Origin of the sequence: Corynebacterium sp. KPL1818, from assembly GCF_000478135.1 — a bacterium.
GTDB classification, from domain to species: Bacteria; Actinomycetota; Actinomycetes; order Mycobacteriales; family Mycobacteriaceae; genus Corynebacterium; species Corynebacterium accolens.
This window is the reverse complement of record NZ_KI515758.1, coordinates 735,144-791,500: the sequence shown is the minus strand read 5'-3', so window position 1 is coordinate 791,500 and position 56,357 is coordinate 735,144. Positions and strand designations below refer to the sequence as shown.

Sequence of the window (56,357 nt, the reverse complement as noted above, 5' to 3'; positions counted from 1 at the left end):
TTTTTCTCCCGCGACGATGATTCCCGCCTCCTCGCGGAGATCCAGGACGTCATCCAAGACAAGGAGCTCTGCCCCTCCCCGGTGGAGCTCCAGGAGCTATCGGAGCTGGTATATAACCACCCCACCGTTGCCCGCACGCTTGTCGATGTACACCGTCGCTACCGCAATGTGCGCGATAAGCTGTCGCTGGCTACGGACACGAGACGGACATCGGAAAGCGCCGCCGCCTTATCCATGCCGCACGATGAGGTGCGCGACTTCTTTTATGCCCGGCAGAATTACCTGGACGGGCTGGACCATCACGCGGAGGAGCTCGCCGGTGACCTCGGCGTTTCCGGGTTCGGCATTCGCGATACTGAGCAGGCGCTGGCGAACCGGCTGCGCGAGGAACACGGCGTAGAAATCGAGCTCACGGCGCAGATGGATGGCACGCTGCACCGCTTTGACCGCGAGAGCGGGAAGTTCACGCTCGCCTCGCGCTTGAGCGAGGGCCAACGCGCCTTCCGCATGGCCGCCGAGCTCGGCCTGCTCGAGGCCCAGAAGCAAATCTCCGCGCTCGTGGCCGATGAACCCTTTACCTCTGATGCCTCCCGCAGCCTGGCGCAACGCGGCTTGGCCAGCTACTTTGCAGCCGCCACGCTCATGCCCTATGCCATGATGCACAGCGAGGCCGAGCGCGCCGGCTACGACGTGGAGTATCTGTGCCAGGTCTTCGGCGTGGGATACGAGACGGTCGCCTCCCGGCTTTCCACCCTGCAGCGCGATAACTTGCGCGGCGTTCCGTTTACCTTCGTGCGCGTGGATCGCGCCGGCAATATGTCCAAGCGGCAATCCGCCACCGGCGTGCACTTTTCCAATAATGGCGGCACCTGCCCGCTCTGGAATGTCTATGAGACCTTCACCCGCCCGGGGGTCATCTCGCGTCAGCTGGCGCAGATGCCTGATGGGCGCAACTACCTGTGGATTTCCCGCGCCGTGCAGCACCACCAAGGGCGCTACGGCGATACCAATAAGCTCTTCGCCATTGGCCTGGGCTGCGAGGCCCGCCACGCCGATCGCACGGTCTATGCGGAGGGCCTCGACCTCACCAATCTCCACGCCGCCACGCCCATCGGCCCTGGCTGCCGTACTTGCGCGCGCGAAAACTGCTCGCAGCGCGCTTTCCCGCCCATTAACGAGGCGATCGATATCGATATTCACCGCTCGGCGGTCGCGCCTTACTAGCTGGGCTTTTAGCTGCACACAGCGAAACGGCACCGCGGTCCTCCTTTCTGGAGAACGCTGCGGTGCCGTTATGCGGTATAGGGGACGCTTGTTTAGAGGTTGATCATGTGGCCGCTGATACCCTCGGCGGCTTCCTTCATGGCCTCAGACAAGGTCGGGTGGGTGTGTACGTTGCGGCCGATTTCCTCAGTGGTCAGGTCGAAACGCTGCGCCAAGGTCAGCTCTGGCAACAGCTCCGACACGTTGGAACCCACCATGTGTCCACCGATGAGCTCGCCGAACTCGCCGTCAGCAATAAGCTTCACAAAGCCGGCGGTCTCATTCAGGCCGGCTGCCTTACCGTTTGCGGAGAACGGGAAGGTAGCAACCTTGATGTCCTTATCAGGGAACTTCTCCTTGGCTGCCTCTTCGGTGTAGCCGAAGGATGCGACCTGCGGGTTGCAGAAGGTGGCTCGCGGCATGTTGTTGTAGTCACCCAAGAGTTGGGTTTCTGCATCAGCAATGGTTTCTGCCGCTACAACGCCCTGTGCCTCTGCCACGTGTGCCAGCTGCAGCTTCGCGGTGACGTCACCGATGGCGTAAATGTGGTCAACGTTGGTGCGCATGCGGTCATCGATGTCGATGGCACCGCGCTCAGTCAGCTCAACGCCGGTGTTCTCAAGGCCAAAGCCTTCAACGCGCGGAGCGAAGCCGATGGAAATCATGGCGCGATCCACGGTCAGCGTGTCCTGCTTGGAACCATCCTTGGATTCCACCTCAACGGTGACATCGTCGCCGTTGTCCTTCACAGAGGTGGTCTTGTAACCGGTCAGGAGCTTCACGCCGAGCTTCTTGTACTGCTTGGCAATCTCCTTGGATACGTCCTTGTCCTCATTCGGCAGGACGCGGTCCATGAACTCCACGATAGTGACGTCCACACCGTAGTTGGCCAGCACATAAGCAAACTCCATGCCGATGGCGCCGGCGCCCACAATGACCATGGACTTCGGTGCTTCCTCGTTCAGGATCTGCTCTTCATAGGAAACGATATTGCCGCCCAGCTCAACGCCAGGCAGGGACTTGACCACGGAGCCGGTAGCGATGATGCAGTCATCGAAGGTAACGGTCTTACCTTCATCATCGCCCTCAGTAATCTCAATGGTCTTATCGTCCTTGAAGGAACCCAGACCGTTGATCTCGGTGATCTTGTTCTTCTTCATCAGGTAGTGAACGCCCTTGACGATGCCCGAAGAAACCTTGCGGGAACGCTTGTGGGCCACACCGAAATCAAAGGAAACATCGCCGGAGATGCCAAAAGCCTTCGCCTCGTGGTTGAAGGTGTGGGCAACCTCTGCATTCTTCAGCAGCGACTTGGAGGGAATACAGCCTACGTTGAGGCAGACTCCGCCCCAGTACTGCTTTTCAATAACAGCGACTTTCTTTCCAAGCTGAGCTGCGCGGATGGCGGCAACGTAGCCGCCAGGGCCCGCACCGAGTACTACTACGTCATAATGTTCGTTAGTCACGCCCTACAGGATACGTAACTTTCTCCTCATTGTCGCGTAATTGGTCACACTTGGGGGCACCCCACCCCATGCGGCGGTGAGAAGAAGGAAAGGGCCCTGCGAAGGGAGGCATCGGCAAGCAGCAGATGCACCCCCGCAGGGCCCTTGAGGCTTCGCAGGTTTAGATCAGGTGAAGGGAAACCAGCAGCTTGGAGTAGGCCTCCAACGCGGAGTGGATGAAGGGGCCGAGGAATTCGTTGATGGAAACGAGGACGGTATCGAAAACGTTCATTGAGGTTCTTTCTTTTGTTGGAGCGCACGTGCACAATCGCACTGCTTAGCTTTTCACACTAAAAGCACTAACGCAGCCATTTCTGCTGGCGTTACAGCTGCGCCGCGACTTCTTGGGAGATTATGACACACAAACCTCTATTGTCACAGTGTTTGTTATTATTAACAAAGGTACAGGCGTATAGAGCACCGCTTACCCCCGCTCATGCCCCAAATCGGCCTAGGTCTTTACCGGCGGGCATTTATTGGGCACTATAAATGGCGATATCTATATGGCTAAACACTGAATATACTTCCTCAATATGCCGATTTTTCGCGGCCGAAGTATAGTTATCGAGTCCACTCCCTACAGGAAAGAAGCACCATGAAGCGTCTCAATTCTGTCCTCGCGGCAGCTGCGGTTTGCACGGGCTTGGCTTATGCCCCCGTGGCAGGCGCGGCCGAGCTGACCCCGCAGCAGGTGGCGGGCGATGCCGCACAGTCCACGATTTCCCCGCTGGAGCCTACCCCGGAAATCGAGGGTAAGTCCTGGTACAAGAAGTACAAGGATGACGCGCGCGTTGAAAAGCTCGAGGCAACCTCGCCGGCGATGAACGGCCGGAAGATTCCTTTGGCCGTCGTCCGCGCCCAGCATGAAAACCGCCCGACCGTGTACCTGCTCAACGGTGCAGGCGGCGCGGAACAGGACATGGATTGGCTGAAGCTTTCTGATGCCGTTGACTTCTACCACTCGAAGGACGTCAACGTCGTTGTCCCGCAGGCCGGCGCTTTCTCCTACTACACCGACTGGATCTCTGAGCCGAATTCGGGCTTCCTCCAGGGGCCACAGAAGTGGGAGACCTTCTTGACCAAGGAGCTGCCGGGGGCCATCGAGAAGCACATCAATGCCGATAACCACCGCGCCATTGCGGGCATGTCCATGTCCGCAACCTCCTCCCTGCTGCTGGCACAGCACAACCAGGGCTTCTACGACGCCGTTGGTTCCTTTGCAGGTTGCGCGGCTACCGCGTACCCCATTGAGCGCCAGGGCGTAGAGCTGACCGTTGGCCGCGGCGGCGGCAGCGTGGACCAGATGTGGGGCCCGCTGGGTTCTCCCACCAACCGCTATAACGACGCCATGATGAATGCCGAGAAGCTGCACGGCACCGAGCTGTACGTGTCCTCCGGCTCTGGTCTGGCTAGCGAGGAAGACACGTTCTCCTACATCCAGTCCAAGGGCTACAACCCGCTCCAGGCAGCGCAGGGCTCCGCTACCCTGCAGGTTGAAGGCGGCGCCATCGAGGCCGGGGTGAACTACTGCACCCACAACTTCAAGGCCAAGCTTGACCAGGCTGGCGTGCCAGCAACCTTTAACTTCCGCAATACCGGAACCCACTCGTGGCCACACTGGAACCAGGATCTGAAGGATTCCTGGCCAGTATTCGAGCGGGGCTTCAATAGCTAAATTTAGGCTGCGCGCAACGGGCGGTAGGGTGCAATTATGACATTGCTTCCTACCGGCTTTTCGCGTGCGCATACTGATCCTTATACCGGCGTGAACTTCAACCTTGGTTTTGAAGTCACCCACTACACGCTGTACTTGAACTACCGCGTGGAGCCTAACCTGCTGCAGGGCGAGGCCATTTTGAGCGTGCGCGCGGTGGAGGAACTGACCTCCTTAACCTTAGATCTTGGCGGGGCGATGGTGGCGCGGCGCGTGACCGCCAAGCACGCGCCCCGGGTGGCCAAGTTCCGCCAATCTTCTGGGAAGCTGCGCTTGCGTTTTGCCTCCGAAATCCCTGCCGGAACCGAGTTTGAGCTGCACATTCGCTACGGCGGCAGCCCGCACCCCATCCGCACCACATGGGGTGAAATTGGTTGGGAGGAAACCGAATCCGGCTCGTTGGTGGCCAGCCAGCCCAATGGCGCGCCCAGCTGGTTCCCCTGCGATGACACGCCTTCTGAAAAGGCGACGTATGACATCATCATCACCGCCGATAGCCCCTTTACCGTCATTTCCAATGGTGAATTGGTCTCCCGCAAGGCCGGCGGTTCCACCACTCGGTGGCACTACCGCACGCGCCACCCCATGGCCACATACCTGGCAACGGTGCAGGTAGGCGAGTTCTCTTCATATTCGCTGGGGGCTGATACCCAGGCGTGGGCGCCGGCGTTCTTGCGCGAGCGCGTGCGCGAGGAGTTTTCCCAGCAGCAGGAGATGGTGGATTTCTTCTCCTCTCTCTATGGGCCTTATCCTTTCCCCGCCTATCAGGTCGTCATTACCGAGGATGAGCTGGAGATTCCCCTCGAGGCCCAAGGCTTGTCCATTTTTGGTTCCAACCATGTCAAGGGCGATCACGCCTTCGAGAGGCTCATCGCCCACGAGCTTTCCCACCAGTGGTTTGGCAATTCCGTCGGCCTTTCTGCGTGGAAGGATATCTGGCTCAATGAGGGTTTTGCCTGCTACAGCGAGTGGTTATGGGGCGAGCACAAGGGAGGCGCGTCCGCGCGCGAGGCGGCGCGCTCGCATTACCAGGTCTTGGCCCGCAAGCGGCAGGACATCAAGGTTTCTGACCCGGGCGCGCGCGATATGTTCGATGACCGCGTGTACAAGCGCGGTGCCCTCGCGGTGCACGCCATTCACCGGCTGCTTGGCGATGCCTTCTTCCCCACCCTCACCTCCTACCTCACCCAGCATCAGCACTCCGTGGTCGAGCCCGCAGATCTCCTCTCGTCCTTCCGGGAGGCTGCGCCGGACGCCGCTCTTTTCGATGCCACCGTTGCCGCATGGCTCGATGAAACCGCGTTGCCCAAGTTTCCGGACTAGTGGTTTTGGGCGCTATTTGCCGTGGTTTTGTTTATGGACAGGCCCGTACTAGTGGGGATTGTACAGTCTATTGACCAATTCCTTTCTTGCGGTTGCGCTGGTGTTTTATTGACCTAGAATAGAACATGAAAGCGAAACAGGAAGGAGGGAACCATGGAAACTGCTAAGCATACAGAAATCAATTCAGCGATTTCTGATGTGACTGCGGGGCTTACGCGCCTGCGCAACCTTATGCAGAATCCGGACGATCTCTCCTTCGAATTGCTCCACCCTAACTTCGAGCATTTAGAACGGGCGCTGGGCAATAAATCCACTATCGATGCCGCCTTTGCCTTTATTGCAGAGCGCGATGATGCCGGCAGGCGGGTCGGCTCCTCTAAGGCTAAGGACTATTTAGTCGCCCGCCTTGGCCTCACGGAGTCCGAAGCCGCCGCACGCCTGCGCAACGGCAAGAACCTCTTTGCACCCATCGAGGATCCTGAACCTACTCCCCCGCCAGCAGACGACGAGGCAGACGCGGCCGCGCAAAAGAAAGCCGAGGAGGAAGCGCGCCGCCGCGCCGAACGTGAGCGCCGCGCGGAAGAACAGCGCCGCAAGAAGCTCTTCGAGGAAGACCCTATCCCAGAGCGCATCCTCAACCTCATCGAACGGGAGCTGCGCAACCTCAATAAGTTCGCGGTCCCTGGGCCGCGGGAGCTGCGCAATAAGGCCTTGGAAGAGGCCAAGCGCCGCTCTTATGAATCTCTGCGCGATTGGCTGCGTCAGGCCATCCGCAAAGCAAATAAGCACGCCGTCGATCCCTCTGGGAAGCGCGATCCGCACGCGGCCACCCGCAAGCGCCGCTTCAGCATTTCTAACCAAGATGCAGACGGTGGCGTGCACATCTCCGGCTACCTCGATGCCTCCGCCGCCGCGGTCTTGGCCAGCGCCTTCGCCCCTGCCAAGAATAAGGGCAGCGAGAGCCTGAGCCCCGAAGACGATACCCGCACCTATGCCCAGCGCATGGCGGATCAGTTGACCGCGGCACTAGGCAGCTATTTGTCCGCGGGCCAGAAGAAATCGGATGGCCTCGGCTCCTTCTTCGTCGCCACCACTCTGGAAGAGCTACAAGCGATGAGCAGCGATACCCGCTTCACCACAAGCGCGGGAATCGATCTATCTCCGCTCGATCTTCTCCGCTTGGGCGCTGCGCAGCACGACTTTTTCTGCGCCGTCGATGACAAGGGCTTCCCGCTCGAGCTCGGTCGCACCAAGCGCACCGCTTCGCTATGGCAAAAGCTAGCGCTCGCTGCCGGGGAAATCGTGTGCACCCACCCGGACTGCAACCGGCCATGGCAAGACTGCGATGTCCACCACCTGCAGGCGTGGTCCCACGGGGGAGCTACAGACCTCCGGAACCTCACCCTGCTCTGCCGCCGGCACCACGTGGACAATAACGATAACCGCGATGGCGGCAATGGCATGGGGCATGCGGAAAGAGACCCAGAAACGGGCCGAGTGGGCTACCGCTCAGCGCATACCGGCGGGCTTTCACCCTCGGTGGAGCTCAATGACTCCCCTGCGGCAGAGCAAGCCCCGGCGCGCAAGCTCGCCGACCCGCCTGCTCAGCCTCATGCCCCGGTGGATTCACCACCCAGTTCCCCGGGCGATTCGCCGCAGCCTTCGGCTCCGGACTCACCACCTTCTCCGCCGCCTCCCGGCGCAGCGTGAGCATACCCTACCACCCACTCTCTACCGTGCCTTCAGGCCGTACGATCATGTCGTGCGGCCTAGAAGTGCGTGTACAAGCGTTTTGGGGCTGGCCACGCGCAGCGCTTGTACGGACTGCCCTACACTGGAGACTCATGCACACCATGCTCGTTACTGGCGGCGCCGGCTTCATCGGTGCCAATTTCGTGCGCCTCATGGCCAAGGTCCGCCCAGATACCCGCATCATCGTCTTGGATAAGCTGACCTATGCCGGCAACCGGGATAACCTTGCGGGGCTCGATGTGGAATTAGTGGAGGGCGATATCGCGGATGCTACGGTGGTGAATCCGCTCGTCGCTAAGGCGGATATCGTAGTGCACTTCGCCGCGGAGTCTCACAATGATAATTCCCTGCGGGATCCCTCCCCTTTTATCCACACCAATGTGGTGGGTACATATACCCTCCTAGAGGCCTGCCGGGCATACGATGTCCGCTTTCACCACGTTTCTACCGATGAGGTCTTCGGGGACTTGGAAATTGGGGCGGATACCAAGTTCACGGAGGAGACCGCCTATGCACCCTCCAGCCCTTATTCGGCCACCAAGGCGAGCTCCGATCACCTCGTGCGGGCATGGGTCCGATCCTTTGGCCTGCGCGCCACCATTTCTAATTGCTCAAATAATTACGGGCCTTACCAACACATCGAAAAATTCATCCCGCGCCAAATCACCAATATCCTCTCCGGGCATACCCCCAAGCTCTACGGCACGGGCGAGCAGGTTCGTGACTGGATCCACGTCGACGATCACAACGCGGCGGTGCTAAAAATCATCGAAGAGGGGCGGATTGGTGAAACGTATAATATCGGCGCTGACCAGCCGGACATCGATAATAAGCGCATCATCGAGATAATCTGCGAAATCATGGGACATACCCAGGGAGGTCGAGCCCTGTACGAGCACGTGGCGGACCGCCCCGGCCATGACCAGCGCTATGCCATGGACGCTACCAAGCTGCGCCGCGAATTAGAGTGGCAGCCCCGCTTTACCGATATCCGGGCGGGCTTGGAAAATACCATCGCCTGGTACCGCGATAACGAAACGTGGTGGCGCTCCCAAAAGGAATCTGTAGAAGCCCGCTATAAAGAGCAAGGACAGTAATTATGCAGGTACACAACACCGCCATTGAAGGCCTACGCATCATCGAGCTGGACGTACACGGAGATAACCGCGGTTGGTTCAAGGAAAACTGGCAGCGCGAAAAGCTTGGTGAGGCCGCACCAGAATTGGCTTCGTTCCAGCCGGTGCAAAATAATATTTCTTATAACCACACCGGTGCCACGCGCGGGCTGCACGCTGAGCCTTGGGACAAGCTCGTCTCCGTCGCGAACGGCAAGATCTTTGGCGCCTGGTGCGATCTGCGGGAAGGATCCGAAACTTTCGGGGAAATCGTCACCCATGAAGTGGGGCCAGAGACCGCCGTATTTGTGCCCCGCGGGGTTGCCAATGGCTTCCAAGCCCTCGAGGAAACTTCTTATTCTTATCTGGTCAACGAGCACTGGTCCCCCGAAGCGCGCTATACCGGAATCAACCTCGACGCCGTGGAGTGGCCCCTCGAGCCTCGCGAAGTATCAGAAAAAGACAAGCACTTGCCTGCGCTTGCCGACGTCACCCCCATGCCACCCCGCAAAATCCTCGTTACCGGTGCGAATGGTCAGCTCGGCAGGGCGCTGAAGCGGGTTCTCAAGAATGCCGAGTTCTGCACGCATGCGGAGTTCGACATCACCAATCCCCCGCAGCGCCAGTGGAAGCAATACGAGGCCATCATCAACTGTGCCGCCTACAACGACGTCAATGGTGCGGAAGACGATCGCGCCGCCGCCTGGGCCGTCAACGCCGAAGCGCCGGCCAAGCTCGCCCGCATTGCTGCCGAAAACCAGCTGACCTTCGTGCACGTATCCAGCGACTATATTTTCGATGGTTCTAAGGAGCTGCACACCGAAGACGAGATTCCCTCGCCCCTTTCCGCCTACGGGGCGTCGAAGGCCGCTGGCGAAACCGCCGCGCAAACCGCACCGCAGCATTATGTTGTGCGCACCTCGTGGGTATTTGGCGATGGCCCAAACTTCATCGCCACCATGCGCCGCCTCGCCGAAGCGGATAAGGAGCCAAAGGTCATTCATGACCAGCGCGGACGCCCCACCTTCGCTGAGGATTTGGCCAAGGGCATCGCGCATCTCCTGCACACCCAGCCCGAGTACGGAATTTATAATATTTCCAATTCTGGCGATACCGTCGGGCGCGATGAAATGGCGATGTCCGTATTCATCGGCTTGGGCCACGACCCATCAGAGGTCACGCCGGTAAGCACCGAACAGTATCGGGAAATCGCTGGCCCCGAAGCACCACGGCCCAAAGAATCAACGCTTGCCCTAGATAAAATCGAGGCCACGGGCTTTTCCCCGCAGAATTGGCGGGCCGCCCTCGCCTTGTACCTCGCGCTGTACCCTAGCGTTCCTGGCGAGCCCAGCAAGGCCAGCGAGGAGTAGCGATGAAAGGCATAATCCTCGCCGGTGGATCCGGAACGCGGCTTTATCCCATTACTAAGGGCATCTCTAAGCAGCTCATGCCCATCTATGACAAGCCGATGATCTACTACCCGTTGACCACGCTCATCCAGGCGGGCATTCGGGAGATCCTCATCATCACCACCCCAGAAGACGCTGGGGCCTTTCAAAGGCTCTTCGGGGATGGTTCGCAACTCGGGCTGATGATCGATTACGCCGTGCAGCACCGGCCAGAAGGATTGGCGCAGGCCTTTTTGATTGGGGAGGATTTCATTGGTGATGACAGCGTCGCGCTCGTTCTCGGCGACAATATCTTCCACGGCTTCGGCGGGGAGCTAAGCCAGTGCCGCAATCCAGAGGGCGGCATCATCTTTGCCTATGAAGTCTCGGATCCGCAGCGTTACGGTGTCGTCGAATTCGACCACGCCGGCCAAGCGCTCAGCATTGAAGAAAAGCCGGTGGAGCCGCGGTCTAATCATGCCGTCGTCGGGCTGTATTTCTACGATAATTCGGTCATCGATATCGCAAAGTCCATCACGCCAAGCGATCGCGGGGAGCTCGAGATTACCTCCATCAACGAGGCCTACCTGCGCCGCGGCGCGCTAAGTGTGCAGCGCCTCCACCGCGGCAGTGTTTGGCTGGATACCGGCACCGTCGATTCCATGAGCGAGGCCGCCGCCTACGTAGAGGTGATGCAGAAAAGGACGGGCATCGTCATCGGTTCCCCCGAGGTGGCGGCCTACGAAGCCGGATTCATTTCCCAGGCGGAGCTGGAGGCGCTAGCCCAGCCCCTCCTCAAATCCGGCTACGGAGAGTACTTGCGCGATTTTTAGTAGCCGCGCTCGATGTACTCGTCGATGCGCGCCGCTTCTGCGCCCACCGTCGTAGCATCGCCGTGGCCCGGCAAGACCTTCGTATCTTCCGGCAGGTTGAATACGACGTTGCGCAGGGATTCGATGATGACATCGAAGTCCGAGTACTTGCGCCCCGTCGCACCAGGGCCACCGTTGAACAGGGTATCGCCAGACAGCAGCGTGCCATCGACGTAGAGGACAACACAGCCCGGCGAGTGGCCCGGGGTGTGGTAGACGGTGATCTTCTCGCCGTTGATGTCGAACTGGCCGTTATCGGCTAGGTCGATGTAGTGGGCATCGCCATTCGCCTCTCGCCAGAGCATGTCATCGTCCGGGTGCATGTAGACATCCGCATCGAATCGCTTCGCCGCCTCCGGCGCGAGCTCGCAGTGATCGTTGTGGCCGTGGGTCAGGATGATGCCCTCAACCTTGCGATCGCCCACCAGCTCTGCCACGGCATCGAGGTTGTGGGAGGGGTCGACGATGTAGACGCTGGAGGCATCGCCTAGCACGTAGACGTTATTGTCCACGTCCCATTCGCCGCCGTCCAAGCGGAACTTGCCAGAAGTTACAGTGCTTTCAATCTGCATTAAAATTCCACCACCGAACGTAGTACCTTGCCGTCCTTCATAGTTTGGAAGGCAGACTCGACATCGTCAAGCGCGATGCGCTCCGAGACGAACTTATCCAGCGGGAAGTTGCCGGCCTTGTGCAGGGCAACGTATGCGGGGAAGTCGCGCTCCGGCAAGCAGTCGCCGTACCAAGCCGGCTTGATGGAACCGCCGCGGCCGTAGAGGTCGATGGCCGGGATGTCCACGTGGTCGGTCAGGTTAGGCACGCCCACCATCACCATGCGGCCGGCATGATCGCGGGAGTAGAAGGCCTGGCGCCACGTCGGCTGGATGCCCACCGCGTCGATGGAAACGTCCGTACCGAAGCCGCCCGTGAGATCGCGCACCGCATCGATGACCTCCTGCTCCGACATGCCCTTCGAGCAAATGGTGTCGGTGGCGCCGAACTCGCGCGCCGTCTCCAGCTTGGACTCGTCGATGTCTACGGCGATGATCTTCGCCGCACCCGCCAGCTTCGCACCAGCAATAGCCGCGACGCCGACGCCGCCGCAGCCGAAGATGGCCACGGACTCGCCCAGCTGGATATCGCCGGTATTGACGGAAGCGCCCAAGCCGGCCATGATGCCGCAGCCCAGTAGGCCGGCAGCTGCGGGGTCCATGTCATCGACCTTCGTGCACTGGCCCTCGTGGACCAGGGTTTTCTCTGCGAAGGAACCGATGCCCAGCGCAGGGGTGAGCTCGGTGCCGGCGTCCGGATCATCGTCCGCGAGTGTCATGCGAGCAGACGCGTTGTGGGTATTGAAGCAGTACTTGGGCTCGCCCTTCTTGCAAGCGCGGCACTCGCCGCACACTGCGCGCCAGTTCAGGACGACGAAATCGCCCTCCTCCACGTGGGTAACCGCGGAACCTACGGTCTCTACCACGCCTGCCGCCTCGTGGCCCAGCAGGAAGGGGAAGGCATCCTCGATGTCACCATCGCGGTAGGCCAAGTCGGTGTGACATACACCGCAGGCCTGCACCCGCACGATGACGTCATTGGGGCCGGGATCGGGAACGACGATATTTACGGTCTCAACTTCCGCGCCCTTAGAGCGGGCAATAACAGCTTTTACAGTCATGTCCACAACCATACCTACATTTTCAATATGGCCGCGGTAATGAAAATAGTTACTAGGAAGCCGCAATCACATTGGCCGCGTGCTCGTGGCCACGCTGGTTCATGTGGATAGGCAAGTTACCCGCGCCCGCCGTAAAGTCCACGAGACCTGCCCACATGCGGTCATTCGCATTAGCGCACATGCCGTTATTGCGGGTCGATGGCTTCATATCCAAAAACTGCACGCCGGTGCGGGCCGCCAGATCAACCTGCATCCACTGCGCCTTATTCTCGTAGTCCTGAACCATGGGCAGGAAGGTCGAATCCAGCGGCGTCGGGCCAACGTGGACGAGGCAGTAGTGCGGCCCCGAACCGATGGTGGGGTAGCCCACGATCTGAATGCGGGCATTCGGTGCGGCCTGCTTAATCCGCTCAACCTGCGGGGCGGTGCGATCCGTAAATTCCCGGCGGATCTGATCCATGTTCAGATCGCGGTGGTTATAGGTGTCGTTGAAGCCGGTGGTAATCAACACGCGCGCGGTATCTGGGGTCAGCGCGCCCGATCCGATGGCGGCATCCACCTGCTGCCAAATCTGCGGGCCGTTGGACATCGACACCGCACCAGAGCAGGAGAAATCGCGCACCGGTAGGCCCATCTTGGCGCCGGCCCGCTTCGCATAGTTGAAGGAGGTGGGGCAGTTTTCCCCGATTACCCGCGTTGGATTGAAGCGGTCCTTCAAGTATTCCCCGCCGTTCGGATCCGCCATGACCGAGTCACCGAAGGAAACGAGATTGCGCTCTGCCGCGCTAGCCTGCGGCGCCGCTACCGCCACGCCCACCACCGCAATTGCGGAAGCGACGACCGAAAATGCCTTGAGTTTTAGGGATTTCATTGAGGGACCTTTTCTTCAAACCTTGTAACTTAAGTGTAGATTAGTCACTCCAGTAACATTTTTCGAGTTAGAAGCAACATCATCTTTTCTTCTAACGATATCGATCGTAGTTATATTTTTGTTATCTTCGCCTTTTCGGAGTTATCTCTTTCATGAAATTGTCTGATGTTTCTTTCCACGCGTCCGCGCTCAGCCAGTTCTTCCCTGCTCTCTTCAAATCGGGGCTGATTACCCGGCAAGGCGGGCTGAGCGGGCAGATCAAGCTCCTGCCCAACCTCGCGCGCTACCGCTTCACCACGGCGCGTGAAATCGAGCAGGCCTATTTGACCTGCCCTGATCACCTCGCGCTTATCGATGACGACGGCGCCCTCACCTACCGCCAGCTGCGATCCCACGCGCAGAATTTTGCCCGCTACCTAAAGTCCCTGGAGCTGCCGGAGATCCGGCTCGGCGTCATGGCCCGCAACGGCCGCGGCATCATCATCCCGCTCGGTGCCAAGGGCTACGCTGGTGCCGGGATCTACCTACTCAATGTCGGTTCTTCCCCAGAGCAGTTGGCCGGCTGCATCGAAGAAAATGGCATTAATGTCCTGGTCATCGATGATGAATTCATCGACCGCGTCGATCCCAACCTCGATATCCCGGTCATCATCGCCCACGATACGGGGGCAAGCGATCTACCCACGCTCGATAAGATCGTGAAGAATCCCCTGGATATCGCTCTGCCTACCTTTCCCAAGCACGGCCCCATCGTGCTGATGTCCTCCGGCACGACCGGCATCCCCAAGGGCATCGTCCGTCCCGAGCCGACCTTGCCGGTTGTCCTCGCCTCCATCGTGGGCAATATCCCGTGGCGCGCCGATCAGCGCGTGCAGATGACGGCCTCCATCTTCCACACTTGGGGGTGGGCCTGCATCAATATCGCGTTGGGGCTGCGCAATACCATCGTTACCCGCCGCGTTTTTGAGCCGGAGCAGGTGCTTGATGATGTCCAACGCTACCGCCTCGACGGCATGCTCTCCTCCCCCATCTTTTTCAAGCGCTTGGTGGATCACGATCCCGAGGGCGCTTTCGATACCTCGAGCCTGAACTTCATCGCCTCTGCCGGCAATGCCCTTACCCCGCAGGTGGTCAAGGACACCAACGCGCGCTTCGGCCCCATCCTCTGCAATGTTTATGGTTCCACGGAGCTGGCGCTTGCCTCAACGGCCACGATGGAACAGGTCGCAGAAAACCCCGATGTTGTGGGCAAGGTGGCCAATGGCACCAAGCTGCGCATCCTCGATAAGGAGGGCCACCCCGTTCCCCGCGGCGAGGTGGGCGAAATTTACCTCACCAATTCCACCGCCATGACCGGCTATACCAACCCCAAGCTCAAGCTCAATCGGGTCGATGGATTGTTGTCGATCGGTGATCTGGGGTACATCGACAAGCAGGGCTTCCTCCACGTCGTGGGCCGGGCCGATGACATGATCATCGTGGGCGGCGAGAATGTCCACCCCCAGTCCGTGACCGAGGTGCTCGAGGCCATGCCCGGCATCGATGAGGTGCACGCGGGTGGCGTGGAGGATAGCGAGACCTTCAGCCGCATCGCCGTCTGGGCGGTGCCTACTGCCGATGCCGCCGGCCGCGATCTGACTGCCGATGCCATCCGCGCCTGGGTGCACGATAAGCTCGCCGAGCACTCCGTGCCCCGCGATGTGCACTTCCTATCCAAGCTGCCGCGCAATGCCACCGGCAAGGTGGTTCCGCGCCTACTTAAGCACGGCGACTAAGTTTTTCAATGCCCCACCACATCGGTGGGGTAAAGAGCACGGCAATAAGCCAATAAATCAACCAGAAGCTGCCGTTTAGCCCTACCACCGCGATGCTAACTACAAGGATCGCAGCCGTCACCGCACTGGCATATACGGATTTTCTTACATTATTATCGGACTGATTCCCAGACTCGGTTTTCGACTTCCCGCTGAGCTTCCGATCAACCGCGCGTATGATATCACCGCCAAAGACCAGCGAAAATGCGATATAAAAAGCTGCGAAACCGTGCATGAATCCCGCTTCGCCGTCAGTATGCAGAGTGAAAAATGAGAAAATTAACAAGACTATGTCAATAATTGGCGTAGCGATAAAGAATGCCAGTCCAATTCTTGGGGCCTTGACGATGTATCGGAGAACACCGCCCAGAATAAGGCACACCCAAAAGAGGATTTCTGCTGCGACGGTAGCAATAAGCACTGTCTCGTTCCTTCTCTCATCGAGGCCATATGGCCTGCTTCTATTGAAGGAGAGTTTATATTAAGGAAGAAACCCGCACGTATAAAAATGGAGCCGCCTGCGAGAATCGAACTCGCGACCTTTTCATTACGAGTGAAATGCTCTACCGACTGAGCTAAGGCGGCGCGCTGCTTAAGCAGCACTGGCGATTCTATCGCAGGGGTGGCGCGGAAAAGAAATCGGGGCTCAGGCCTCGTTTTTGGCGGGGCCAGCGTTTAACACCGGCCCGGTACTAGACAGCCCCAGCGCTAGAGGCAGGCCCGCCGCAGCCTGCCCACCAAGCCGTCGAAAGCAATCTGCGTGCCCACGTTCTGGGTCAGCTGCTCGCGGCAATAAGAAATGGCGGACTGGCACTCCAAGAGGCCCTCCTCGCTTACCCGCTGCGCCAGCTCGCCAGATAGTCCCGCGAAATCCGGGTGGGTCATCTCCACCTGCGCGCCCACCTTTGTCATCAGCGCGTCGCGGTAGATTCCGGAGAGATCGACGAGCACCAGGTCGAGGTTATCGATGACCCGTCGCTTCGCCTGCTTCTTGTGCTGTTCTTGTAGGTCCTTGATAGCGGAGCGAGCATCGCGCTGCGCCTTCGCCGCGCCCTTGCCCTTCGCGCCCACGCCAAAGGTATTTTCCAGCTTGGCCAGCTCCGCTTCTTCTTCCTCCTTGTGCGATTCCTTCGCCTCCGCATCCACCAGCTTGAGAAGCGAGGTCACTGCCTGAAAGCCCTGGGATTCGTGGAAGATGTCCTCGGCCAGGTTGATGGCCACAGCGCGGCGCTTTTGCACCGTCGGATCCGCCACTAAGTGGCGCGCCCTGCCCACGTGGCGCAGGGAAGTCACGGCGGCGAGGCGGGCATCGTGATCCGAGGCGCCTTCGCTCACCAGCTGTGCAACGATATTGTCCACCGACGGCGAGGGAATGTACAGGTGCCGGCAGCGCGAGCGCAGGGTCTGGGAGAAGTCCTCGGGGGCATCGGAAGGCGCGCACATGATAATCACGGTGCGCTCCGGCGGCTCCTCCACCGTCTTGAGCAACGCGTTGGCGCCGTTATTGTTGAGGCGATCCGCGTTATTGAAGATCACGACGCGCCACGGGGCGACCGTGGGCAAGCTCGCGGCGCGCCCGATGACCTCGCGCACCGTATCTACCGGGATGATGACCTCCTGCGGGTCCACCAAGACTAGGTCCGTGTGCTGCTTAGTGCCCAGCACGGCGCGGCAGGCCTCGCATTTTCCGCAGCCCGGTTCCTCCGGATCCGTGCACATGAGCGCGGCCGCGAAATCGATTGCGGCCAAGGAACGCCCCGAACCGGGAGGGCCGGTAAAGAGCCAGGAATGGCTCATCGCCCGCGGATCTGCCCCCGACATCCCCCGCGCCGCCCGCGCGGCACCCAGGATAGTGCGGGCTACACCTGGGGTATCTGCCAATCGTTGCGCAACGCTTCCCGTATTCACTCGCTCTAGCCTACTGGTCTTACTACAGTAAGTAGTTATGAACAGACTATTGCGTGGCGCTCGTTGGCTTATGGGAACCCAATGGCCGGTATACGCTGCCTTGGTCTTGGGCGCCAATCTCATCGGCGCCATCGCGATCATGACCTTCATCCTCTATTTCCTGCCCATGCCGGAAATCGAGGACTTTGCCGCCGAGCTACCCAACTTGAAGGGCGTGGCGGCGGTCTACCTCATCTTTGCCGTCATCATCGGCATCGCCGCTACCCTGCTGCTCTTCCGCCCCGTGCTGGACTGGCAGCGCAATCCTGATGCACACGATCCAAATATGGTGCGCACCCTCGTGCTGCGCATCCCCGTGTACCAATCCCTGGTCGCGGCCGCGGTCTGGCTCATCGGCATCATCTTGACGGTGGCAATCTCCAGCGGGCAATCCGGGCGGCTCGGGCTCGTCGTGGGTGTCTCCACCACCCTGGCGGGCCTGGTGGTCATCATCTTGACCTACCTGCAGGCAGAGCGCCTCGTGCGTCCCGTCGCCGCGCAAGCCGTCGCCCGCCGCTTTGAAGATTCCACCGTCGAACCACCCATCAAATATCGCCTGTTTTCCACCTGGCTGATGACCTCCGGCGTGCCGCTGCTCGGCATCGTGTTGGTGCTGCTGGGGCAGCACACCGGGCTCTTCTCCGGCGATGCCAGCGAGATCATCCCAGCCATCGTGGCGCTGGCACTCACCGCGCTGGCTACTGGGTTTATCGGCACCAGCTTCGCCATCATGAGCGTGGTCGATCCCATCGTGGAGCTGCAGGATGCGATTAACCGCGTGCGCCGCGGCGAGTCCGATGCCGAGGTCGATATCTACGATGGATCCGAGCTCGGCGTCCTGCAGGCAGGATTTAATGAGATGATGCGCGGTCTGCGCGAGCGCCAGCGCGTCCGCGATATCTTCGGCCGCTACGTGGGCACCGAGGTGGCCCAGCGCGCCCTTGATGAGCGCCCCGAATTGGGCGGCGAGGACCGGAAGGTCGCGGTGTTGTTTATCGATGTCATCGGTTCCACCACCTTCGCGGTCAACCACTCGCCCGAAGAAGTGGTCACGGAGCTCAATAAATTCTTCGAGCACGTCGTGACGGTGGTGCACCGCAATAAGGGCATCATCAACAAGTTCCAAGGCGATGCCGCCCTCGCCGTCTTTGGCGCGCCGCTCAACGTGTACGACTCGACTTCGATGGCGCTGCAGGCCGCCCGCGAGCTGCGCGGGGAATTGCGCGGGCTCGAGCTGCAGGCCGGCATCGGCGTCGCCTCCGGCCACGTTGTGGCCGGCCACATCGGCGGCGCGGATCGCTTCGAGTACACCGTCATCGGCGATGCCGTCAACGAGGCCGCCCGCCTGACCGAAATGGCCAAGGACACCCCTGGCCAGGTCTTGACCAATGCTGCTACCTTAAAGACCGCCAACGAGGCCGAACAGGCCCGCTGGACCGTCATGAAATCCATCGAGCTGCGCGGGCGCCGCCGCATGACCCAGTTGGCGCGCCCCATCCGCGCCAGCCTGGCAGAAAGGTGCGAAATCTAATGGCAAGCACCCGCCTCATCGTGCCCGACGCGGCGCGCGGAATGGCGCTTTTAGGAATCGCGATAGCGAATATGACCACCGCGTGGATCATCACAGAGGACCGGCCGGGCGCGTATTTCGGCGGCATCCTCAATGACAGCGTGCTCGATAAAACCGCCGTCGTCTTCGGCGCTTTCTTCGTGCACAACCGCGGCCTACCCATGTTTTCTACCCTGCTGGGCTTCGGCGTGGGGCTTATTGCGATGAGCCTGTGGCGGCGGGGATTTCCGCTGGGGGAGGCAAGGAGGGTCATCGCCAAGCGCTATGGCTTCCTCGCGCTGTTGGGCGCGGTGCACATGGTGCTGCTGTTTTGGGGCGATATCATGTTTGTCTACGGCATAGCGGGCATAGTCATTGCCCTGCTGCTCACGCTGCACAATTCTACGCTGCGCAAGATTTCTCATATCGCGCTCGGGGTGCTGACGGTGCTCGGCATCGCCACGTTTATTTTCTCCGCGATTGACGGCGGGCTCGATATCCCCGTCGATGCCGTTGGCACGGTAAATTCCTACGGTGACCTGCTGCTCAGCCAGCTTCTCACCCTGGGCGCGCAGATCATCTCCGCCCCGCTCATCGTGCTGATGTACCTGCCGGTCATGCTGGTGGGCTTTGTGTGGGCGCGCGAGGGCGTGCTTGCCGATGTCCCCTCTCACCGCCCCCAACTCCTGCGCTGGGTGGCCATCGCCGCCGCCGTAACGCTGGTCATTGGCACGCTGTGGTCCTTAGGCACCCTCGGGGTCATTGATGAGCGCTGGGCGAACGCCGCCAGTAGCGCCAATTCCACCCTCGGCGTGCTAACCGGGCCCGGAATCCTCGCCGGGCTCGCGCTTATCCTGCAGCCCGTGCAAGAACGCCTTGCGGCCGGCGCCTCCGTGCCCGCCTTCTTGTGGCCCTTCGTCGCGCTGGGAAAGCGATCCATGAGCGGTTATGTGGGCCAGTCGATACTGTTTTTCCTTATCGTGCACCCCTTCACGCTGGACTACGGCCACGAGCTAGGCGCCTTCGGCCAAGCCGCCCTCGCCTGCGGCGTGTGGCTGGTCACCGTAATCGGCGCCTGCGTGCTCGAAGCGCTAGGCCTGCGCGGGCCCTTCGAGGTGGTACACCGCCGGCTATCTTATGGCCCGAGCATGCAGCCGGAGCGGAGCTTACCCAGTCAGGACCTTACCTAGTCAGGGCATCGACTAGCAGGAAGTGCCCCAAGGCAAAGGCACCGGCCTCCGCCGCGCCCACCGCCCGGGCCACCTTCGTGGGCTTGGCTTGTTTCTTATTTTTCTTCAGTATCCGCGTCTTCTGCTGAGACTCAGCAAAAGACAGTCGCGCCCGCAGTGCCGTCAGGCCCTCCGCCGTTACCAAGAGATTGGCGCCGTGGCTCAAGCCCTTCGTCGCATCGGTGCGCAGGCGCGGATCGCCCGCCAGCGCCGAGGTGGTCAGCACCGCCGCGCCGCCCACCGCTACCGCGGTCCGGGTGGGCTGCTTGCGCGTGGCGAGGAGCGCCGCCGCCCACGCCATGGCGCGCAGGCCCCACCCGCGGGCATCGTTGCGCGCGCCGCGCCGATAAAGCACCCAAGAATATGCCGCGTGGCTAGCGCTAACGCCGGCTACCCCAAGGAAAGAGGGGTGATGCAAGCGGCGCGATTTTTCCGCCTGCCCCACCGCGCCGGCCAACAAGGCGGGGCTCAGGGTGGGGTCCTGCGCCTCCGCCGCCAAAAGCGGCAGAAGCGGCGCGCTCGTGACGGCGTGGGCCTTCTTCCAGCCAAAGAGGCGGGACCACACCGTGGACTCGCCTAGCGCTAGGTACGCGAAACGCCGCCAGCCCCGCGGCGTGCGCCGGGCTGGGTCGGTGACATCAGCAAAAGTTTCAGACACCGCGCGGGTCAAGGCCGCGGCGCCTTCCTCGGTGCGGGCAAGAAAATCATTCATGCCCGCCACCTTACTTATCTCTGCACTTATTTCTTCCGCGAGCCGGCCTTCACCACGTTCTTCGTGCCGGGCGAAGGCTTCGAGCTGGATTTCTTAGCCGCCTTCTTCGTGCCCTTCTTAGTGGCCTTCTTCGTCGATTTCTTGGTCGACTTCTTTGTGCTCTTCTTAGAAGACTTCTTTGTGGACTTCTTCTTCGTCTCCCCAGAGGCCTCTTTGGCGCGGCGCTCGGAAAGCAGCTCGTTGGCGCGGGCATCGGTAAGCTGCTCCGGATCGTCGCCGCGGCGCAGGGACGCATTGGTGGTGCCGTCCGTAACGTACGGGCCGAAGCGGCCATCCTTAACGGTCATAGGCTTGCCCGAAACGTCATTATCGCCGAGCTGCTTCAGCGGCGGCTGTGCGGCCGCGCGGCCACGACGCTTCGGCTCCGCATAGATGCGGCGGGCCTCATCCAGGGTGATGCTAAAGATCTGCTCTTCCTTAGCCAGCGAGCGCGAATCCGTGCCCTTCTTCAAGTACGGGCCGTAGCGGCCGTTTTGGGCGGTGATCATCTCCCCGTCGTCCACGCCCACCTCGCGCGGCAGGGATAGCAGCTCAAGGGCCTGTTCCAGCGTGACGGTCAGCGGCTCCATCGAGCTAAAAAGCGAGGCCGTGCCCGGCTTCAGCTTCTCATCAATGTAGTCATTGATGCGCTTTTCCTTTTGCTTCGCGGCTGTCTTGGTCTCCCAATTCTTGGCGCGCTTGCCTTCCTCGGCGCGCTGTTTATCCTCTTCGGCGCGCTCCTTCGCGACGATCTCCAAGGCCTCCGCCTCGGCCTTTTCCCGCTCATCATCGCGGACGACCTCGGTGACATAGGGACCAAAGCGGCCTTCCTTCGCCACCACCATGCGCCCGTTTTCAGGGTTTTCGCCCAGCTGGCGCCCGCCCTGCGAGGTAGCAAAGAGCTTTTCCGCCAGCTGTTCATTCAGCCCATCCGGGGTCACCGTCTCCGAGAGGTTGGCGCGCTGGTATTCCACGCTGCCGTCCTCGTTGGTGCCGATCGCGCGCTCGATATAGGGCCCGTAGCGGCCGACGCGCACGAAGACCTCGCGGCCCTCCGAATCGGTATAGAGCTTGAGCGAGTTGACCTTGCGGGCATCGATGGCCTCGAGGTTGACATCGATAAGCGATTTCAGCCCGCCATGCCGCGCAATGGAGGCCGCCTTGTGCTCGTTGGCCTCAGCGTTGCCAAAGTAAAAGCCGTTGAGCCAGTCCGTGCCATCCTCCGTGCCGGTGGCAATCGAGTCCAGCTCATCTTCCATGGACGAGGTGAAGTCATAATCCACCAGCTCGGTGAAGTTTTCCTCCAAGAGGCCCACCACGGCGAAGGCTACCCAAGAGGGAACCAGGGCGTTGCCGCGCGAGACCACGTAGCCGCGGTCCTGGATGGTCTTGATGATAGAGGCATACGTCGACGGGCGCCCGATGCCCAAGTCTTCCATCTTTTTCACCAGGCTGGCTTCGGTATAGCGCGCCGGCGGGTTGGTGGAGTGGCCTTCTGCCGAGACCTCTTCGGCCTTCAGATCGCGGCCTTGCTCCAGGTGCGGCAGGCGGTTCTCGCTCTTCTTGCTCGTATCCTCGTCGGCGCCGTAAGCCTTCAAGAAACCCGGGAAGGTAATGGTGCGGCCGGTTGCAGAGAACTCGACATCATAGGCGCCATTATCCGTGGTCGCGGTGCCGGCGACCGCCACCTTCATGGAGGTGCCCTTGGCATCGGCCATCTGCGAGGCCACGGTGCGCTTCCAAATCAGGTCATAAAGCTTAAATTCCTCCGCATCCAGCTGGCTAGACAGCTGACCCGGGGTGGCAAAGGACTCACCGGCGGGGCGGATCGCCTCGTGCGCCTCCTGCGAGTTTTTGACGCGGCGGTCATAAACGCGCGGGGAATCCGAGACGTATTCTTCGCCATAAATGCTGGTAGCGGAGCTACGCGCGGCGTTCAAGCCCTGCTTGGACAGCGAAGAGGAGTCCGTACGCATATACGTAATGTGGCCGTTTTCGTAAAGGCGCTGTGCAATGCGCATCGTGCGCTCAGAGGTAAAGTGCAGGCGCCGGCCCGCCTCCTGCTGCAGCGTCGAGGTCATAAACGGCGCATAAGGCTTGCGGGTATAGGGCTTGTGCTCTACCCCGGCTACTGTCATGCCCGCGCCCTGCAGAGACTTTTCCAAGGCCTCCGCTTGCGGCTGGGTGATGACGATGACGTCCTTGGTCTTCACATTTCCGCGATCGTCGAAATCGCGGCCCACAGCCACGCGCTTGCCATTGACCGCGGTCAGGCGCGCGTCAAAGGCCGACGGGCCCTCGCCACTGCCCGCCCCCGCGTCCAAGGTGGCGAGCAAATCCCAGTAATCGGCGGAGATAAACGCCATGCGTTCGCGCTCGCGCTCGACGATGACCCGCGTGGCCACCGACTGCACGCGCCCGGCCGAAAGGCGCGGCATGACCTTCTTCCACAGCACCGGGGATACTTCGTAGCCGTAGAGGCGGTCGAGGATGCGGCGGGTTTCTTGGGCATCAATAAGGTCATAGTCCAAATCGCGGGTGTTTTCCGCCGCCTCCAAGATGGCGGACTTGGTGATCTCATTAAAGACCATGCGGCGCACCGGCACCTTGGGCTTTAAGACCTCTAACAGGTGCCAAGCAATGGCCTCGCCCTCGCGGTCCGGGTCTGTTGCCAGCAAGAGGCTATCGCACTGCTTCAGCTTGGATTTGAGGTCAGCGACCTTTTTCTTCTTATCCGGGCTGACGACGTAGAGCGGGGCGAAGTCATCTTCCGGATTAACACCCAAGCGGGCCCAAGATTCCTTCTTGAACTTCGCCGGCACGTCGGCAGCGCCCCGCGGGAGATCGCGGATATGGCCCACGGAGGCCTCCACGATGTAGTTATCTCCCAGGTACGGCTGGATCTTTTTCGCCTTAGTTGCCGACTCCACAATCACTAAAGTTTTGCCCGGCTCGGCCGCTTCTGCCACTTCGACTTCATCCCTTTCGATGATGCGAACATTAAAATTTGTGCGCTTTCAGCAATCGCCCCTAGCGTACACAGGTGGTTTATACCGTTCTTCGCACCATATACTCGGTAACACCAAAAGGCTGTGTAGGGGGCACTTCGCACCCCCACCGAACCGGTCTATACTGACCTTTTTAGAAAGTCCAGCAGCTGTGAAAGCATTGTTGGGGACGATAGCACACCCACAACACACCCCGTGGAGGATTAGATGGTTGACACAGTAACCATGTGGATTGAAGCCATCATGGGCACGGAGTGGGTTTATCCCATCGTGGGCCTGCTCATTTTCGGGGACTGTTTCTTTCCAGTGCTCCCCTCTGAAATCCCACTGAATATGGTCGGCGCTTGGAACGGCTCGCAGGGATTTCCGCACCTGCCCACCATGTTCTTTGTGGCACTTGTAGCCGCCATGTTGGGCGATAACCTGTGCTTTTTGCTGGGCACGCGGTTCATGCCGCTGCTTAACCGCATTCAAAAAGGAACGAAGGCCTACGAGGCCCTCTCCTGGGTAAAACGCAATGTGCGCCGCGGCGGCGGCGCGGCCATTATCATTGCCCGCTTTATCCCCTCAGCCAGGCTCTTTATGACCATTTTGCTGGGGTCAATGCGCTTTCCCTGGCCGGTCTTCCTCTTCTTCGACACCATTGGCGTGATGCTCTGGGTATTCCAGGCTTTGGCCATTGGTTATGTGGGCGGCATGGCGTTTTCCGATACCCCACTATTTGCGATGGTCATCAGCATTATCGCCGCCATCTTCATCGGCTTGGGACTGCAAAAGGCCCAAAACAGCATCATGGAGTGGTGGGATACCCGCCGCGGCTACGCCGAAACGCCCTAGGGCTCTAACCCCCTGGGGTTTAGAGGATGGAAACGGCCTGCGCCTGGTCGCCCTTCGGGCCGGATCCAACCTCGAAGCTGACCTTCTGGTTTTCTTCCAAGGTGCGGAAGCCGCTGCCCTGAATTTCGGAGTAATGCACGAAGATGTCTCCGCCGCCGTCCTCGCGCTCGATGAAGCCGTATCCCTTTTCGGAGTTAAACCACTTAACGGTTCCTTGTGTCATGGTGAACTGAGTTCCTTTTCTTAAAGAGGTAGCGCGGATTGCCGCGCCGGTAGTTATTCGGTAAATGGGTCCTCGAGCAGTACCGTGAAGTATAAAACCGCACCAAGACAACATTGGCCTGTCAACAGTGTGACACGTTCCACGCCAAAGCGATAGATTTAACTCACAAGGGGGTAAAAATTGTCTCACCCGGCTGGCGATAACCCCATTGGTGAAGAGCTCCTAGAACTCATCCAGCGGCGCCTTTCTGAGTCCACCCTAACGTTTCACACCACGCTCCCGGCAAAACGGGCGCGCTACGCCGACTGGCCGGAGTGGGTGCTGCCGGGGTTGAAGGAGAAGGTGGTAGATGGGGGCATCGGCAAGCTCTATGCCCACCAGGCCGAGCTCGCCGAATGCGCGTGGCAGGGCCGTGACGCGGTAATTTCCACCGGCACCTCGTCCGGAAAGTCTTTGGGCTATCAGCTGCCCATCCTCACCCGGCTGGCAGAGGATCAGACCGCGTGCGCCCTCTACCTCACCCCCACCAAGGCCCTGGGATCGGACCAGCTGCAATCCGCGCTCGAGCTGTGCCGCGGGATTCCGGAGCTCAAAAACGTGGTGCCCGCGCCCTATGACGGCGATACGCCCCTGGAATCCCGGTCGGGCGTGCGCGATCATTCGCGCCTGGTGTTTTCCAATCCCGATATGGTGCACATGTCCATGCTGGCCGCGCACGCGCGGTGGGCGCGGGTGCTGCGCCACCTGGAGTTCATCGTCATCGATGAATGCCACTCCTACCGGGGCGTATTCGGCGCCAATGTGGCCCTGGTTCTGCGCCGCTTGCTCCGCCTGTGCCGGCACTATGGATCGCGGCCCACCATCATTTATGCCTCCGCAACCATGAATGACCCGGCCCGGCATGCCGAGCGCCTCACCGGCCGCCCGGCGCACGCGATTACTGAGGATTCCGCCCCCACCGGCGCGCGCACGGTCGCGCTCTGGGAGCCTGGGTTCTTGGAGGGCGCAGAGGGCGAGCACGGCGCCCCCGTGCGGCGCGCGGCCACCACGGAGGCCGCCGAGATGATGGCAACCTTCATCGCGGAAGGTGCCCGGACCATGACCTTTGTGCGCTCCCGCCGCTCCGCCGAGGTCGTGGCGATGGTAGCCGCCGAGACCCTTTCCGGCAGTTTGGGCCGGCCGGATTTCGCGCAGCGCATCGCCGCCTACCGCGCCGGCTACCTGGCCGAAGACCGCCGCCGGTTGGAGCAGGCGCTTGACGATGCCTCCCTTTTAGGCGTCGCCACCACCTCCGCCCTCGAGCTGGGCATCGACGTTGGCGGGCTCGATGCCGTGGTCACCGCTGGTTTTCCGGGCACGGTGGCCAGTTTTTGGCAGCAAGCCGGGCGCGCGGGCCGCCGCGGGCAAGGCTCGCTCGTGGTGCTTGTCGCCCGCGATGAACCCATGGATACCTACCTGGTGCACCACCCCGATGCTCTCTTGGGCAAGCCGGTGGAAGCGAGCGTGTTTAACCCCACGAACCCCTATATCCTCTTTGGCCATATCTACTGCGCGGCGGTGGAAAAACCGCTGGATGATGCCACCATTGCTGAGTGGGGTGCCAGCGCGGTCATCCACCAGCTTGCGGAGCAAGGCCTCGTGCGCCGCCGGGAGCGCGGGTGGTTTGCCGTGCCCATTCCCGCTTCCAGCGCGGAAGAGCTTTCCCCGGAAACCGCCCACTCGGCAGTATCGCTGCGCGGCGGGGCGGGCGAGGAGGTCATGATCGTGGATGCCTCAGATGGCCGGCTATTGGGCACTATCGATGCAGCGCGCGCGACCAGCCAGGTCCACCCCGGCGCGGTCTACCTGCACCAGGGCGAAAGTTTTGTCATCGAGGAGCTCCTCCTATCCGATTATGTGGCACTCGCCCGCCCGGAGACCCCCGAGTATTCGACCACCCCGCGCTCTACTACGGATATTCGCATCGTGCGCGAGGCCGATAACCTGGTCAATTATTCCCCGGGCCTGTGGGTGGCGGACGTGGAGGTCGAGGTCACCGACCGCGTCACCGGCTACCAGGTGCGGCTTGCCGATGGCACCATCGGCGACGATATCCCCCTCGATCTCCCCGAACAGCGGCTGACCACCCGCGCCGTGGCCTATACCATCGACCCGCTGGCGCTTTCTGCGATGGGCATTACCGCCGCCGATACCCCCGGCACCCTCCATGCGGCCGAACACGCCGCCATTGGGCTGTTGCCGCTTATCGCCACCTGCGACCGCTGGGATATCGGCGGCGTATCCACCGCATTGCACGCGGATACGCAGCTTCCCACCGTCTTTGTCTACGACGGCCACCCCGGCGGCGCCGGGTTTGCCGAAGAAGGCTTCCGCCGCTTCCCCGAGTGGATCGCGGCCACCTTTGAGGCGGTGCGCTCCTGCCCCTGCGAGGCCGGGTGCCCATCGTGCGTGCAATCGCCCAAGTGCGGCAACGGCAATAACCCGCTGAGCAAGGACGGTGCCATCAAGCTGCTCGGCGCGCTCGTCACCATGACGCAGGAGGCCGCGGTTTAGACCGGGCCCGCCTTGGCCGTGGCGCTCTGGCCACGCACCGCGGCAACGGCGATGATATCGGGTGCATTGTCGGTGCATTCCTCAAGGCTCGCGTCGTTTTCCCGCGCGGTGCTGCCTGCCGCCGCACATGCATCTTTGCCGGTGGCTAAGGCCCACGCGCCGGCCACGGCGGCAAGGTCCGCGGCCACTTGCGCTTCATGGCGCGCGGTCACACGCGACCCCACCGCCGCGATGAACAGCAATAAGCTGATGATGGCGACGATGATTCCGGTGGCGGCGATGGTGGCGTATCCGTCCTCGCCGCGCAGTTTGCTAGTCATTGCCGGCCACCTCCGCGGGAAAGACCGCTTCCGCGCTCATGGTGCCGATGGGAGCATCGACGCTTACCGATGCCCGAATAAGCCCCGCACTTTCCTGCACGCTTACCCGGGCATCCTCGCGGGCCGGTTGGTACTCGACGCCGATGGCGTGCGACCTAGCCGCCGCGCCCGCCATGTCCACCGCCGCGATATAGGACGCCATCGTCGCGATCGCACCGATGATGCCCGCCGCCACGAGGACGAGGGAGCTTAATGCCAGGGCGGCTTCGATGGTCACCGAACCATCGTCATCGACTACCGTGCGCATGATTCCTCCTTTCTTGTGTTCTAGTGCGCGCGGTTAGCTCGGGGTATTCGATAGCGCATCGGTGATGATTCCCTCGATGGCATCGACCACGCCGCCGCCGTTGATAACCATGTACAGCACGCCGGCAAGTGCCGCGGCCGCAAGCGATCCCATGGCGTATTCAATGGTGCTCATCCCCTCATCGTTGCGGACAAGGGCGCGGGTGAGCTGGGAGTACTTAATAAATAGTGCAGACATAATGGAGAGTCCTTTCTTAAAAGGTGTGGTGGTTGAGTAGAAGTGAAAAATGGTGCATCTAGAAAAGCTGCGCGCCCAAGCTGATCACTACGGGCGCGAGGCCTAGAACGATAAATGCTGGCAGGAAGCACACCGCCAGCGGGAGGGCAATGAATACTCCTGCGCGCTCTGCTTTAGCCGTAGCGTGAGCAGATGCTTCGGCGCGCAAAGAAGTACAGATTCGCGTGCATCCGGCGGCTATGGTGGCGCCGGACTGGCCCGATAAGATGACAAGCCCCGCCACGTCCTCTAATCCCGCATGGCCCTTCATATGGTCCCATGCAGATTCCGTGGGCACGCCAACTCCTAGGAGCGCGGATACCGTCTCCCACAGGTGCTGGGTATCGGCCTCTGCCGTACGCGCGACTGCCGTAGCAGCGGCGTGCACCGTCAGGCCCGCACTCAGGCAAGCTGCGAAAAGCTCGATATCCCCGGCCACGAGGAGTGGATCCACGGTGGTAGAGGGCTGGAGTTTGCTCATCAATCCCCCGCGCGCTGTTGCGCCATCGCGCTTTCTTGGGCCGGCGCGCGGGGTCTTCGCCGTGTGCTGCGTTGCGTTCTGTTCCATAGCCGGTCCCAGCCGCCCCTTGGCGGCCGGCAGCCCAACGAGCACGGCCAGCGCTAAGCAGATAAAGGCCATCATGGTGCCGCCTTCCTGATGATGACGCGGGACCAGGCAAAGCCGCCGCAGGCAAGCCCCACCCCGATGACCAGCAGGATTCCGCCTAATCCCCCGCCGAGCAAGAAGCCCAGCGAATTAGCCCCCATCGCCCCGCCCATGGCGATGCCCGCTATGGGAAGACACGCCAAGACCGTGGCGGTAGCTTGGGGTCCTTGCAGTCCGGCCGCGGTGGATTGGTGGTGGCGGCGCAGCGCATCCATCCGGCTTTGGGCCTGCTCAAAGAGGCTTGCTACCGCGATGCCGTGCTGAGTAGATAATTCGAGCAGGTGGCCCAGCCGGGTAAGTTCCGCATCCGCATGGGCTCCTGAGAGCGCCACGTGTGGGGGCGCGCCGCGCGCCGCCGCAGTAGCGGTGGATTCTAAGGCCGCGCTCATATCCCGCGGCGTCGTTACGGGTAGGGACTCCGCCCCGCGCGATAGCGCGCTTGCAAGGGTTGCCCCGGCGCGCAGGTCAGCGGTGACGACCCCGAAGTATCCGGCCAGGGCCTCGCGGCCGCGCCGGCGCGCGCGGGCGGCCATGATGTCCTTGATATACCACGACACGCACCATGCGATGATCGCTGCCGCGACCGCAATGCTCATCCGCCCGACCGAGAAGAAGACCAAGCTGCCGCAGAATACGGCGCCCAAAATGACCAAGGAGCTGGCCTTTATCCGGCTGCCCTTGCCAGCGATGCGGGCAGCGCTCGAGGGCGCAGACAGCAAGAGAGCTGCGGCGAGCAATAAGAAACTAAGCATCCGCCTGACCTCCTGCTTCTTCGCGCTGTTCCTCCAACAGGGAGGCGGAGAATTCCGCAAAGCCGGGCGCGGGTCCCTCGGTCGCGCTCCAGACAATGCGCGGGGTGACCGGATTGCCCTCTAAGACGCCGATATGGGCCAGGCGCCGGCCGTGTGGCGTGCGCTCCATGGTGAGCACCACGTTGACAGCTGCCGCTAATTGCGAATGCAGGGCGCTGCGGTCCAGGCCGCCGAGTGCACCGAGGGCCTCCATGCGGGCGGGTACCTCAAAGAGGGAATTGGCGTGCAAGGTACCCGCCCCGCCATCGTGGCCCGTATTCAGTGCAGCGAGCAGATCGACTACCTCTGGACCACGAATCTCGCCGACGACGATGCGGTCCGGGCGCATGCGCAGCGCCTGCCGCAGCAACTGCGCCATCGTGATTTCGCCGCTGCCTTCCGCGTTTGCCCGGCGCGAAACGATGCTCACGCAATGCGGGTGGTGGGGTGATAGCTCCGCCGTATCTTCGATAACCACGATGCGCTCGCGCTCGGATACGGTTCCCAATAGCGCCGAGAGCAGCGTCGTCTTGCCGGAACCGGTACCGCCAATAACGAGGAAGGACACTCGCTTTTTCATCATCGCGATAAGCAGCTGGCCGATGTCTTCCGGCACGGTGCCATTGGCCACCAACTGCGGCAAGGTGGTCTGCGCCTGCCGCAATACGCGCAGGCTAATGCACGTCCCGCCCACTGCGGGTGGGCTTAAAAGTGCATGCACGCGGAGCACGACGCCATCGGGGCGCGTGACGCGGCCATCGGCAAAAGGCTGGGCATCATCAAGCCGCGTGCCCGAGGCCCCGGCCAGGCGGGAGGCGAGCTGGCGCACCTCCCCATCGTTGCGAAAGGTGATATCGCTGCGCTCGAGCCCCTCACCGCGGTCCATAAAGACGTCTTCGGGCCCGTTAACCACGACATCGGTCACGCCCGGCCGGGCCAATAAGGCATCCAGTGGCCCCATGCCGGTGGCATCTTGGCGCAAGCGCCGGAGCAGATCCACCACGGCGACGTCACTGATAACCCCTGCTTCTTCCCGGATCCGCCGGGCCAGGCTAGGGGCGTCGTGCACCAGATCCGGCTCGGCGGCAATGACGCGCTGCATCTTCTCCATGGTCTTTTCCATGGTTTCGGCCGAACTATCCATCGCCGCGCTCATGCCCCTACCTCCTCGCGCACCGCGCGGGCGGTCTTAGCAAGCGCTGCGGGGAGCCGGGCCGGTAATCCACCGATCTCGATGCTGCGGGTGAGCCCGCGCACGGTGGGCAATTGGGCGCTGACTCGGTGGTGGATGATGTCTTCTACCTCTGGCGCGCTGAGAGCCGCCCACTGCCGTTGGCGCAGGACCACCACGATATCGCGCCGCGCCTCATCCAGGCGCAGGATGAGTTGTGCGGCCGCTGCTGCCGAGCGCACCTCCGCGGCCACCACCAACACCACGTGCGTGCAGGCAGCCGGGATATTTTCGACCGTGCAATCCACCACGCACAGGCCCTCGCCCGCGTGCGCCGCGGACGTCGCCGCCGCCAAGAGCGTGGCATCAAGCGTGAAGGTGTCTTTCACCGTGCTGCGCGCTGCGGATAACACCGCTATGCCATCGGCGGTAGACGGTAAGGCGCGGTACAGGTCGGCGGCGTCGATGCTGCCATCGCCAATATTGAGCTCCGGCCAGCGAGCACCCGGCGCCGTTTCCACGCCGAGGAGGAGATCGAGGCCGCCGGAGTGCGCAGTGGCATCGATAAGCAGCGCCCGCGCCTGCTCACCCGCCGTGCAGTGGGAACGCGCCAGGGCCGCGGCAAAGGTGGAGGTGCCTACCCCACCGCTGGCGCCCACCACCGCGATGGTGGCGCTACCGGGGCGATCTTCTGGCGGGTGCGCGGCCTGGGCGATTGCCGCCAGCAAGTCCTTAATCTCCGCGGGGATAATAAAGGCGCGATCCGCATGGCAGGCAAGCGCTGCCTCATAATCGATGGGCCCTGGGTCCGCGGCGAGGAAAAGCACCGGGGCGGGCGCGGTCTGTGTGGCTTGGGCAGAGGCGATAACGCGCGCCATGAGCGCATCGACCAAGACCGTGTAGGCCCCGGGAAGGCTGCGCGGGATATCGCGGGGATCGGTGACCGTAATGACCTCGTGACTGGTCGCGGCGGCGGCATGGACCGCCTCGGCGCGCAAGGCTTCCTCGCCTATAGCAACGACGATGGTGGAGCGAGACTGTGCTGTATTCATGCCCCCTAGCCTGAAGCACCCGCGCCACCAGCACTAGAGACGTGACTTCCCGCCTGTGGATAAAAGCGCGAAAGCTACCACTTAGCGCTCGGTTAGTTGCATTTTCAACAAAGCCTTGTGGATAACCGTAGATATAGGTGACGGCCCGCGCATCGGGGGGTGCGCGCGGGCCGTCAGTAACCCGGCCTCGGGGGGCGAGCCGGGGCAGGCCACACTGTATATCGGGGCCTTGCACCGCTTATTATGACACGTTCACTACCCGATCACAACAGCTAAGAAAAATAATCTACCTGCACGGCCCTGACCTGCACCGAATGAATGTTCACCGCCTACCGGGTACGAGCGTACGGTTAGGCCGCGCGGGCGATAGCGTCAGCTTCCTTGCCGCCTACCTCCCATGCGGAGAGGTGAAAAAGCACCACCTCGCCGGGGCTGTCGCGGTAGCTCGCGCGGCACTCGCGGTAGGCCGTGGAATGGCGGTGGAAATACACCTCTGGCACGGCAAACCCGCGGGGATCGAAGCCGGTGTGTATGGCGGCCAGGCGGGCCGCAACCCGCGCCACCACGCCGCTGCGCGGGCCAAAGAATTCGCCGGCTGCGATTTCGGCGTGCACGACGCTTGGCAAGAGATCGCGGAATGCCGGGCCGCTCCCCTGCGCAATCAGGCGCGCCAAGCCCTGCAAGCGCGCGCTATCGCCGCTGGGAATCCCGTTGCCGCCGGCGGCAACGTCGATGCGTGCAAGCACTTGCAGCGGCGCGCGGGCAAAGGAGCGGACGGTGGAATCTACCATCTCAGGGGCTACCACGGAATACGCGCTGACCGCGCCGGCGAGCGGCCCGCTTTCCACATCACCCGGGCTAGGATGCGGGGGGATGGAATGCCCATCCAAGGCCACGCTGGCGCGCGCCCCGCGCATCAAGGACTCCGCGGAGATGACCTCATACCTGCGCAGCCCGGCCGGCCTGCGGTGGGCGCGCGCGATGGCCGCCGCGGCCTTTTCCGCACCTTCTTTCACCCCCGGGAGGCGAAATAACGGGGATAACGGGTCATTTTCTGGCATATACATTAGGATAGCCCTAGACGCCCCGAGCCCCGAAGGCCCCTACCTTTGGCGTGGCACCGTAAAACCGCGCTGTATCTATTATCATTGGGGCCGTTACAAGGTTTAGATGAAAAACGAGGAGAATTAATCGTGAGCAACGATGGATTATTTACTGACGGCACCGATCAATTCGCACCAAAGGTTAATTCGATTCCTTTGAGCGATGTTGATGCATCGTCCTCCGAAACCTCCATCGGCAAGTTGGTCTCCAATGCCACCGAGCAGATGTCCCAGCTCGTGCGCTCTGAGGTAGAGCTGGCCAAGACGGAGCTGGCGCAGTCCGCAAAGAAGGGCGGCATCGGCGCCGGTTTCTTCGGTGCAGCGGGCACCATCGCGCTGTACAGCTCTTTCTTCTTTTTCATCTTCGTCGCTGAGCTCCTCGCGCTCTGGCTAGATCGCTGGGCCGCTTACTTGATCGTCTTCCTCGTGATGATCGTGGCAGCCGGCGCCCTCGCCCTGCTCGGTGTCAAGAACGTCAAGAAGGTCAAGGCGCCGCAGAAGACCATAGATTCCACCAAGGAACTCAAGAACCTGATTCCGGGCAAGGCGCAGAAGTCGCTGGACCGCAAGGACACTCACGGCCTGTATACCTAAACCGCACGCACTACTAGATCCGCCTCAGCCTTTCCTGGGGCGGATTTTCTGTACACATAGAAAGGCGCCTTGCCCTCCATGGCCTTAGCACCACTTCCCCCCTCCACGGTTGAGCTGGAAGGACCCTTTGCGCACGAGTTTGTCCACACCCGGGGCATCCGCCTGCACGTGGCCATAGCGGGCGATAGCGCCGATCCCCTCGTCGTTTTTATTCACGGCGCTTTTGGCGGTTGGTTCGATTTCCAGGAGGTCATAGGGCCCCTCGCCCAGTGCGGGTACCACGTCGCCGCGGTGGATATGCGCGGCTTTGGCATGTCCGATAAGCCGCCCATCGATCCCGGCCAAGATATCCGCACCTTGGTCGGGGATCTGGATGGCCTCATCCAGGCCTTGGGCCACGAGGATGCCTATATCGTCGGCGCCGATACCGGTGGCGCGGTAGCGTGGTGCCTGGCCGCCGAGCGCCCCAATCGCGTGCGCGGCTTGGTTTCGGTCTCGGCCGCGCACCCGGTTGATATCCGCCGCGCCATCGCCGCCCGCCCCTGGGATTTTGGGTGGATGATCCTGCGTTCCCTCCTCTGCCACCTGCCCAAGGTCACCCGCGCGAATACCCTGCTGCTCAGCCCCCGGGCCTACCGCAAGGAGCTCAGTTTGGATACGGGGCCCGCGCTTGCCGATGCCACCCTAGAGTCCATCCTTGCCCTGCGCCTGCGCGCCTCCCAGATTGGCAAGGTGCGCCGCGGGATCCTGTGGAATCACCGGATGCGCACCGCCGTGGTGCCCTTGAACTGGTCCGAATTAGCCGTCAAGCGCCCCGTCCTTTTCATCCACGCCCAACAGCGCCTTTGGAACCCCGTCATCCAGCGGGCGGCCCTGCGCGCCCGCGCGGGGTTTAGCGCCACCTCGATCCCAGGTGCCAAGAACCTGCCCTTCCTCGAGGCCCCTGAGGAGTTCGTCGACGAGCTGCGCCGCTGGCTCGACGCGTAGGGCGGATTGCCCTACGCGGATCTAATGCGAAAGCTAGTGCGCCACGCACTCGCCGGTTTCTACTGGGCGCTGCAATTGGGTGACATCCCCAATGTGGCCGATGACCTCGTCTGCGGTCAGCGCGTATCCGGTCTCAGAATCGTCTACTGAGGCGCCGAAGATAACGCCCAAGACCTCGCCCGCGGTATTGACCAGGGGGCCGCCGGAATTGCCCTGTTGGATATTGCCGCGCACCGTATAGGAATCGCGCTCTACCCGGCCTTGGGAGTAGATATCTGGCCCGGCGATGGTGATGCGATCGCGCACCCGGGCCATTTCCGCGTTAAAGGGCCCGGAGTGTGGAAAGCCCATGACCATGGCATCGTCGCCGGTCTGGGCCGGCTGCTGCGCCCACGGCAGGGGTTGGATGCCCAGGTCCGGCGCGTGCAAGACGGCGATATCGACCTCTGGGTTGTAGTAGACCACCGTGGCGTCCTTCAGGCCTAGCTTCGTATCCAACCTCACCGTTTGGGTGCCGGCCACCACGTGGGCATTGGTCACCACATAGTCATCGGCCACCACAAAACCGGAACCCAAGAGGCGGCGGGAGCACTCTTCGGCATCGCCAAGCACGTGAATGATGGATGGGCGAATGCTGCGCACCAGCTCCGGGTCCTGCACGTCTGGGGCCGGGTCCTCAACGTCCTCGCCGCTGATGGACTTCTCCCACGGCGAAACCAGGGGCGGAAGGCCCGATTCATTGAGCAACGCCGCCACGCCATTGGGAAGGGAAGCCAGGCGCGGCGGGGCGGCCGCGTTGAGGTTGCTCAGGATGCGGGAATCGCGCAGACCCTGCCCCGCGGAACCGCCCAGATTGGTGGCCACGGGGATGGAAATCATCCAGATGACAATGAGCGCGATGAAGGACTGAAAGACCGCGCCGAAGAGCGAATCTATTCGTTGGGTGCTGCGCGCCTTCATGCGATCGCGCACGCTGGTGCCCAAGGAAGAACCGATGATCTGCCCGATGCCCACCAGCAAAACCAGGATGCCCACGAGCAGGAGCAGGCGCAGCGAAGGCTCGTCTACTGTGCGCAATACGCTGGGGGCTACGGCGATGCCCACCACGAGGCCCGCGCCCACGCCGATGGCGGAGAGCACCGCGGCGAGCGCACCATTGCGCCAACCACTGAGCAATGCTGCTAACACGGCAAGCACAATCAGGCCGTCAACAATGAGCGCAGCAGTCATGGCTTTGGTTCTTTCTCTATCGAAATCTCGTGCGTCTCCCGGCGCCTCAAGCGCGCGGGCAATTAGGACATCTTCTCATTATTGCGGGACTTTTTGAGAGTGTCACGCAGGTCTATGACCGAATTGTTATCCCACGGTACGCTCCACCCAGAATGATCCAATAATGCTGCCAGCACCCCGGCAGTAAACCCCCAAATTACGTAGTCATTGGCATAAAACGCCGGGCCTTGCCACTGCTTAAATCCCACCAGCAGGCGGTTGCGGGGGTCAATGAGCTCCCTAATCGGGACGAAAAACACATCATCGGTCTCCGCCGGGCTTGCGGGATAGACCTCGCCCGGCTGCTTCCAATGGGCCAAAATCGGGCTGACCGGATTGCCCGTGGCGCGAATGTGCAGCTGCTCCCACTGCTCTAAGGGCATGACCGTATGGCGCTGCAGGTCGGTTTCCTCCCATGCCTCCCGTAGCGCGGTATCAACCAGCGACGTATCACCCGGATCCCGCCGGCCGCCCGGGAAGGCAATCTGGCCGGAGTGCGAGCGCATGGACGGCGAGCGGTGTGTGAGCAAAATTTCGCCATCCTCCACGCTGTTCCCGCTCAGCAGCATCAGTACAGCGGCTTCCCGCTTGATCGGTACTTCTTCCTCCGAGCCATTGAGCTGCGAGGCCTGCTGCTTACCAATGAGCTCTTGCACCTGACTCGTATCGACACCCAGCGCGGGTTTTATCCACTCGGGCGTGTATTCGGGCCACACTTTACTCATCCGGCAAGCGCCTCCTTGACCGTCTTTTCAATCTCGTCCGCAGAGGTAAACGGCTGGGCCGCCTGTTTGATCACTTCGCCATCGCGGAGGATCACGGTCACAGGAACCACGCCCGGCAGGCCCAGCGTGCCCGCGAAGCTATTATCCGGATCCTGGAAGCTCGGCAGGTCTACCCCCACGTCATTGAGGAACGCGGCCCCGTTGGCGGCGTTTTTATCCGCGTGCACTCCAATGACCTTCCAGTCCGGGTGGGACTCTGCCACCTCGTCCAAGTGGGGCAATTCCGCGCGGCATGGCTCGCACCACCACGCCCACACATTGGCGATGGTAATGCCCTCATCCGCCTTCTCCCCTTGACCTGCCTCATCGCCGCCCAGGCATTCCAGATCCACCCCGGCGATGGGCCCCGCGGGGCAATCTGGGCGCTCGGCTACGTCCTGGCCGCCCGCTGCGCCCGATTCCGATCCCGCGCTAGGGGCCTGCGCCGAATCGCCCGCGCCGGTGTCATCCCCGCGCAGCTGCATGATCCCCACTACCACGAGGACAGCGATGACAATGGCCGCAATGACGGTGCCGAAGACGTATTTTTTCATACCGCTAGCTTAATGCAGCCGGGCACAGATCCCGCACCACGCAATTCCCACACTCCGGGTTCCGGGCATGGCAGACGCGCCGGCCATGAAAAATGACGCGGTGGGAAAACATCGTCCACTCGGCCTCTGCAATGAGCTTGGCGATGTCCCTTTCTATCTTCACCGGCGTCTTCTCCCCCGTCAGCTCCAGGCGCTGCATCAGGCGACTAAAGTGCGTATCCACGGTAAGGCCGGGTACCCCGAAGGCATCGCCCAGCACCACCAGCGCCGTCTTGCGGCCCACCCCAGGCAGGGAGGTCAATTCCTTTACGGTCTGTGGAACCTCGCCGTCGAATTCAGAGACGAGGCGCTCGCCGATGCCCAGGAGGTGCCCCGCCTTCGCCCGCTGAAACCCCAACGGCCGCAGGATCGCCTCCAAATCTTCCCTCCTAGCCGCCGCATAATCGGCCGCGGTGGGATAGGTGCGAAACAGCTCAGGGGTTACCGAGTTCACGCGCGCGTCCGTGCACTGTGCGGAAAGCACCGTGGCCACCAAAAGCTGGAGGGGCGAATCAAAATCGAGCTCGCACCGCGCATCGGGGTGTTCATGCGCCAATCGTTCATTAATGACGGGCGCTCTCTTGCTCGGGGCCGCGGTGGCCGGCAGTGATGAACTCATGCCGCCAAGCTTAGTAGGATAGGAATACATGATTTCACTTGTTATTTTCGTTCCGCTTGGCATCGCCCTTTTTGCCCTCCTCATGGAAAAATTGGAAGCGATTGTCTTCGCGGATTAATAGAAAACGCGCAGGCTGTAACGCTAGGGGCGTAAGTGATCCCATTTCTGTTATGTGAACGAAACAAGGGGCAGTACCCAAAAGTGACGAACTGCACTGTAAAATGGGGTACGCTAAAAAATTGACCCCGCTTGTTCCGCATTAGCGTGCCTCCCTGGAGCCCGCAAAAGGATGTGGCCCAAGCACTTTAGTGACTTATCGCAGTCGACATCCAAGGAGTAAAACGTGGAAGGCGTACAGGACACCCTCTCCCGCGCCGGAATCTTCCAAGGCGTTGATCCCGTAGCAGTGCAGAATCTTCTCGAGCAGATGGAGACAGTGCGCTTCCCGCGCGGTACCACCATCTTCGATGAAGGCGAGCCCGGCGACCGTTTGTATATCATCACCTCCGGCAAGATTAAGCTCGCCCGCCACGCCCCGGATGGCCGCGAAAACCTCCTGACTGTGATGGGCCCTTCCGATATGTTCGGTGAGCTCTCCATCTTCGATCCGGGCCCGCGCACCTCGTCCGCCGTCTGTGTGACCGAGGTCCAGGCCGCCACCATGAACTCCGAGCTGCTGGATAAGTGGGTAAGTGATCACCCCGCCATCGCCCAGCAGCTGCTGCGCGTGCTGGCCCGCCGCCTGCGCCGCACCAACGCCAACCTTGCGGACCTCATCTTCACCGATGTGCCCGGCCGCGTTGCCAAGACCCTGCTGCAACTGGCTAACCGCTTCGGCGTCCAGGAAGGCAGCGCGCTGCGCGTCAACCACGATCTCACCCAGGAAGAGATTGCCCAGCTGGTCGGCGCTTCCCGCGAGACCGTCAACAAGGCCCTGGCTACCTTCGCCCACCGCGGCTGGATTCGCCTCGAGGGCAAGTCCGTGCTCATCGTCGATACCGAGCACCTCGCCCGCCGCGCGCGCTAAACCAAAAAATTCCCTCCATCCTCCGTGCATAGCACCGAAGGTGGAGGGAATAAGCGTTTTAAGCCGGCAAGCTGCCGCGCAGCGTTTTAGTTGTCCGTACCGGTACCGGTGCCGTCGAGGTACTTCAACGCGGTGCGCGTGGACTGCTCTGCGGCATGGCGCAGCACCGGATCCACATCGTCATACATTTCATTGACCAGGGTGGTCAGATCCACGTCATCGCCCAGCCGGGAGCGGATTTCCCGGATCTGATCCAGGCGGTAGTGGCGGCGGTCAATGTACTTGCGCGCCACCTGCGAGGTATCCTCCAAATCCGGACCGTGGCCCGGGAAGAGCGGAACATCCTTGCCGCGAGATTCCAGCACGTCCAAGGCGTGCAGGTAATCGGCCAAATCGCCGTCGGTTTCAGAAAGCAAAACGGTGTGGCGCCCCGCGATGGTATCGCCGGTGATAATGCCTTCTAGCCGGGAATTTTCTACCTCCCCGCTCCACACGAAGAAGGACGTGGAGTCCGCGGTGTGGCCCGGCGTGTGCAGGACCTCCAGCTGCGGGGTGATGCCTTCCAAAGTCAGGATTTCACCCTTCTGCAACGCCTCCGCGCCATTGCAATAGCTGGGATCGAAGGCGCGGATGGGCGCGCCAGTCATCTGCCGGAGCCGCTGCGCGCCCGAAGCGTGATCATCGTGGCGGTGGGTAAGCAGAATTAAAGCCACCTCACCAGCATGACGATGCACAACGTTGAGGTGGCCTTCATCCTCCGGCCCCGGATCTACGACGATCGACCGGGAGTCTTCAGCGGCACTAATAATCCAGGTATTCGTGCCCTCGAGGGCGGTATAGCTGGGATTATCACAAAGAACTACGCCAACGGATTGGCTTACGGGACGCAATTGACTATATGCGGGGTGCTCCATGCCTACCAGCCTATCCGATCACTCAGCGATCTCTACGATCAATTCGATCTCCACCGGGGCATTCTTTGGCAAGGCCGCAACGCCGACTGCAGAACGAGCGTGCGTGCCAGCTTCGCCGAATACCTCCCCGATGAAATCCGATGCCCCGTTGACCACCGCGGGCTGATCTTCGTAGCCAGGATCCGAGGCTACGAAGCCGACGATCTTGATCACGCGGGAGATATTGTCCAGCCCGATCTCTGCATCGACAGCGGCCAAGGCATTGAGCACGGCGGTGCGGGCCTGTTCTTGGGCCTGTTCCGTGGTGACCTCAGCGCCCACCTTGCCGGTCACCGGCAAGGAGCCATCCACCAGCGGAAGCTGGCCAGAAGTCCATACCTGATTGCCCACGCGCAGCGCTGGCACATAAGAAGCCAGCGGCTTAGCGACGCCCGGCAGTTCCACCCCTAGCTCTTTCAAGCGAGCGGAAAAGCTCATTTACTCTGCCACCTCGCGCTTGAAGTAGGCCACCACGTTCTCTGGGTTCGGGCCAGGGGTGATGGAGACCAATTCCCATCCATCTTCGCCCCAAGAGTCAAGGATCTGCTTGGTGGCGTGGGTCAGTACTGGTGCGGTTGCGTATTCCCATTTAGTCATGGGTTTCATTCTAGCGATTTAATACGACTTATGCCGCCCCTATTCCGGAGCGTCACCGCTGGCGGGCGGGCAAATACCCCTCTGACCGCCTTAAATACCGACGAGTTCGCCGCCCTTAGCCAGGTAATTGGCCCAGTCAGTGATGTGGGGGTTCTTGCGCAGCAGCGCGCGGCGCTGGCGCTCGGTCAACCCGCCCCACACGCCAAATTCCACGCGGTTATCAAGGGCATCCGCCCGGCATTCCGTTAATACCGGGCAGTGGCGGCAAATAACGGCGGCTTTGCGCTGTTCAGCGCCGCGCACGAATAATGCGTCTGGGTCCTCATTGCGGCACTTTGCTTGAGTGACCCACTCACCACGCTCGGGATTTCGTGCTGTATTGGACATTCCCGCAGTCTTCACTCGAACGGTCATGGGTGAGTGTTCTCCTTCCCAGACGGAATACTATGTACCGAGGCCTGAGTCTATTCACTAGAACGCAAGATTGTCTACGAGGTCACACTTTAGGGGGTGCAGGTCACCTTCCCCATTGCCAGGCAGACCACGTAGGGTATTGGGGGTGACTGTCTTCAAATCTTTGTCCAAGATAGCCCTGTCCACGGTCTTGGTAGCCGCGCTCATCGCGCTCGCGCTCGCCCCCTTTGCGGGCATTTCCGGCGTGGCGATCGCCCGCACCAACCAGACCATGCAATCGGACCTGCAAGATCTAACAGCGGGCAATATCCCCGGCGTCACCACGGTGCAAGACGCCTCGGGCAAAGATATGGCCTATGTCTATAGCCAACGCCGCCACCCCGTAAGTGGCGATGAGATTTCGGACGCGATGAAAAACGCCATCGTCTCCATTGAGGATGAGCGCTTCTACGAGCACGGCGGCGTCGATCTCCAAGGCAATTTCCGAGCCTTGTGGACCAACCTCACCTCCGGCGGGGTCTCCCAGGGTGCTTCCACCATTGACCAGCAGTACGTCAAGAACTACCTCCTGCTCGTCTCCGCGCAAACCGATGAAGAACGGGCCGCGGCGACCGAGCAGTCCGCAACCCGCAAGCTACGCGAAATGCGCATGGCAACGCAGATGAATGAGGAATTGGATAAGAAGGAAATCCTCACCAATTACCTCAACCTGGTCTCCTTTGGTAACCATGCCTACGGCGTGGAGGCCGCCGCGCGGACCTACTTTGATAGCCACGCCGCAGACCTCACAGTGCCGCAGGCGGCGATGCTCGCGGGCATGGTGCAGTCCTCGGAGCGCCTCAATCCTTTTACCAATGAGGAAGAGGTGCTTGACCGCCGCAACGTCGTGCTCCAATCCATGGTGGATAACGGCTATCTGGAGCAGGCGGATGCGGATGAGTATAAGGGGGAGGAATTGGGCGTCGGCAAGCAGCCCAATACCCTAGACAATGGCTGCATCGGCGCAGGTGATCGCGGCTTTTTCTGCGACTTTGTGCTGCAGTACCTCGAGGAAAAGGGCATTGACCAAGACCAGCTCGCCCACGGTGGATATACCGTAAAGACCACGCTGGACCCGCAGGTGCAGGATACGGCGCTATCCGCGGTGCAATCGCATACCAACCCGGATGCCCAAGGCGTGGCCGAGGTCATGGACGTTATCGAGCCGGGCACGTCGGACCGCAAGGTCTTGGCCATGGTCTCCTCCCGCGCGTACGGGCTGGACCAGGACAATAATGAGACCCTCCTGCCCCAGCCCAACTCCTTGGTGGGCAATGGTGCCGGTTCTGTCTTTAAGACCTTTACCGCCGCGGCTGCCATCGAGGCTGGCTACGGCATTAAGAATACGGTTGATGTGCCCACCCGCTACGAGGCCGAAGGCCTTGGCCACGGCGGCGCCGATAACTGCCCCGCCAACCGCTACTGCGTGGAGAACGCGGGCAATTATAAGGCCACAATGTCGCTGCAAGAGGCGCTGGCGCACTCGCCCAATACGCCGTTTATCAAGCTCACCGAGCAGGTTGGCGTGGCGCCCATCGTGGATATGGCGGTGCGCCTTGGCCTGCGCTCCTACGGCGACAAGGGCACCTTTGATAAGGACACCTCCATTGCCCAGCGCACGAAGGACGCCAATTCCGGTTCCTTTACCCTGGGCCCCACCCCGGTCAATCCGCTGGAGCTATCCAATGTGGGTGCCACCATTGCCTCCAATGGCCGGTGGTGCGAGCCCAACCCCATTGACAAGGTCCTGGATAAAAACGGCAACGAGGTCTACCTCAAGGAAACCCCGTGCGAGCAGGCAGTAGACCAAGACGTGGCCCACGCCCTGTCCAATGCGCTGTCTGAAGATGCCACGCAGGGCACCGCCAAGGACGCCGCCCAGGCCGCCGGGTTTAGCTCCCCCATCGCCGCCAAGACCGGTACCACCGAGTCCAACCAATCCTCTGCATTTTTGGGATTCAACGACGGGCTCGCCGCCGCTCCTTATATTTATAATGACGGCACCGATACCCAGCCGCTGTGTACCTCGCCCGTGCGCCAGTGCACCGGCGCCGGCAACCTCTTTGGTGGCTTGGAGCCCGCGCAGACATTTTTCACCATGGCTTCGCAGCTGCCGCGGGCTACCCAGAGCGGGCTGCCCAACTACAATAAGAAATACGATGACGGCACCACCGGGGATAAGCTGCTCGATAGCGTGCGCGGGCAAAGCGAGTCCCAAGCCCGCAGCGCCCTTGAGGCCCGGGGCTACGTGGTAAAGACCTCGCGCGTCGTCGGCGGGGACGTCCCCTACGGCCGCGTGGTGCGCGCGATTACCGGCAAGGACGGCAAGAAGGAAGGCGCGGAGATTACGCTGCAGCTTTCCGATGGCTCCCCTGCCACCCAATCCCCCTCCAGCGGCGTCGGCAGTGCGAATGCCACCGGCGCACAAAATAACACCGGCAGCGCGAACACTACCGGTGTAAGCAACGAGGGAGGACATGGTGCCGGCGATTTCAACCTCAGTCCTGAGGACTTTGGAATCCGCCAAGAAGATATCGATAACTTCCGCAACGATATCCGCAACCTCCTCGGCCGCTAAAGCTTAATTAAGCTGGCCTTTAACCTCTGCGGAAAGGCGCTTGCCGTCGGCTTGGCCGGCGGCTTTTGCGTTGGCCACCTTCATGACCGCACCCATCTGCTTCATGGTGGGTGCTTCGCCGTTTTCCTTTTCTACCTCAGCAATTGCCTCTTCTACCAAGGCCTTAAGCTCCGCGTCATCGAGCTGGCGCGGCTGGTAGGCCTCGAAGAAGGGGACATCGACAAGCTCAGCCTCTGCCAATTCCGGGCGGCCGTTTTCTTCATAGACCTCCGCGGACTCGCGGCGCTTTTTAATCTCGCGCGCGATGACCTTGAGGATGTCTTCATCCTCCAGCTCGTGGCGGGAGCCGGTAGTTTCCTCGGCCTGGATTGCCGCGAGCAGCGCGCGAATGGCGCTGGTGCGCTGCTTTTCCTTGGCCTTCATCGACGTTTTCAGATCTGCTCGGATCGTATCTTTTAGCTCGCTCATGCCTTTCAATATACGTCCATTTAAGGCAGGTAGTGTAGAAGCTGTGAAACTTCAACGGATTCTTGGCGGCGTCACCGCCGGCCTAGGTGTTGCTGCTTGGGGCTTTAGCGAGCTCACGAAATTCGAGCTCAAGGAATACACTCTTCCACTCCTGCCCAAAGGCACCCTGCGCGGCGAAAAAGAGTTCCGCCTGCTGCATATTTCTGACCTGCACATGATCCCGGGCCAGCAGACCAAGATCGATTGGGTCTCCGCCCTCGATGCGCTGGATCCAGACCTCGTGGTCAATACCGGCGATAATCTTTCCGATAAACAGGCCGTGCCCGATACCCTGCGCGCGCTCGGCCCGCTGCTTGCCCGGCCCGGCGTCTTCGTATTCGGCACCAATGATTATTGGGCGCCCCGCCCGGTCAACCCCTTCAAGTACCTGCTGGGTAAAAAGCGCGAGCCCTCCTACGTTGACCTGCCCTGGCGCGGCATGCGCGCGGCCTTCGTGGAGCACGGCTGGTACGACGGCAACCAAGCCCGCCACGAGTTCAAGGTGGGCAATGTCCGCCTCGCCGTAGCTGGTGTGGACGATCCACACCACGACTTGGACGATTATTCCGAAATCGCCGGCCCGCCCCATGAGGATGCCGATCTCTCGCTCGCGCTCCTCCACGCCCCCGAGCCGCGCGTGCTCGAAAAATTCGCCGCCGATGGGTACCAGCTTTCCCTTTCCGGCCATACCCACGGCGGGCAGGTGTGCCTGCCTGGGTCGCGCGCCATCGTGACCAACTGTGGCATCGACCGCCCGCGCGCACAGGGCCTGCACGATTTCGGCCCGATGAAGATGCACGTCTCCAATGGCCTGGGCACCTCCAAATTCGCCCCTGTGCGTTTATTCTGCCGCCCCTCAGCCACCCTGCTGCGGATCACTGAGGTGGATTAGACCTGCCGTTTTGCCGATCTCATTCACCGTGCGTTAAAGTATCTCAGTACTGCTTTTAAGCAGTGACCGGGATATGGCGCAGGTTGGTAGCGCGCTTCGTTCGGGACGAAGAGGTCGCAGGTTCAAATCCTGTTATCCCGACAGTAGCCCGCAGGAAACTGCGGGCTTTTTCGGGTTAAATAGCAAAAAGTGTGTCTGGGTTTCAGCGCAAGCCTTGGCTAGCTTGTCTAAATAGGAGCTGAATAAACTGTTGTGGCTTATTCGGTCCTGCTGTTTGTTCAATCCACCGGAATGGCACCTGCATGTGGCATGCGGTGAGTTTGTTGAATTTTCCGATGCCCACTAACCGACCACGATACCCTATTTGTGCAGGACACATGAAGAAAATGGCACAATACTCAAAGGTGGGATGAACATAACATTGGCTTCTGCGTTCACCGACCTTGATACCCAGACCTGATGAATGTAGGGACGGGATAAGATCCCCCCCCCTGTTTGGGGTTCCTTTCTTTCGATATTCTAGACACCCGAGCCAGAACCACAAGCTCAGAGCGCACACAGCCTCAAGCAAGTGCACCGCTGTCACACTTTATGAGAAAATGGACAGCAGCCCGACGGAGACAACCAACGGGAAACCCAACCGGATTTAAACTGGACGGGTTGAACACAGAAAGGACGCAGCATGAGCAACACGCTTCACAAGAACGCGGCTGATTGCGGGAAGATGCTGGCATTTTCGGACTCTGCAGGTCGCGTAACCCACGTTGCGAAAGAAGACATGAACCAAGATATCGAGCTTCTTTACTCGAACCCCGATGCCCTTCGCGTATTCCGAGATAGCTTGGAAGATTACGCAGACGGCCGATTTGTGGATTTTGAATTCTAACTGACCAGCAAGAAGAAATGCCACGCTTCAAGATCCAGTTTGCTCTATCCGCCGCAGAAGACCTTAAGAAAGCGCTAGCCAAGTATCCCGACAAGAGGAAAAAGGTCAAGAAAGCAATTGGGTTCTTAGAAGACCCAGGCCCTTCATACCCAGGCCTTAACACGCATACCATGAAGGGTAAGATGGCCAATAATGGTGAGACCATCTATATCTCTTATGTAGAGAATCACACTCCCCAAGCATGGAGGATTTACTGGTGCTACTGGGGACCTGACAATATTAGAGTTCTGTACGTTGGCCCCCATGAATGAAGCATAACCACCGACAAAATCTTCAAACCCACCTTCGTCTGTGAAGGCGGGTTTCTTCTTCAGGCTGAAGTCTCCTAGGTTTTATTCCGTTTGAGTAGATGACAAAATCTGGAACACTTCAAACTGCGTTTCCCAACGGAACCGACTACGGAAACCGATGGTGCAGGTGGGCGGGTGGTTTCGCAAAAGACCCTTCGCCTAGCATTCCAGGGCCACCGTTTCTTAGGCCAGCATTCCGGTAAAGAATGCGATGGCAACGAGGAAGATGGAAAATACCCATGCGATGGGGAAGGCTATCTTGAGGTACTTGCCCATCTGGCCGTCCGCCAGTCCCAACGCCAACCACAGCGCTGGCGAAAATGGGGAGACGAAGGTTCCCACCACGTTGCCGATGATAAGTGCGCTCGCAGCGCCCATACCGCTGACGCCGAAGGACTCCACCGTGCCCTGGACAATGGGCAGTACCGAGAAGTAATACGCATCCGTGGAGGTCAACAGATCCAGCGGAACCCCAAAGAATCCCACGATGACGTGCAAATACGGCGCCACGCTTTCCGGCAGGATATTCACCAGGCTCAGCGCGATTTCTTCTAGCATCTTGGTCTCATTGAGCACGCCCAAGAACATCGCGGCCGCGATGATCACTCCGGCCATGGACAAGGCGTTGGGGGCGTGACGCCGCAAGGCGTCGCCCTGCTCCATCGCGCCGTCAAAGTTGACCACCAAGGCAATGGTGGTAGCAATGAGGAATGCGGGCGCTGGTGGCAACAAGCCCGAAAGCAGGGCGGCGAGCACGGCCAAGGCGACGACGATATTCGCGATGGTCACCCACCGGGCTTTCCGGTACCTGAACCCAAGTTTCTGCTGTTCTTCGGCCTGCTTGGCGGAAAAATCATCCGCCAACGAATTCACGTCCACTGAAATGGCGCCCTTAATCTCGCCGCTTTCCTGCAGCTTGGCCAAGCGGCGCTTTTCGCGCCACCCCAATAGGGCGGCGATGGCGAAGATGAGGACCACCGCCACACCCTGGATGGGCAATAGGTGCAGCCAGATATCGTTGGGGTCTTGCTCAACCACCGCACCGGCGCGCCCCAGCGGCCCGCCCCACGGGACCATATTCATCACTGAAGCGGCCAGGGCCACGATGGTAATCAGGGCGTAGCGCGACATGTGCAGCGCCCGGTACAGCGGCAGCAATGCGGGAATCGTAATAAGGAAGGTCGTGGAACCGGAACCATCGAGGTGCGCCACGATACCGATGGCGGCCGTGCCTATGGTCACGGCCATGACATTGCCGCGGGTCGCCTTGATGAGGCTGCGGATCGCCGGGGTAAAAAGCCCCACGTCCTGCAGGATGCCAAAGAAAATGATGGCGAAGATGAACATCACCACGACGTTGATGACAGAGCTTAAGCCTTCGCCAAAGAAATCCGCGATATCTTCTATGCCGAAGCCGGCCATCACAGCGCCGATGACGGGTACCAAGGTCATGGGAATGATGGGATTAACGCGGCCGCGGATGAGGATGCCCACCGTTACAAAGATGATGGCCAATCCCATCAGGGTCAGCCCGAGGGAGGTCTGCATTGCGCTCCTTTAAATGTCACTGGCGCCCGCGCGGCGCACGCCATTAGCCAAAAGACGTATGGCTAATGTTAAACACTACTGTGTGGTAGCGCACATTTCTGCCCATAACCGCATAAAACAACCCCACCTCACCGTGGATATATAGCTTTGGGTAAAAACGGGAAACGACGCGGCGCCCCTACAGCACCGCGTCGTCCCTATTCCCTATCACTCACAACGGCGCAAGCCGCTCGCCTACCCCCTAAGTAGGCGGTGTGAGCACTAGTAAGAATAACACTTATCGTATTCCAGCCATAGCGCTGGCAAATATTGCCAGCTTTATACAAGCTTTTGTCTATTTAAGTATAAATTTTCATACTTTAGCGCCGGATTTTTGAATCTTTTTGACAGGAACGAGCCATTTCACTGCACTCAGGCCCACCAGAGTGATAGCACCCAAGACGCCAAGGCCCGTCCACAGCACCACGGCCTCCCCATCGTTGCCAGCCACGGTCACGGCGGCCGTCGTCCAGTTCAGCGGCAAAAGGTTGGCCACTACCTGCCATACCTTGTCCACCCCGGCGATGGCCGCGGATTTCCACAGCCAGCCCACCAACGCGGTCTGTCCAATTCCAAAGAGCGCGGCAAGGATGGATCCCACGGTTAAGCCACACAGTTCGAGCAAGCCGCGCACGATAAGCGCTGAGGACAAGGCACCCAAGAACAGCGCCCCGCCGGCGGCCACGGCGGCGATGGGGGTAAGGCCGATGGATAGGACGTAAAGCAGGATCTCCCCGATGGCCACCGCTGCCAGCGATCCGCCGAGGACCATCAACCACGGGCGGAATCCCAGTTTCCACGCCACCCCGGCGGCGGATCCGGCCAGCAGGACGAGCGCGGAAATGAGCATGGCGATGACCGGGCTCAGCTGGCGCGCATCCTCGCCCGCCGCCACGTGCGCGGGAGGCAACGAGCGCTGCACCTCGCCCAGGTTCGATTGGTTTTGTTCTGCCATGCCGGTGAGCTTGCCGGCGCCATCGTCAAGCTTGCCCACCCCATCGAGCGCCTCATCCACGCGGCTATTAAGCTCCGCGATGGACTGGTTGAGCTGCTGCGCGCCAGCCACGGCCTGGTTGATGCCATCGTGGTAGGCATAGCCATTTACCGCCAGCTGATTGGAGAGATCGCGCGAGCCATCCTTCAACTTCTTCAGCTCCCCGGTCAGGGATTCATCGAGGCGGGAGTTTTCCACCTGCTTGCGCAGATCCCCCAGTTGCGAGCGCACTTGCTTCGCTTCCTTGGAATCATTTCCCTCCAAATCGCGCACCGTGCCATCGATGGCCTCCAGGATTTGGCCTTGGACGGCTCCCAGGCCCACGACCTGGTCGACGGCCCCGCCAACGGTATTGGCCAGCTCCGTCGCCCCTCCGCCGAGGGTATTGGTCCCCGATTGCAGCTGGTTCAGCCCCGCCACCAGCTCTTGCGAACCGTCGGCGAGCTTGTCGACGCCCTCTCCTAGCTCCCCCGCGCCCTTATCCAACTCGCTGGTGCCTTTGTTCAATCGGTCCGCGCCAGATTTCAAGATGCTGGCCTGCGCTTGGGCGCGGCTGGCTGCCTCGGCAGCTTCCTTGAGCTCTGGCGATGCCGAATTCGCCTGCGGTGCGCCATAAGGCTGCGCGGCGCTCGACCACGCGTGCGCCGGTTCCCACTGCGACCAGGTCGCCACTGCGGTACCAACGATAAGCGGCACGGCGAGCAATACGAGCAATAAGAGCGTGCGCCACCGCGAGGAACTCGCGGACGCAGTAGACGCGGTCGAGGCAAGGCTTTTGGTCATGCTAGTAACCTATCGCTGCAGGTCATTCCCTTTCTGCAGGCGCGCCGATCCCCGCGCATAACAAAGAGAATCTACTATTAAGACATGCCTATCCCCCGAAAATCCGTTCTCTCCCGCACGCTAGCCTGCGCGGCCGCGTTTCCGCTGAGCATGGCACTGGTGTCCTGCGCCGATGATGCCGATAACTCCGCCAGCCCTAGCGAGCCCCAATTTTCCGATGCCGTGGCGCAGTCCAGCTCCAGTTCCAGCTCGAGCTCCAGCGCTACGAGCTCCGCGGAGCCAACGACGGCTACTACATCCGATGCCCCAGCAACCTCGCCCGCACAGACGCACGCGCAGCAGCCCACCCCGCAAGAGGTCACGGTCACCACTACTGCCAAGCAAGCAAAGGGCGATTGCTCACCAGCATCCTTTGCTCCCCTAGCCCCCGATATGAGCAATATTGTGGTGCTCGATTGCGATGGCACTTGGGCACACTTTGGTCAAAACCAAACAGATTGGCTCGTATGGGCCCACTTTGTCGATGGCGCATGGACGGTCATCCGCCCGATTGGCCAAGCCACCTCGGGGATGAGCGAGCCGTGCTATGACGTGGATAAATGGCTTAACCAGGGCGCGCCTCAATTCGTTGCAGACGATATGCGCCGCTGCAACTAGTCCAGCGTAAAAAACCACAAAAGCCGCCTTCGGCCAACTGCCCCAGTTCACAGCAGATAGTCGAAGGCGGCCTGTGTCTTATGCCTCTAAGAAGCAGTACAACCGCAGCGGCGGGCTACTTCTTTTCAGCGAAGACCTCGCGCACGCGCTGACCCAAGTCCGGGTGGACGTTGGTCCAGTACTGGTACACGCGCTCTTCGGTTTCTTCGGAGACGCCGGCCATCGCGTTGGTGATATTGGTGACCAGGCGCTCCTTGGCGGCGTCGTCGTAGACGTTTTCGTACAGGTCGCGAGCTTGGACGAAGTCATCGTCTTCCGCGTGGCGCACGTACGGCGCGCGGACCAAGTCCTGGCCGTGAGGATCCGGGTTCACGTAGAGGTCCGCCGCAGTGGTGGTCTCGAGGTCCTCGCGGTTGTTTACGGAGGCATCGTCAAGCACGCCCGCGCCCTTTGCATGACGGTTGGGCGAGTACACCGGATCCTCTGGAGCATTGTAGAAATACTGCATTGGGCCCTCGTGCTCGTAGGTATTGACCTTCTCCGCATTGCGCGGCTGGTTGACCGGCAGCTGCTTGTAGTTCGGCCCGATGCGGTAGCGCTGCTGGTCAGCATAGGCAAAGACGCGGGCCTGCAGCATCTTATCCGGGGACAGGCCAACGCCCGGCACGATATTGGAGGGATCGAGTGCAACCTGCTCAATCTGGGCAAAGAAGTTGCGCGGGTTGCGGTTGAGCTCAAAGTAGCCCACATCGTGCAGCGGGTAGTCCTTCTTGGACCAGACCTTGGTCAGATCGAAGGGGTTGAAGCGGTAGTCTTCAGCCTCAGCAAGCGGCATGATCTGCACCTTGACGTCCCAGATGGGGTAGTTGCCCTCTTCAATGGCGTTGTAGAGGTCCGCGCGATGGCTATCCGGGTTCTTACCGGCTTCCACGGTGGCCTCTTCATCGGTGAAGTTCTCTACGCCCTGGCGGGAGATGAAGTGGTACTTGACCCAGAAGGCCTCGCCGTCTTCGTTGACCCATTGGAAGGTGTGGGAACCGTAGCCATTTTGGTGGCGGGTGGTCTTCGGGGTGCCGCGGTCACCCATCAGGTAGGTCACCTGGTGAGCGGATTCCGGGTTGCGGGTCCAGAAATCCCACTGCATATCGGCATCGCGCAGGCCATTAGCACCCAGGCGCTTTTGGGAGTGGATGAAGTCCGGGAACTTCATGCCATCGCGCAGGAAGAATACCGGGGTGTTATTGCCCACAATGTCGAAGTTGCCGTCTTCGGTGTAGAAGCGCAGGGCAAAGCCGTGCACGTCGCGCCAGGTATCCGGGGAGCCCTGCTCGCCGGCGACGGTGGAAAAACGGCCCATCATTGGGGTGACGGTGCCCTTTTGGAAGACCTTGGCCTTGGTGTAGGCGGACACATCTTCGGTGATGTGCAGCTCACCGAAGGCGCCGTGGCCCTTGGCATGCGGGGTACGCTCAGGCACGCGCTCGCGGTTGAAGTGGGCGAGCTTTTCAATGAGGTGAATATCGTTGAGCGCAACCGGGCCCTGGGGGCCGGCGTTCACGGACGTGTTCTCGGACGGCACGGGCTGGCCGGACGGACGGGTCGTGATGCCCTTACCTGCGGGACGCTGTCCCTTGTTCAGGATGTCATCAGCAGTGGAATTAGTCATGGTATGTCTTTGCCTCCTGGCAATCAGTCGATAATTTGGGGTCAATTATCAATCACGGACAACCCATAGCTTACTACGTTTAACGGCGCTGCGCTACCTTGCCCACGCACGTGTTGCTTGCCGGTGCCCCAACCACCGCAACCTTGGATAAGAAATCCAGGAGCTACTGGTAGATTCATTCAGGTGACACACCACTCCGCAGCAGACGACGCCCGCGTCACCGAGCTCGCCCTCCGGGCTGGGCGCGGCGACCGAGCAGCGCTTACGGAGTTCATCAAGGCCACCCAGGATGACGTCTGGCGCCTGCTCGCCCACCTGGGCGGCCCCGAAATCGCCGACGACCTCACCCAAGAGACCTACCTGCGCGTCATCGGCGCCTTGCCGCGCTTTGCCGCCCGCTCTTCCGCGCGCACCTGGTTGCTCTCGCTGGCCCGGCGCGTCTGGGTGGATAATATCCGCCACGACATGGCCCGGCCCCGCAAGTCCGCCACACAATACGAGGACGCCATGAGCTCCGCCGCGGAAAACTCCGGTTCCTGGAGCGATTGGATAGATGCCCGGGCGCTTATCGATGCCCTGCCAGCCGACCGCCGCGAAGCCCTCATCCTCACCCAGGTGCTGGGCTATACCTATGAGGAAGCGGCCAAGATTGCCGGGGTACGCGTTGGCACCATTCGCTCCCGCGTGGCGCGCGCCCGCAAGGACCTCATCGAGGGCGCAAATTAATACCCCCGAATGTTCGACCACCTAGACGCATACTTTCGCCGCAATACTTATCAAAGTGCAGGTACTTAGGGCAGCGCAGCGGGCGCATGCGGCCTGAGGGCGGGGTAGAAAAATACTAAAGTGACGCGATTTCAGCTGTGAAGTGACGGGTGAAATGTGATTCTATTAGATACACACACGTGATAAATCGACCGTCGATCCGGGCCCGCGCGTTCCCAAAGCCGGGCCCGGCGAGTGTGAGTAAGAGAGTTTCTCCCCTCATGATTAAACGCGCAATCGGAATTTCCATGGCGTTTATTGGCGTCGTGGTGGGCGCAGGCTTTGCCTCGGGCCAAGAAGCCATGCAGTACTTCGTAGCTTTCGGTGAATGGGGCCTGTGGGGCATCGCCCTCGCCGCCGCCCTCATGATGGTCACCGGCGTGTCCATCCTGCAGCTGGGCTCCTATTTCCAAGCGGTGGAACACACTGCCGTCTATAACAAGATCGCTTCACCAGTCACCGCCAAGATCTTGGACTGGTCCACGCTTATTACGCTGTTTTCCATCGGCTTCGTCATGTTCGCCGGTGGTGGCTCCAATATCAACCAGCAATTCCCCAGCATCCCCGTGTGGGTCGGCGGCACCGTCATGCTGATCCTCGTGCTGCTGGTGGGCCTTATGGATGTGGACCGCGTCACCCGCGTCATCGGTACCATCACCCCGTTCATCATCGTCTTCGTGGTACTGGCCACCGGCTACACCATCCTTACGGCCGATGTGGACTTCGCATCCCTGAATACCTGGGCCATCGATAACGTCAATACCTCGCTGCCTAACTGGTGGCTCTCCGCCCTGAACTACACCGGCCTGAACGTCATGACGGCCGTGTCCATGTCCATCGTCATCGGCGGTAACTTCCTAGATAACCGCGCCGTGGGCATCGGTGGCCTCATCGGTGGTTTCCTTTACCTCATCCTGCTGGCTCTGCTCGTCTTCGCCCTCTTCTTCGAGGCTAAGGACGTCAACGGCGAGGACATGCCGGTGCTGAAGCTGATTACCGGCATCCACCCGGTTCTCGGCATCTTGATGACCTTCGTCATCTACGGCATGGTCTTTAACACGGCCATCGGTATGTTCTACGCGCTGGGCAAGCGCCTGACCCGCAATAACCCGAAGCGCTTCTACCCCGTATACGCCGCATCCTGCATCATTGGCTTCATCCTGTCCTTCATCGGCTTCCAGTCCCTGGTCAGCAACGTCTACCCCATCCTGGGTTACCTCGGTTTGCTGATGATTGTCGTGATGGTTTATAACCGCATTAAAAACCGCGGCATGCTTGCCGATGAATCCGATCGCCGCATGCGTGCCCACGATCTCGTCGCCCGCAAGCTCGACCCTCGCGAGCGCTTTACCAAGAAGAATGAGCGCGAGCTGCGCATGCTAGCCGCAGCATCCAATATGGGGACGCAGGAATTTATCGATCACCTCGCCGAGGATATCCACGAGGAGCTCGAAGATGACGATGAAATCGACTATGACCGCGAGGCACCCGCGCCTTCCGTCACCTACGTCCAGCACACGAAGCCGGAAGTACCTTCCGTTGATAGTGACTTGGACTTTGGCAAGAAAGACGAAGACTAAGGCTTAAGCGCCACTAAATACAATTCGGCTCCTCCTTCCCGCGGTGGGAAGCGAGGAGCCGATTTTTCATATTGCAAAGCGCCGGGCAAGGCTTCGCAGCTCTGCCCGGCGCGGTGGTGCTTTGCGGCTATACCAAAAGTTCTGCGATCTGAATGGTATTAAGCGCAGCGCCCTTGCGCAGGTTATCGCCGGAGACGACGAGGACGAGGCCCTTGTTGTCATCTACGGTCTGATCCTGGCGGATGCGCCCGACCAAGGAATCGTCCTTGCCGGCGGCGGCGAGGGGGGTGGGGACATCGGCAAGCGTCACGCCTGGGGCATCGCCCAGAAGCTCGGTGGCCTGCTCCGGGGTGATGGGCTTGTCGAACTCCGCGTGGATGGTCAGGGTGTGGCCGGTAAAGACGGGGATGCGCACACAGGTGCCGGCGACCTTGAGGTCCGGCAGGCCGAGAATCTTGCGGGATTCGTTGCGCAACTTCTGCTCTTCGTTGGTCTCGTTGCTGCCGTCATCGACGAGGCTGCCGGCAAAGGGCAGGGCGTTATAAGCGATGGGTGCGACGAAAGGCCCCAAGTCCTCATCATCGAGGCCGGAACCATCGTGGACCAGGTTTACGTTGTGATCGCCCACGCTGTAGACCTGCGCGGCGAGTGTCTGCACGCCCGCCAGGCCGGATCCGGATACCGCCTGGTAGGACGATACGTGCAGCTTATTGAGGCCGGCGGTATCGTGCAGGACCTTCAGCACCGGCATGGCGGCCATGGTGGTGCAGTTCGGGTTGGCGATGATGCCCTTCGGCGGGTTCTTGGCCTCCTCAGGGTTTACCTCCGATACCACGAGCGGGACCTCTGGGTCCTTGCGGTAGGCCGAAGAATTATCCACCACGGTAGCGCCCGCGGCGGCGAAGACCGGGGCCCACTTCTCAGAGGTGGACCCGCCCGCGGAAAATACCGCGATATCGACATCGGCCACGGATTCTTCGGTGACCTCGGCCAAGTCCTCCACTTCGATCTGCTCGCCGCGGAATTCCAGCTCGGTTCCTGCGGAGCGGGCGGAGGCGAAAAAGCGCACCTTATCCGCCGGGAAATTGCGTTCTTCCAAAATGGAGCGCATCACGCGGCCGACCTGGCCGGTGGCGCCGACGACTGCAACGGTAGTCATTGTCTTCCCCTTGATTTGTTCTGGTTTAGCGTCCGGTTCCAGCATAGACGGTGGCTTCTTCCTCGCCGCCGAGCTGGAATTTATCGTGCAGGGCGCGCGCCGCCTTTTCTAGGTCCGCCTCGCGCGTCAGCATGGAGATGCGGATTTCGGAGGTGGAAATAAGCTCCATATTCACTCCCACATCGCGCAGGGCCTCGGTAAAGTCCGCCGTCACGCCTGGGTGGGACTTCATGCCGGCGCCGACGAGGGAGACCTTGCCCACCTGGTCATCGTAAAGCACATTGGACCAGCCGCCCTCGGACTGCAGCTTGCTCAATAGCTCCATCGCGCGGGGGCCATCGGCGCGCGGGCAGGTGAAGGTGATGTCGGTGGTGCCGTCCTCCAAGGAGGAGACGTTTTGCAGCACCATGTCGATATTGATCTCCGCATCGGCGATGACGCGGAAAAGCTTCGCGGCCTCGCCCGGGCGATCTGGGATGCCCAGCACGGTTACCTTCGCCTCGGATTTATCAGTTGCTACACCAGTAAGTACTGCTTCTTCCACGGGGATATCCTCCATCGAGCCGGTCACCAACGTGCCGGGGTCATTTGAATAAGACGAGCGAACTCGCAACGGAACATTGAAAGCGCGGGCGTATTCCACGCTGCGCAGGACCAGAATCTTGGATCCTACGGCGGCCATTTCCAGCATCTCTTCAAAAGAGAGCTTTTCTAGCTTTTGCGCATCCGGAACAATGCGCGGATCGGCGGTATAGACGCCATCGACATCGGAGTAGATTTCGCACACATCCGCCTTCAGCGCCGCGGCCAGGGCGACCGCAGTGGTATCGGACCCGCCGCGGCCCAGGGTGGTCACATCGCGCGAGTCCTTATTCACACCCTGGAATCCGGCGACGATGCAGATCTGTCCCTCCTCTAGGGCCTCGGTCAGGCGGCCTGGGGTGACGTCAACGATGCGCGCATTGCCGTGGCGCTCGGTGGTGAGCACGCCCGCCTGGGAGCCGGTAAAGGACTGGGCCTTCGC

The 56,357-nt window shown here is 60.9% G+C and carries 52 protein-coding genes and 2 tRNA genes (2 of these 54 cut by a window edge); 22 read left to right on the top strand and 32 right to left on the bottom strand.

The window, feature by feature from the left end; all coding sequences use genetic code 11:
* Positions 1–1,224, top strand: the 3' portion of a protein-coding gene (ramB, locus tag HMPREF1261_RS03655; protein ID WP_023030020.1) for an acetate metabolism transcriptional regulator RamB. It extends 186 nt beyond the left edge of the window; the window shows 1,224 of its 1,410 coding nt (coding positions 187–1,410); its start codon lies off the left edge, out of view; its stop codon occupies positions 1,222–1,224.
* Between the two features lie 92 nt (positions 1,225–1,316).
* Here ramB and lpdA read toward each other — a convergent pair whose 3' ends face one another.
* On the bottom strand, positions 1,317–2,729 hold the full coding sequence (lpdA, locus tag HMPREF1261_RS03650; protein WP_005276561.1) for a dihydrolipoyl dehydrogenase: 1,413 nt from the start codon (positions 2,727–2,729) through the stop codon (positions 1,317–1,319).
* A gap of 634 nt (positions 2,730–3,363) precedes the next feature.
* On the opposite strand from lpdA, the gene HMPREF1261_RS03645 reads away from it, so the two are divergent.
* The 6 genes from HMPREF1261_RS03645 (at position 3,364) to rfbA (ending at position 10,893) form a co-directional block, all read left to right on the top strand.
* Positions 3,364–4,443 carry an alpha/beta hydrolase family protein gene (locus HMPREF1261_RS03645; RefSeq protein ID WP_005276560.1) on the top strand — a complete coding sequence of 360 codons (1,080 nt, stop codon included), beginning with the start codon at positions 3,364–3,366 and terminating at the stop codon, positions 4,441–4,443.
* A 36-nt stretch (positions 4,444–4,479) separates the two neighbouring features.
* Positions 4,480–5,805, top strand: coding sequence for a M1 family metallopeptidase (locus HMPREF1261_RS03640; protein WP_023030018.1), 1,326 nt, complete (start codon positions 4,480–4,482; stop codon positions 5,803–5,805).
* 153 nt (positions 5,806–5,958) lie between these two features.
* On the top strand, positions 5,959–7,515 hold the full coding sequence (locus tag HMPREF1261_RS03635) for an HNH endonuclease signature motif containing protein (RefSeq protein WP_023030017.1): 1,557 nt from the start codon (positions 5,959–5,961) through the stop codon (positions 7,513–7,515).
* Between the two features lie 134 nt (positions 7,516–7,649).
* The gene (gene rfbB / locus HMPREF1261_RS03630; RefSeq protein ID WP_023030016.1) at positions 7,650–8,654 is read left to right on the top strand and encodes a dTDP-glucose 4,6-dehydratase; all 1,005 of its coding nucleotides are present in this window, start codon (positions 7,650–7,652) and stop codon (positions 8,652–8,654) included.
* Between the two features lie 2 nt (positions 8,655–8,656).
* Complete coding sequence (gene rfbD / locus HMPREF1261_RS03625) at positions 8,657–10,042, top strand: dTDP-4-dehydrorhamnose reductase (RefSeq protein ID WP_023030015.1); 1,386 nt, start codon at positions 8,657–8,659, stop codon at positions 10,040–10,042.
* A 2-nt stretch (positions 10,043–10,044) separates the two neighbouring features.
* Positions 10,045–10,893, top strand: coding sequence for a glucose-1-phosphate thymidylyltransferase RfbA (rfbA, locus tag HMPREF1261_RS03620; RefSeq protein ID WP_023030014.1), 849 nt, complete (start codon positions 10,045–10,047; stop codon positions 10,891–10,893).
* On the opposite strand, the gene HMPREF1261_RS03615 is transcribed toward rfbA, so the two are convergent.
* The 3 genes from HMPREF1261_RS03615 to HMPREF1261_RS03605 are packed head-to-tail and all read right to left on the bottom strand — an operon-like array spanning position 10,890 to position 13,475.
* Entirely contained in the window at positions 10,890–11,504 is a 615-nt protein-coding gene (locus HMPREF1261_RS03615; RefSeq protein WP_023030013.1) for an MBL fold metallo-hydrolase, read from the bottom strand. The genes rfbA and HMPREF1261_RS03615 overlap by 4 nt on opposite strands.
* Positions 11,504–12,604: an S-(hydroxymethyl)mycothiol dehydrogenase gene (locus HMPREF1261_RS03610; RefSeq protein ID WP_023028189.1), complete on the bottom strand. Its 1,101-nt coding sequence runs from the start codon at positions 12,602–12,604 to the stop codon at positions 11,504–11,506. Before HMPREF1261_RS03610 ends, HMPREF1261_RS03615 begins: the two co-directional genes overlap by 1 nt.
* A gap of 52 nt (positions 12,605–12,656) precedes the next feature.
* Positions 12,657–13,475: a GDSL-type esterase/lipase family protein gene (locus tag HMPREF1261_RS03605; RefSeq protein WP_023016607.1), complete on the bottom strand. Its 819-nt coding sequence runs from the start codon at positions 13,473–13,475 to the stop codon at positions 12,657–12,659.
* 152 nt (positions 13,476–13,627) lie between these two features.
* Between HMPREF1261_RS03605 and HMPREF1261_RS03600 the strand changes: the two genes are divergently transcribed.
* The gene (locus tag HMPREF1261_RS03600) at positions 13,628–15,250 is read left to right on the top strand and encodes an AMP-binding protein (protein ID WP_023030012.1); all 1,623 of its coding nucleotides are present in this window, start codon (positions 13,628–13,630) and stop codon (positions 15,248–15,250) included.
* Here HMPREF1261_RS03600 and HMPREF1261_RS03595 read toward each other — a convergent pair.
* From HMPREF1261_RS03595 to HMPREF1261_RS03585, 3 genes are all read right to left on the bottom strand, one after another.
* Positions 15,234–15,710: a hypothetical protein gene (locus HMPREF1261_RS03595; RefSeq protein ID WP_023030011.1), complete on the bottom strand. Its 477-nt coding sequence runs from the start codon at positions 15,708–15,710 to the stop codon at positions 15,234–15,236. The genes HMPREF1261_RS03600 and HMPREF1261_RS03595 overlap by 17 nt on opposite strands.
* A gap of 88 nt (positions 15,711–15,798) precedes the next feature.
* Positions 15,799–15,874 (bottom strand) — tRNA-Thr (locus HMPREF1261_RS03590).
* Positions 15,875–15,997: 123 nt separating this feature from the next.
* Positions 15,998–17,197 (bottom strand): DNA polymerase III subunit delta', encoded by a 1,200-nt coding sequence (locus HMPREF1261_RS03585; protein WP_023030010.1) that lies wholly within the window; start codon positions 17,195–17,197, stop codon positions 15,998–16,000.
* Between the two features lie 37 nt (positions 17,198–17,234).
* Between HMPREF1261_RS03585 and HMPREF1261_RS03580 the strand changes: the two genes are divergently transcribed.
* A complete protein-coding gene (locus HMPREF1261_RS03580) occupies positions 17,235–18,767 on the top strand; it encodes an adenylate/guanylate cyclase domain-containing protein (protein WP_034657889.1) in 1,533 nt (510 codons plus the stop codon).
* Positions 18,767–19,975 (top strand): DUF418 domain-containing protein, encoded by a 1,209-nt coding sequence (locus HMPREF1261_RS03575; RefSeq protein ID WP_023030008.1) that lies wholly within the window; start codon positions 18,767–18,769, stop codon positions 19,973–19,975. The genes HMPREF1261_RS03580 and HMPREF1261_RS03575 overlap by 1 nt, the downstream gene beginning before the upstream one ends.
* Here HMPREF1261_RS03575 and HMPREF1261_RS12150 read toward each other — a convergent pair.
* Together HMPREF1261_RS12150 and topA are read right to left on the bottom strand one after the other, a co-directional pair.
* Positions 19,968–20,726 carry a hypothetical protein gene (locus HMPREF1261_RS12150; protein WP_023030007.1) on the bottom strand — a complete coding sequence of 253 codons (759 nt, stop codon included), beginning with the start codon at positions 20,724–20,726 and terminating at the stop codon, positions 19,968–19,970. The genes HMPREF1261_RS03575 and HMPREF1261_RS12150 overlap by 8 nt on opposite strands.
* 26 nt (positions 20,727–20,752) lie before the next feature.
* Positions 20,753–23,734, bottom strand: a complete 2,982-nt coding sequence (gene topA / locus HMPREF1261_RS03565) for a type I DNA topoisomerase (RefSeq protein WP_023030006.1) — start codon at positions 23,732–23,734, stop codon at positions 20,753–20,755.
* A gap of 246 nt (positions 23,735–23,980) precedes the next feature.
* Between topA and HMPREF1261_RS03560 the strand changes: the two genes are divergently transcribed.
* The gene (locus HMPREF1261_RS03560) at positions 23,981–24,610 is read left to right on the top strand and encodes a DedA family protein (protein WP_023030005.1); all 630 of its coding nucleotides are present in this window, start codon (positions 23,981–23,983) and stop codon (positions 24,608–24,610) included.
* A gap of 19 nt (positions 24,611–24,629) precedes the next feature.
* Here the strand turns inward: HMPREF1261_RS03560 and HMPREF1261_RS03555 are convergent, their stop codons facing one another.
* Positions 24,630–24,833: a cold-shock protein gene (locus tag HMPREF1261_RS03555; RefSeq protein WP_005276524.1), complete on the bottom strand. Its 204-nt coding sequence runs from the start codon at positions 24,831–24,833 to the stop codon at positions 24,630–24,632.
* A gap of 180 nt (positions 24,834–25,013) precedes the next feature.
* Between HMPREF1261_RS03555 and HMPREF1261_RS03550 the strand changes: the two genes are divergently transcribed.
* A complete protein-coding gene (locus HMPREF1261_RS03550) occupies positions 25,014–27,386 on the top strand; it encodes a DEAD/DEAH box helicase (RefSeq protein ID WP_023030004.1) in 2,373 nt (790 codons plus the stop codon).
* Here HMPREF1261_RS03550 and HMPREF1261_RS03545 read toward each other — a convergent pair.
* The 8 genes from HMPREF1261_RS03545 to HMPREF1261_RS03510 form a co-directional block, all read right to left on the bottom strand.
* Positions 27,383–27,706: an Rv3654c family TadE-like protein gene (locus HMPREF1261_RS03545; protein ID WP_023030003.1), complete on the bottom strand. Its 324-nt coding sequence runs from the start codon at positions 27,704–27,706 to the stop codon at positions 27,383–27,385. The genes HMPREF1261_RS03550 and HMPREF1261_RS03545 overlap by 4 nt on opposite strands.
* Positions 27,699–28,013 carry a hypothetical protein gene (locus HMPREF1261_RS03540; protein ID WP_023016597.1) on the bottom strand — a complete coding sequence of 105 codons (315 nt, stop codon included), beginning with the start codon at positions 28,011–28,013 and terminating at the stop codon, positions 27,699–27,701. The genes HMPREF1261_RS03545 and HMPREF1261_RS03540 overlap by 8 nt, the downstream gene beginning before the upstream one ends.
* Positions 28,014–28,046: 33 nt before the next feature.
* Complete coding sequence (locus tag HMPREF1261_RS03535; RefSeq protein ID WP_005276515.1) at positions 28,047–28,250, bottom strand: DUF4244 domain-containing protein; 204 nt, start codon at positions 28,248–28,250, stop codon at positions 28,047–28,049.
* 58 nt (positions 28,251–28,308) lie between these two features.
* The gene (locus HMPREF1261_RS03530; RefSeq protein WP_005280908.1) at positions 28,309–28,932 is read right to left on the bottom strand and encodes a type II secretion system F family protein; all 624 of its coding nucleotides are present in this window, start codon (positions 28,930–28,932) and stop codon (positions 28,309–28,311) included.
* On the bottom strand, positions 28,929–29,708 hold the full coding sequence (locus HMPREF1261_RS03525) for a type II secretion system F family protein (protein ID WP_023030002.1): 780 nt from the start codon (positions 29,706–29,708) through the stop codon (positions 28,929–28,931). Before HMPREF1261_RS03525 ends, HMPREF1261_RS03530 begins: the two co-directional genes overlap by 4 nt.
* Positions 29,701–30,903, bottom strand: a complete 1,203-nt coding sequence (locus tag HMPREF1261_RS03520; protein ID WP_023030001.1) for a TadA family conjugal transfer-associated ATPase — start codon at positions 30,901–30,903, stop codon at positions 29,701–29,703. The genes HMPREF1261_RS03525 and HMPREF1261_RS03520 overlap by 8 nt, the downstream gene beginning before the upstream one ends.
* Positions 30,900–31,970: a septum site-determining protein Ssd gene (ssd, locus tag HMPREF1261_RS03515; protein WP_023030000.1), complete on the bottom strand. Its 1,071-nt coding sequence runs from the start codon at positions 31,968–31,970 to the stop codon at positions 30,900–30,902. The genes HMPREF1261_RS03520 and ssd overlap by 4 nt, the downstream gene beginning before the upstream one ends.
* Positions 31,971–32,320: 350 nt before the next feature.
* Positions 32,321–33,037, bottom strand: coding sequence for a hypothetical protein (locus tag HMPREF1261_RS03510; RefSeq protein WP_023029999.1), 717 nt, complete (start codon positions 33,035–33,037; stop codon positions 32,321–32,323).
* 126 nt (positions 33,038–33,163) lie between these two features.
* Here HMPREF1261_RS03510 and HMPREF1261_RS03505 point away from each other — a divergent pair, with 126 nt between their 5' ends.
* Both HMPREF1261_RS03505 and HMPREF1261_RS03500 read left to right on the top strand, forming a co-directional pair.
* Entirely contained in the window at positions 33,164–33,667 is a 504-nt protein-coding gene (locus HMPREF1261_RS03505; protein ID WP_005276502.1) for a phage holin family protein, read from the top strand.
* 78 nt (positions 33,668–33,745) lie between these two features.
* Positions 33,746–34,654: an alpha/beta fold hydrolase gene (locus HMPREF1261_RS03500; protein WP_005276501.1), complete on the top strand. Its 909-nt coding sequence runs from the start codon at positions 33,746–33,748 to the stop codon at positions 34,652–34,654.
* Positions 34,655–34,687: 33 nt separating this feature from the next.
* Here HMPREF1261_RS03500 and HMPREF1261_RS03495 read toward each other — a convergent pair whose 3' ends face one another.
* From HMPREF1261_RS03495 to nth, 4 genes are all read right to left on the bottom strand, one after another.
* Entirely contained in the window at positions 34,688–35,884 is a 1,197-nt protein-coding gene (locus HMPREF1261_RS03495) for a MarP family serine protease (RefSeq protein WP_023029998.1), read from the bottom strand.
* 62 nt (positions 35,885–35,946) lie between these two features.
* The gene (locus HMPREF1261_RS03490) at positions 35,947–36,648 is read right to left on the bottom strand and encodes a CoA pyrophosphatase (RefSeq protein WP_023029997.1); all 702 of its coding nucleotides are present in this window, start codon (positions 36,646–36,648) and stop codon (positions 35,947–35,949) included.
* On the bottom strand, positions 36,645–37,241 hold the full coding sequence (locus HMPREF1261_RS03485) for a TlpA disulfide reductase family protein (protein ID WP_023029996.1): 597 nt from the start codon (positions 37,239–37,241) through the stop codon (positions 36,645–36,647). The genes HMPREF1261_RS03490 and HMPREF1261_RS03485 overlap by 4 nt, the downstream gene beginning before the upstream one ends.
* Positions 37,242–37,245: 4 nt before the next feature.
* Positions 37,246–37,899, bottom strand: a complete 654-nt coding sequence (gene nth / locus HMPREF1261_RS03480) for an endonuclease III (protein WP_034657885.1) — start codon at positions 37,897–37,899, stop codon at positions 37,246–37,248.
* Positions 37,900–38,242: 343 nt separating this feature from the next.
* On the opposite strand from nth, the gene glxR reads away from it, so the two are divergent.
* Positions 38,243–38,926 (top strand): CRP-like cAMP-activated global transcriptional regulator GlxR, encoded by a 684-nt coding sequence (gene glxR, locus HMPREF1261_RS03475; protein ID WP_005276495.1) that lies wholly within the window; start codon positions 38,243–38,245, stop codon positions 38,924–38,926.
* An 86-nt stretch (positions 38,927–39,012) separates the two neighbouring features.
* On the opposite strand, the gene HMPREF1261_RS03470 is transcribed toward glxR, so the two are convergent.
* From HMPREF1261_RS03470 to HMPREF1261_RS03460, 4 genes are all read right to left on the bottom strand, one after another.
* Entirely contained in the window at positions 39,013–39,840 is an 828-nt protein-coding gene (locus tag HMPREF1261_RS03470; RefSeq protein WP_005280882.1) for an MBL fold metallo-hydrolase, read from the bottom strand.
* Positions 39,841–39,858: 18 nt separating this feature from the next.
* A complete protein-coding gene (locus HMPREF1261_RS03465) occupies positions 39,859–40,317 on the bottom strand; it encodes a RidA family protein (protein ID WP_005280879.1) in 459 nt (152 codons plus the stop codon).
* Positions 40,318–40,476 (bottom strand): DUF4177 domain-containing protein, encoded by a 159-nt coding sequence (locus tag HMPREF1261_RS12715; RefSeq protein WP_126318073.1) that lies wholly within the window; start codon positions 40,474–40,476, stop codon positions 40,318–40,320.
* Positions 40,477–40,566: 90 nt separating this feature from the next.
* Positions 40,567–40,890 carry a WhiB family transcriptional regulator gene (locus tag HMPREF1261_RS03460; RefSeq protein WP_005276491.1) on the bottom strand — a complete coding sequence of 108 codons (324 nt, stop codon included), beginning with the start codon at positions 40,888–40,890 and terminating at the stop codon, positions 40,567–40,569.
* A 145-nt stretch (positions 40,891–41,035) separates the two neighbouring features.
* Here HMPREF1261_RS03460 and HMPREF1261_RS03455 point away from each other — a divergent pair, with 145 nt between their 5' ends.
* A complete protein-coding gene (locus HMPREF1261_RS03455) occupies positions 41,036–43,507 on the top strand; it encodes a transglycosylase domain-containing protein (RefSeq protein WP_023016584.1) in 2,472 nt (823 codons plus the stop codon).
* A 3-nt stretch (positions 43,508–43,510) separates the two neighbouring features.
* Here HMPREF1261_RS03455 and HMPREF1261_RS03450 read toward each other — a convergent pair whose 3' ends face one another.
* Positions 43,511–43,975 carry a GatB/YqeY domain-containing protein gene (locus HMPREF1261_RS03450; RefSeq protein WP_005276488.1) on the bottom strand — a complete coding sequence of 155 codons (465 nt, stop codon included), beginning with the start codon at positions 43,973–43,975 and terminating at the stop codon, positions 43,511–43,513.
* Positions 43,976–44,018: 43 nt separating this feature from the next.
* Between HMPREF1261_RS03450 and HMPREF1261_RS03445 the strand changes: the two genes are divergently transcribed.
* From HMPREF1261_RS03445 to HMPREF1261_RS03435, 3 genes are all read left to right on the top strand, one after another.
* Positions 44,019–44,906: a metallophosphoesterase gene (locus HMPREF1261_RS03445; RefSeq protein ID WP_023029994.1), complete on the top strand. Its 888-nt coding sequence runs from the start codon at positions 44,019–44,021 to the stop codon at positions 44,904–44,906.
* Between the two features lie 67 nt (positions 44,907–44,973).
* A tRNA-Pro gene (locus HMPREF1261_RS03440) sits at positions 44,974–45,047 on the top strand.
* Positions 45,048–45,588: 541 nt separating this feature from the next.
* Complete coding sequence (locus HMPREF1261_RS03435) at positions 45,589–45,792, top strand: hypothetical protein (protein ID WP_005280867.1); 204 nt, start codon at positions 45,589–45,591, stop codon at positions 45,790–45,792.
* Positions 45,793–46,325: 533 nt separating this feature from the next.
* Here HMPREF1261_RS03435 and HMPREF1261_RS03425 read toward each other — a convergent pair.
* Positions 46,326–47,690: a CitMHS family transporter gene (locus HMPREF1261_RS03425; RefSeq protein WP_023029992.1), complete on the bottom strand. Its 1,365-nt coding sequence runs from the start codon at positions 47,688–47,690 to the stop codon at positions 46,326–46,328.
* Between the two features lie 352 nt (positions 47,691–48,042).
* Entirely contained in the window at positions 48,043–49,506 is a 1,464-nt protein-coding gene (locus HMPREF1261_RS03420; protein ID WP_023029991.1) for a hypothetical protein, read from the bottom strand.
* Between the two features lie 84 nt (positions 49,507–49,590).
* Here HMPREF1261_RS03420 and HMPREF1261_RS03415 point away from each other — a divergent pair, with 84 nt between their 5' ends.
* Positions 49,591–50,163 carry a hypothetical protein gene (locus HMPREF1261_RS03415; protein ID WP_023029990.1) on the top strand — a complete coding sequence of 191 codons (573 nt, stop codon included), beginning with the start codon at positions 49,591–49,593 and terminating at the stop codon, positions 50,161–50,163.
* A 115-nt stretch (positions 50,164–50,278) separates the two neighbouring features.
* Here the strand turns inward: HMPREF1261_RS03415 and HMPREF1261_RS03410 are convergent, their stop codons facing one another.
* Positions 50,279–51,829: a catalase gene (locus HMPREF1261_RS03410; RefSeq protein WP_023029989.1), complete on the bottom strand. Its 1,551-nt coding sequence runs from the start codon at positions 51,827–51,829 to the stop codon at positions 50,279–50,281.
* A gap of 183 nt (positions 51,830–52,012) precedes the next feature.
* Between HMPREF1261_RS03410 and HMPREF1261_RS03405 the strand changes: the two genes are divergently transcribed.
* On the top strand, positions 52,013–52,555 hold the full coding sequence (locus HMPREF1261_RS03405; RefSeq protein ID WP_005276476.1) for an RNA polymerase sigma factor: 543 nt from the start codon (positions 52,013–52,015) through the stop codon (positions 52,553–52,555).
* 260 nt (positions 52,556–52,815) lie between these two features.
* Entirely contained in the window at positions 52,816–54,174 is a 1,359-nt protein-coding gene (locus tag HMPREF1261_RS03400; RefSeq protein WP_034657883.1) for a membrane protein, read from the top strand.
* A 127-nt stretch (positions 54,175–54,301) separates the two neighbouring features.
* On the opposite strand, the gene HMPREF1261_RS03395 is transcribed toward HMPREF1261_RS03400, so the two are convergent.
* Both HMPREF1261_RS03395 and HMPREF1261_RS03390 read right to left on the bottom strand, forming a co-directional pair.
* Positions 54,302–55,333, bottom strand: a complete 1,032-nt coding sequence (locus HMPREF1261_RS03395; protein WP_034657882.1) for an aspartate-semialdehyde dehydrogenase — start codon at positions 55,331–55,333, stop codon at positions 54,302–54,304.
* A 25-nt stretch (positions 55,334–55,358) separates the two neighbouring features.
* Positions 55,359–56,357, bottom strand: the 3' portion of a protein-coding gene (locus HMPREF1261_RS03390; protein ID WP_023029986.1) for an aspartate kinase. Its footprint extends 267 nt past the window's final position; only the last 999 of its 1,266 coding nucleotides appear in the window; its start codon lies beyond the right edge, outside the window — the gene reads right to left on this strand; it ends in the stop codon at positions 55,359–55,361.

Excerpts from the sequence above, each read along its gene's own strand:
- HMPREF1261_RS03645 (WP_005276560.1), top strand. The coding sequence starts at position 3,364 with ATGAAGCGTCTCAATTCTGTCCTCGCGGCAGCTGCGGTTTGCACGGGC.
- HMPREF1261_RS03640 (WP_023030018.1), top strand. The coding sequence starts at position 4,480 with ATGACATTGCTTCCTACCGGCTTTTCGCGTGCGCATACTGATCCTTAT.
- HMPREF1261_RS03635 (WP_023030017.1), top strand. The coding sequence starts at position 5,959 with ATGGAAACTGCTAAGCATACAGAAATCAATTCAGCGATTTCTGATGTG.
- rfbB (WP_023030016.1), top strand. The coding sequence starts at position 7,650 with ATGCACACCATGCTCGTTACTGGCGGCGCCGGCTTCATCGGTGCCAAT.
- rfbD (WP_023030015.1), top strand. The coding sequence starts at position 8,657 with ATGCAGGTACACAACACCGCCATTGAAGGCCTACGCATCATCGAGCTG.
- rfbA (WP_023030014.1), top strand. The coding sequence starts at position 10,045 with ATGAAAGGCATAATCCTCGCCGGTGGATCCGGAACGCGGCTTTATCCC.
- HMPREF1261_RS03615 (WP_023030013.1), bottom strand. The coding sequence starts at position 11,504 with ATGCAGATTGAAAGCACTGTAACTTCTGGCAAGTTCCGCTTGGACGGC.
- HMPREF1261_RS03610 (WP_023028189.1), bottom strand. The coding sequence starts at position 12,604 with ATGACTGTAAAAGCTGTTATTGCCCGCTCTAAGGGCGCGGAAGTTGAG.
- HMPREF1261_RS03605 (WP_023016607.1), bottom strand. The coding sequence starts at position 13,475 with ATGAAATCCCTAAAACTCAAGGCATTTTCGGTCGTCGCTTCCGCAATT.
- HMPREF1261_RS03600 (WP_023030012.1), top strand. The coding sequence starts at position 13,628 with ATGAAATTGTCTGATGTTTCTTTCCACGCGTCCGCGCTCAGCCAGTTC.
- HMPREF1261_RS03580 (WP_034657889.1), top strand. The coding sequence starts at position 17,235 with ATGAACAGACTATTGCGTGGCGCTCGTTGGCTTATGGGAACCCAATGG.
- HMPREF1261_RS03575 (WP_023030008.1), top strand. The coding sequence starts at position 18,767 with ATGGCAAGCACCCGCCTCATCGTGCCCGACGCGGCGCGCGGAATGGCG.
- HMPREF1261_RS12150 (WP_023030007.1), bottom strand. The coding sequence starts at position 20,726 with ATGAATGATTTTCTTGCCCGCACCGAGGAAGGCGCCGCGGCCTTGACC.
- HMPREF1261_RS03560 (WP_023030005.1), top strand. The coding sequence starts at position 23,981 with ATGGTTGACACAGTAACCATGTGGATTGAAGCCATCATGGGCACGGAG.
- HMPREF1261_RS03555 (WP_005276524.1), bottom strand. The coding sequence starts at position 24,833 with ATGACACAAGGAACCGTTAAGTGGTTTAACTCCGAAAAGGGATACGGC.
- HMPREF1261_RS03545 (WP_023030003.1), bottom strand. The coding sequence starts at position 27,706 with ATGACTAGCAAACTGCGCGGCGAGGACGGATACGCCACCATCGCCGCC.
- HMPREF1261_RS03540 (WP_023016597.1), bottom strand. The coding sequence starts at position 28,013 with ATGCGCACGGTAGTCGATGACGATGGTTCGGTGACCATCGAAGCCGCC.
- HMPREF1261_RS03535 (WP_005276515.1), bottom strand. The coding sequence starts at position 28,250 with ATGTCTGCACTATTTATTAAGTACTCCCAGCTCACCCGCGCCCTTGTC.
- HMPREF1261_RS03530 (WP_005280908.1), bottom strand. The coding sequence starts at position 28,932 with ATGATGGCCTTTATCTGCTTAGCGCTGGCCGTGCTCGTTGGGCTGCCG.
- HMPREF1261_RS03525 (WP_023030002.1), bottom strand. The coding sequence starts at position 29,708 with ATGCTTAGTTTCTTATTGCTCGCCGCAGCTCTCTTGCTGTCTGCGCCC.
- HMPREF1261_RS03520 (WP_023030001.1), bottom strand. The coding sequence starts at position 30,903 with ATGAGCGCGGCGATGGATAGTTCGGCCGAAACCATGGAAAAGACCATG.
- ssd (WP_023030000.1), bottom strand. The coding sequence starts at position 31,970 with ATGAATACAGCACAGTCTCGCTCCACCATCGTCGTTGCTATAGGCGAG.
- HMPREF1261_RS03510 (WP_023029999.1), bottom strand. The coding sequence starts at position 33,037 with ATGTATATGCCAGAAAATGACCCGTTATCCCCGTTATTTCGCCTCCCG.
- HMPREF1261_RS03500 (WP_005276501.1), top strand. The coding sequence starts at position 33,746 with ATGGCCTTAGCACCACTTCCCCCCTCCACGGTTGAGCTGGAAGGACCC.
- HMPREF1261_RS03495 (WP_023029998.1), bottom strand. The coding sequence starts at position 35,884 with ATGACTGCTGCGCTCATTGTTGACGGCCTGATTGTGCTTGCCGTGTTA.
- HMPREF1261_RS03490 (WP_023029997.1), bottom strand. The coding sequence starts at position 36,648 with ATGAGTAAAGTGTGGCCCGAATACACGCCCGAGTGGATAAAACCCGCG.
- HMPREF1261_RS03485 (WP_023029996.1), bottom strand. The coding sequence starts at position 37,241 with ATGAAAAAATACGTCTTCGGCACCGTCATTGCGGCCATTGTCATCGCT.
- nth (WP_034657885.1), bottom strand. The coding sequence starts at position 37,899 with ATGAGTTCATCACTGCCGGCCACCGCGGCCCCGAGCAAGAGAGCGCCC.
- HMPREF1261_RS03470 (WP_005280882.1), bottom strand. The coding sequence starts at position 39,840 with ATGGAGCACCCCGCATATAGTCAATTGCGTCCCGTAAGCCAATCCGTT.
- HMPREF1261_RS03465 (WP_005280879.1), bottom strand. The coding sequence starts at position 40,317 with ATGAGCTTTTCCGCTCGCTTGAAAGAGCTAGGGGTGGAACTGCCGGGC.
- HMPREF1261_RS12715 (WP_126318073.1), bottom strand. The coding sequence starts at position 40,476 with ATGACTAAATGGGAATACGCAACCGCACCAGTACTGACCCACGCCACC.
- HMPREF1261_RS03460 (WP_005276491.1), bottom strand. The coding sequence starts at position 40,890 with ATGACCGTTCGAGTGAAGACTGCGGGAATGTCCAATACAGCACGAAAT.
- HMPREF1261_RS03450 (WP_005276488.1), bottom strand. The coding sequence starts at position 43,975 with ATGAGCGAGCTAAAAGATACGATCCGAGCAGATCTGAAAACGTCGATG.
- HMPREF1261_RS03435 (WP_005280867.1), top strand. The coding sequence starts at position 45,589 with ATGAGCAACACGCTTCACAAGAACGCGGCTGATTGCGGGAAGATGCTG.
- HMPREF1261_RS03425 (WP_023029992.1), bottom strand. The coding sequence starts at position 47,690 with ATGCAGACCTCCCTCGGGCTGACCCTGATGGGATTGGCCATCATCTTT.
- HMPREF1261_RS03420 (WP_023029991.1), bottom strand. The coding sequence starts at position 49,506 with ATGACCAAAAGCCTTGCCTCGACCGCGTCTACTGCGTCCGCGAGTTCC.
- HMPREF1261_RS03415 (WP_023029990.1), top strand. The coding sequence starts at position 49,591 with ATGCCTATCCCCCGAAAATCCGTTCTCTCCCGCACGCTAGCCTGCGCG.
- HMPREF1261_RS03410 (WP_023029989.1), bottom strand. The coding sequence starts at position 51,829 with ATGACTAATTCCACTGCTGATGACATCCTGAACAAGGGACAGCGTCCC.
- HMPREF1261_RS03400 (WP_034657883.1), top strand. The coding sequence starts at position 52,816 with ATGATTAAACGCGCAATCGGAATTTCCATGGCGTTTATTGGCGTCGTG.
- HMPREF1261_RS03395 (WP_034657882.1), bottom strand. The coding sequence starts at position 55,333 with ATGACTACCGTTGCAGTCGTCGGCGCCACCGGCCAGGTCGGCCGCGTG.